43 protein-coding genes and 3 pseudogenes (1 of these 46 running past the window's edge) are annotated in these 57,671 nt (G+C 65.2%); 37 read left to right on the forward strand and 9 right to left on the reverse strand.

The genetic code is table 11. From position 1 onward, the window contains the following. Positions 1–273: 273 nt before the first annotated feature. Together AC1DSC_RS15540 and AC1DSC_RS15545 are read right to left on the reverse strand one after the other, a co-directional pair. Entirely contained in the window at positions 274–603 is a 330-nt protein-coding gene (locus AC1DSC_RS15540; RefSeq protein ID WP_015866019.1) for a hypothetical protein, read from the reverse strand. Between the two features lie 202 nt (positions 604–805). Next, positions 806–922 (reverse strand): annotated as a pseudogene (locus tag AC1DSC_RS15545) (IS3 family transposase); the annotation flags it as partial. Positions 923–1,114: 192 nt separating this feature from the next. On the opposite strand from AC1DSC_RS15545, the gene AC1DSC_RS15550 reads away from it, so the two are divergent. Continuing rightward, a complete protein-coding gene (locus tag AC1DSC_RS15550; protein WP_015866018.1) occupies positions 1,115–1,270 on the forward strand; it encodes a hypothetical protein in 156 nt (51 codons plus the stop codon). Positions 1,271–1,292: 22 nt separating this feature from the next. On the opposite strand, the gene AC1DSC_RS15555 is transcribed toward AC1DSC_RS15550, so the two are convergent. Beyond that, positions 1,293–1,700, reverse strand: coding sequence for a hypothetical protein (locus AC1DSC_RS15555; RefSeq protein ID WP_412512265.1), 408 nt, complete (start codon positions 1,698–1,700; stop codon positions 1,293–1,295). A gap of 879 nt (positions 1,701–2,579) precedes the next feature. On the opposite strand from AC1DSC_RS15555, the gene tnpA reads away from it, so the two are divergent. The 4 genes from tnpA to AC1DSC_RS15575 all read left to right on the forward strand — a co-directional run bounded on the left by tnpA (position 2,580) and on the right by AC1DSC_RS15575 (position 5,188). Beyond that, positions 2,580–2,927 carry an IS66-like element accessory protein TnpA gene (gene tnpA, locus AC1DSC_RS15560; RefSeq protein WP_015866016.1) on the forward strand — a complete coding sequence of 116 codons (348 nt, stop codon included), beginning with the start codon at positions 2,580–2,582 and terminating at the stop codon, positions 2,925–2,927. After that, a complete protein-coding gene (gene tnpB, locus AC1DSC_RS15565; RefSeq protein ID WP_015866015.1) occupies positions 2,924–3,256 on the forward strand; it encodes an IS66 family insertion sequence element accessory protein TnpB in 333 nt (110 codons plus the stop codon). The genes tnpA and tnpB overlap by 4 nt, the downstream gene beginning before the upstream one ends. Positions 3,257–3,364: 108 nt before the next feature. After that, positions 3,365–4,885 (forward strand): IS66 family transposase, encoded by a 1,521-nt coding sequence (tnpC, locus tag AC1DSC_RS15570; RefSeq protein WP_080515801.1) that lies wholly within the window; start codon positions 3,365–3,367, stop codon positions 4,883–4,885. 180 nt (positions 4,886–5,065) lie between these two features. Next, positions 5,066–5,188: a hypothetical protein gene (locus AC1DSC_RS15575; RefSeq protein ID WP_015866013.1), complete on the forward strand. Its 123-nt coding sequence runs from the start codon at positions 5,066–5,068 to the stop codon at positions 5,186–5,188. 31 nt (positions 5,189–5,219) lie between these two features. Here AC1DSC_RS15575 and AC1DSC_RS15580 read toward each other — a convergent pair whose 3' ends face one another. Next, the gene (locus tag AC1DSC_RS15580) at positions 5,220–6,293 is read right to left on the reverse strand and encodes an AraC family transcriptional regulator (protein WP_015866012.1); all 1,074 of its coding nucleotides are present in this window, start codon (positions 6,291–6,293) and stop codon (positions 5,220–5,222) included. Between the two features lie 179 nt (positions 6,294–6,472). Between AC1DSC_RS15580 and AC1DSC_RS15585 the strand changes: the two genes are divergently transcribed. From AC1DSC_RS15585 to AC1DSC_RS15630, 10 genes are all read left to right on the forward strand, one after another. Further along, a complete protein-coding gene (locus AC1DSC_RS15585; protein WP_015866011.1) occupies positions 6,473–7,345 on the forward strand; it encodes a TauD/TfdA dioxygenase family protein in 873 nt (290 codons plus the stop codon). 24 nt (positions 7,346–7,369) lie between these two features. Continuing rightward, entirely contained in the window at positions 7,370–7,684 is a 315-nt protein-coding gene (locus tag AC1DSC_RS15590; protein WP_307594236.1) for an EthD family reductase, read from the forward strand. A 27-nt stretch (positions 7,685–7,711) separates the two neighbouring features. Next, positions 7,712–9,139, forward strand: a complete 1,428-nt coding sequence (locus tag AC1DSC_RS15595; RefSeq protein ID WP_015866009.1) for an aldehyde dehydrogenase family protein — start codon at positions 7,712–7,714, stop codon at positions 9,137–9,139. Between the two features lie 117 nt (positions 9,140–9,256). After that, on the forward strand, positions 9,257–10,912 hold the full coding sequence (locus AC1DSC_RS15600) for a 3-(methylthio)propionyl-CoA ligase (protein WP_015866008.1): 1,656 nt from the start codon (positions 9,257–9,259) through the stop codon (positions 10,910–10,912). A 3-nt stretch (positions 10,913–10,915) separates the two neighbouring features. After that, a complete protein-coding gene (locus AC1DSC_RS15605) occupies positions 10,916–11,779 on the forward strand; it encodes a branched-chain amino acid ABC transporter permease (protein WP_041945806.1) in 864 nt (287 codons plus the stop codon). A 1-nt stretch (position 11,780) separates the two neighbouring features. Then, positions 11,781–12,806 carry a branched-chain amino acid ABC transporter permease gene (locus tag AC1DSC_RS15610; protein WP_015866006.1) on the forward strand — a complete coding sequence of 342 codons (1,026 nt, stop codon included), beginning with the start codon at positions 11,781–11,783 and terminating at the stop codon, positions 12,804–12,806. Next, positions 12,799–13,563 carry an ABC transporter ATP-binding protein gene (locus AC1DSC_RS15615; protein WP_015866005.1) on the forward strand — a complete coding sequence of 255 codons (765 nt, stop codon included), beginning with the start codon at positions 12,799–12,801 and terminating at the stop codon, positions 13,561–13,563. Before AC1DSC_RS15610 ends, AC1DSC_RS15615 begins: the two co-directional genes overlap by 8 nt. Continuing rightward, positions 13,550–14,254 (forward strand): ABC transporter ATP-binding protein, encoded by a 705-nt coding sequence (locus tag AC1DSC_RS15620; RefSeq protein ID WP_015866004.1) that lies wholly within the window; start codon positions 13,550–13,552, stop codon positions 14,252–14,254. The genes AC1DSC_RS15615 and AC1DSC_RS15620 overlap by 14 nt, the downstream gene beginning before the upstream one ends. A 54-nt stretch (positions 14,255–14,308) precedes the next feature. After that, positions 14,309–15,475, forward strand: a complete 1,167-nt coding sequence (locus tag AC1DSC_RS15625; protein ID WP_015866003.1) for an ABC transporter substrate-binding protein — start codon at positions 14,309–14,311, stop codon at positions 15,473–15,475. Between the two features lie 19 nt (positions 15,476–15,494). Beyond that, on the forward strand, positions 15,495–17,099 hold the full coding sequence (locus AC1DSC_RS15630) for a phytoene desaturase family protein (RefSeq protein WP_015866002.1): 1,605 nt from the start codon (positions 15,495–15,497) through the stop codon (positions 17,097–17,099). Positions 17,100–17,290: 191 nt separating this feature from the next. On the opposite strand, the gene AC1DSC_RS15635 is transcribed toward AC1DSC_RS15630, so the two are convergent. Next, on the reverse strand, positions 17,291–17,779 hold the full coding sequence (locus AC1DSC_RS15635; RefSeq protein WP_015866001.1) for a hypothetical protein: 489 nt from the start codon (positions 17,777–17,779) through the stop codon (positions 17,291–17,293). A gap of 195 nt (positions 17,780–17,974) precedes the next feature. Continuing rightward, entirely contained in the window at positions 17,975–18,925 is a 951-nt protein-coding gene (locus AC1DSC_RS15640; protein ID WP_015866000.1) for a LysR family transcriptional regulator, read from the reverse strand. A 154-nt stretch (positions 18,926–19,079) separates the two neighbouring features. On the opposite strand from AC1DSC_RS15640, the gene AC1DSC_RS15645 reads away from it, so the two are divergent. The 11 genes and pseudogenes from AC1DSC_RS15645 (at position 19,080) to AC1DSC_RS15695 (ending at position 39,525) form a co-directional block, all read left to right on the forward strand. Beyond that, on the forward strand, positions 19,080–19,931 hold the full coding sequence (locus AC1DSC_RS15645) for a fumarylacetoacetate hydrolase family protein (protein ID WP_015865999.1): 852 nt from the start codon (positions 19,080–19,082) through the stop codon (positions 19,929–19,931). Positions 19,932–19,947: 16 nt separating this feature from the next. Beyond that, on the forward strand, positions 19,948–22,032 hold the full coding sequence (locus AC1DSC_RS15650; protein ID WP_015865998.1) for a hydantoinase/oxoprolinase family protein: 2,085 nt from the start codon (positions 19,948–19,950) through the stop codon (positions 22,030–22,032). Then, positions 22,029–23,822, forward strand: a complete 1,794-nt coding sequence (locus AC1DSC_RS15655; protein WP_015865997.1) for a hydantoinase B/oxoprolinase family protein — start codon at positions 22,029–22,031, stop codon at positions 23,820–23,822. The genes AC1DSC_RS15650 and AC1DSC_RS15655 overlap by 4 nt, the downstream gene beginning before the upstream one ends. A gap of 8 nt (positions 23,823–23,830) precedes the next feature. Continuing rightward, a complete protein-coding gene (locus AC1DSC_RS15660) occupies positions 23,831–24,205 on the forward strand; it encodes a hypothetical protein (protein ID WP_015865996.1) in 375 nt (124 codons plus the stop codon). Continuing rightward, positions 24,202–25,320: a CobW family GTP-binding protein gene (locus AC1DSC_RS15665; RefSeq protein ID WP_015865995.1), complete on the forward strand. Its 1,119-nt coding sequence runs from the start codon at positions 24,202–24,204 to the stop codon at positions 25,318–25,320. Before AC1DSC_RS15660 ends, AC1DSC_RS15665 begins: the two co-directional genes overlap by 4 nt. Beyond that, the gene (locus AC1DSC_RS15670; RefSeq protein ID WP_015865994.1) at positions 25,317–26,285 is read left to right on the forward strand and encodes a tripartite tricarboxylate transporter substrate binding protein; all 969 of its coding nucleotides are present in this window, start codon (positions 25,317–25,319) and stop codon (positions 26,283–26,285) included. The genes AC1DSC_RS15665 and AC1DSC_RS15670 overlap by 4 nt, the downstream gene beginning before the upstream one ends. A gap of 41 nt (positions 26,286–26,326) precedes the next feature. Beyond that, a complete protein-coding gene (locus AC1DSC_RS15675) occupies positions 26,327–27,607 on the forward strand; it encodes a porin (protein ID WP_015865993.1) in 1,281 nt (426 codons plus the stop codon). 337 nt (positions 27,608–27,944) lie between these two features. After that, positions 27,945–28,318, forward strand: a pseudogene (locus AC1DSC_RS15680) (IS3 family transposase); the annotation flags it as partial. Between the two features lie 407 nt (positions 28,319–28,725). Further along, positions 28,726–36,429 (forward strand): VCBS domain-containing protein, encoded by a 7,704-nt coding sequence (locus AC1DSC_RS15685; protein WP_015865992.1) that lies wholly within the window; start codon positions 28,726–28,728, stop codon positions 36,427–36,429. 52 nt (positions 36,430–36,481) lie between these two features. Next, positions 36,482–38,191 (forward strand): type I secretion system permease/ATPase, encoded by a 1,710-nt coding sequence (locus AC1DSC_RS15690; RefSeq protein WP_015865991.1) that lies wholly within the window; start codon positions 36,482–36,484, stop codon positions 38,189–38,191. Further along, the gene (locus AC1DSC_RS15695; protein WP_015865990.1) at positions 38,188–39,525 is read left to right on the forward strand and encodes an HlyD family type I secretion periplasmic adaptor subunit; all 1,338 of its coding nucleotides are present in this window, start codon (positions 38,188–38,190) and stop codon (positions 39,523–39,525) included. Before AC1DSC_RS15690 ends, AC1DSC_RS15695 begins: the two co-directional genes overlap by 4 nt. A 118-nt stretch (positions 39,526–39,643) precedes the next feature. Here AC1DSC_RS15695 and AC1DSC_RS15700 read toward each other — a convergent pair. Both AC1DSC_RS15700 and AC1DSC_RS15705 read right to left on the reverse strand, forming a co-directional pair. Next, positions 39,644–40,012, reverse strand: a pseudogene (locus tag AC1DSC_RS15700) (SDR family NAD(P)-dependent oxidoreductase); the annotation flags it as partial. An 820-nt stretch (positions 40,013–40,832) separates the two neighbouring features. Beyond that, positions 40,833–41,078 carry a helix-turn-helix domain-containing protein gene (locus tag AC1DSC_RS15705; RefSeq protein WP_015865988.1) on the reverse strand — a complete coding sequence of 82 codons (246 nt, stop codon included), beginning with the start codon at positions 41,076–41,078 and terminating at the stop codon, positions 40,833–40,835. 232 nt (positions 41,079–41,310) lie between these two features. Between AC1DSC_RS15705 and AC1DSC_RS15710 the strand changes: the two genes are divergently transcribed. Further along, on the forward strand, positions 41,311–41,874 hold the full coding sequence (locus AC1DSC_RS15710; RefSeq protein ID WP_015865987.1) for an XRE family transcriptional regulator: 564 nt from the start codon (positions 41,311–41,313) through the stop codon (positions 41,872–41,874). A 156-nt stretch (positions 41,875–42,030) separates the two neighbouring features. On the opposite strand, the gene AC1DSC_RS15715 is transcribed toward AC1DSC_RS15710, so the two are convergent. Further along, positions 42,031–42,924 carry a LysR substrate-binding domain-containing protein gene (locus AC1DSC_RS15715; protein WP_015865986.1) on the reverse strand — a complete coding sequence of 298 codons (894 nt, stop codon included), beginning with the start codon at positions 42,922–42,924 and terminating at the stop codon, positions 42,031–42,033. 135 nt (positions 42,925–43,059) lie between these two features. On the opposite strand from AC1DSC_RS15715, the gene AC1DSC_RS15720 reads away from it, so the two are divergent. From AC1DSC_RS15720 to AC1DSC_RS15765, 10 genes are all read left to right on the forward strand, one after another. Beyond that, the gene (locus AC1DSC_RS15720) at positions 43,060–44,193 is read left to right on the forward strand and encodes a C45 family autoproteolytic acyltransferase/hydolase (RefSeq protein ID WP_015865985.1); all 1,134 of its coding nucleotides are present in this window, start codon (positions 43,060–43,062) and stop codon (positions 44,191–44,193) included. A 47-nt stretch (positions 44,194–44,240) separates the two neighbouring features. After that, entirely contained in the window at positions 44,241–45,119 is an 879-nt protein-coding gene (locus AC1DSC_RS15725; RefSeq protein WP_015865984.1) for a hydrolase, read from the forward strand. Between the two features lie 30 nt (positions 45,120–45,149). Next, positions 45,150–46,094 carry an ABC transporter permease gene (locus AC1DSC_RS15730; RefSeq protein WP_015865983.1) on the forward strand — a complete coding sequence of 315 codons (945 nt, stop codon included), beginning with the start codon at positions 45,150–45,152 and terminating at the stop codon, positions 46,092–46,094. Next, positions 46,091–46,918, forward strand: a complete 828-nt coding sequence (locus AC1DSC_RS15735; protein WP_015865982.1) for an ABC transporter permease — start codon at positions 46,091–46,093, stop codon at positions 46,916–46,918. The genes AC1DSC_RS15730 and AC1DSC_RS15735 overlap by 4 nt, the downstream gene beginning before the upstream one ends. Beyond that, complete coding sequence (locus tag AC1DSC_RS15740) at positions 46,915–48,606, forward strand: ABC transporter ATP-binding protein (protein WP_015865981.1); 1,692 nt, start codon at positions 46,915–46,917, stop codon at positions 48,604–48,606. Before AC1DSC_RS15735 ends, AC1DSC_RS15740 begins: the two co-directional genes overlap by 4 nt. A gap of 38 nt (positions 48,607–48,644) precedes the next feature. Continuing rightward, positions 48,645–50,210, forward strand: coding sequence for an ABC transporter substrate-binding protein (locus AC1DSC_RS15745; protein ID WP_015865980.1), 1,566 nt, complete (start codon positions 48,645–48,647; stop codon positions 50,208–50,210). A 1,079-nt stretch (positions 50,211–51,289) separates the two neighbouring features. Beyond that, positions 51,290–52,180, forward strand: a complete 891-nt coding sequence (locus tag AC1DSC_RS15750; RefSeq protein WP_041945804.1) for a LysR family transcriptional regulator — start codon at positions 51,290–51,292, stop codon at positions 52,178–52,180. 365 nt (positions 52,181–52,545) lie between these two features. Next, positions 52,546–53,187, forward strand: coding sequence for a hypothetical protein (locus AC1DSC_RS15755; protein WP_015865978.1), 642 nt, complete (start codon positions 52,546–52,548; stop codon positions 53,185–53,187). A 142-nt stretch (positions 53,188–53,329) separates the two neighbouring features. Beyond that, positions 53,330–56,239, forward strand: coding sequence for a beta strand repeat-containing protein (locus tag AC1DSC_RS15760; protein WP_015865977.1), 2,910 nt, complete (start codon positions 53,330–53,332; stop codon positions 56,237–56,239). 214 nt (positions 56,240–56,453) lie between these two features. Next, positions 56,454–57,671 carry the 5' end (the start) of a DUF11 domain-containing protein gene (locus tag AC1DSC_RS15765; RefSeq protein WP_015865976.1) on the forward strand. The gene runs 6,087 nt beyond the window's last position, so only the first 1,218 of its 7,305 coding nucleotides appear in the window; it begins with the start codon at positions 56,454–56,456; its stop codon lies beyond the right edge, outside the window.

Genomic DNA, 57,671 nt, shown 5'->3' on the forward strand with positions numbered 1-57,671 from the left:
GCCCTTTTTACGCCCGGCAGAAAGAAGTGGATCGTGGCGGCGTTGACCAACGCGGCTTCTCCGGACAGCCGCGCGGCGTGCTTTCGTCTGGACGCCGATGTGGTCGTCGACAAGGCAGCGCAAGTCAATGAGTTCCTCGCCTATTGCGCTGCCGAGCATTGACGGACACGGGACGCCAACCAGATCTCGTGACCAGACATTCGCCCTCAGGCGCCGAACCAGCGCCGGACGATTCCTGAAGCACCCCGAAAGAAGGGCGCGTTGGTCAATGCGTCAGCGTGCGGCCGGAACCACGACAACGGTTCCGCCGGTGCCAGTGCTGCCGGTATTGCCTCTGGCGCCCGTTGCGCCGGTATTGCCCGTGTTGCCGGTATTTCCCTGATTGCCGGTTTCCCCTGTGGCGCCGGTGTTGCCGGTACTACCAGTGTCGCCTGTGTTCCCCGTGTTGCCGGTATTTCCCCTCGCGCCTGTGGCGCCTGTGGCACCTGTGTAGCCGGTGCTCCCGGTGTTGCCCGTGTTGCCTTGAGGTCCCATGGGGCCGGTGCAGGCAGATGCGCCGAGCAGAGCGAGCAATAGGGCGGACGGGAGTAAATACTTCTTCATGGCAGTTCCTTGGAGTCTTGGGGGGTGCAGCTCAATAGAGGCTACGCCGGCCACAATGACCGCCGGCGCGGGCTGCGTCTGTTCGGCACCGCGCATAGATGCGGTCATGAATTCATGCGCAACCCTCTTCGACTTCGGGCTCACATGTCCGCGCCGATGTAAAACTAACCCACTGGGGGTGCGGATAAAAACTTGGACTGGTTTATGTCGCAAATCCAAGACTCTCTCGATATTCGATGGGGCTGAGAGAGCCAAGGGAGAGCTTGATCCGCTTCTCGTTGTACCAGTGGATTCGGTCCAGCCGCGCGCTGGGCTTTTCTTTTCTGGTGGTGTTTAGACCGTCGAGTTTGTCCGACGTACCAAAGCCGGGAGCTGGATGACCATCGCGGCATGCAGCCGCTCCACCGCGGATCGTCATTACCGTGATCGAAGAGGAAGAGAGCGCCTATCGCTGGCGACGCTTCGAACTCAAGAGCGAAGGCTGTCATGTTCTCTACGAGCAGTCGAGGCCATGAAGACCTACAAGGCTGCCGGGCTGCTCGAGTTGCAGAAGATGGTCGACGCTCTTGGTGTTGGGCCACACGAGGACGAGCCCGGGCCGGCGAAGGCCAAGAAAAAGAGCGGCTCAGTCCTCGACTTCGGCGCTTGGCTGCCAAAGATGGGCTAAGCAGCAGCCGAAGCATCTCCGGTCACATTAAACGCAACCCTCGGGCGAATCGCATGGAAGTCTTCACGAATTCGGGAACGTCGCCCATCTTCGCGATCTCGGCAAGGCCGTCTTCCGTGATGCGGATCACCGTTGCCACCTGTGATGCGGCGTATCGCGCGCTCGACCCGAGAGCGTTGATCTCGGCTTCGATCAGGCCTGTGGCCAAAAGCACCGAGACGTACCGAACTTCATCCGGGTCAGCAACCCGAACCGGAAGCTGCACCTGCTGCAGCCTCATCAAGAACAAGAGCGGCATTCGATTCTCCGATTGCCGGCGCTTGCTCTGCCAAAAATGCCGGCCCTTTTTTGGTTTACAAAATGTAGCTTCAAGTACACCTTGCCGCCGCAAGTGCTTATTACTTAAAACCAATTCTGCAAACAAAGTCACGGATTGCTGCTCCGTGCCGACGGGGAGGCTGTACGCGCGATCCGACCTCCGCCTCAGCAAATCCGAAGGGCCTATCGAAAATTGAAGTGGACTGCCATTCGCTCGGCTTGATGTCGCGGTGCCGCTCGCAAGAATGTTGCGGCCTCCTTCGCAAAGCGTCGAGCCATACGCCGCATGCCCCGTCCTCCCGTCTCAAGCTCCTGCCAGTGCGAAGCGTCGGCGCTGTCCTCCATGAAGGAGGAGGGAAGAACCGGTTGGTTTCGGGGAGGCTATCAGGCGAGGCTTTGTTGGCAAGTTTCCGCCGCTCCTAAAGGGAGTCACCGCAACTTACGACTGCATGGAAAAATAGGGTAGACCGTCAGCCTCAAGCCAAAAGGGGTCTCGAATAGCCCGGATCACTCTACGGTTGAACCTGAATGCGAGTTCTTGATGGCCTAATATTCGAGATAGATTTTTCTTCCAGTTGGTCGCAATAACCTCGACTGATTCGCAAAGGATTGGTCGCGCGACGCACGAGTTTGGTTGACGCTGAGAATGAGTCGGTCCCACAAGCCACCCCCTGCTGTAGCTTGGTATCGAGCCCAACTCTGCGGAGAACCCCAGTGCGACTCGCAAGGTCTTCAAGCTCTACGCTTACCGACCGAGGCATCTTTGGATCGGCAGCGGGCCACCAGCGTGTTATGGGGCGTGACCAGGGCTTGGTGGGGCCGTTGTTTCTTGCCGGGGCAGGTCAAGCCGCGGTAACGGGGTGTTTACGTGCCTGTGGTTATCGTAGGTTGGGCGGCCCGCCGCATCGTTGTAAGCGCGCGGTGATCCCGTCTTGAGCTTGGCCCCGGTGTCTATGACGATGGTGTCCACCAAGGATTTAGGTGGACACCTATGGAAGACTCCAAGCGCGTGAGCCGGCGGCGCCACGCAGCCGAACTGAAGCGGCAAGTGTTGGCGGCGTGCGCAGAGCCCGGGGCGTCTGTGGCTCAAGTGGCGCTGGCCCATGGCCTCAACGCCAACCTCGTCCACAAGTGGCGCCGCATGGTCGACGCGAGAGGCACCGCCTCGAAGGCCGGCAACCCGCAAGCCGAGTTCGTCTCGCTCACGTTGGCGCCAGGCCCCGCGGTCGTAGATGACATCCACCTTGAGCTTCGCCGAGGCGCGATCGCGGTGAACGTGACCTGGCCGTTGAGCGCGTCAGGCCAATGCGCCGCCTGGCTGCGCGAGATCCTCAGGTGATCCGCGTCGACGCGCTGTGGCTGGCCGTCGAGCCGTTGGACATGCGTGCGGGCACCGAAGCGGCGCTGGCGCGCGTGGTGCGTGTCTTCGGCGCCGCGCGCCCGCACCACGCCTACCTGTTCGCCAACCGTCGCGCCAATCGCATGAAGGTCCTGGTGCACGACGGCATCGGTATCTGGCTGTCGGCACGACGCCTGCACCAGGGCAAGTTCGTCTGGCCCAAGGACAGCGGCACCACCCTCAGCCTGACCCCTCCCCAGTTCGATGCGCTGGTGCTCGGTCTGCCGTGGCAGCGGATCGGCGAAGCCGGAGTGATCTGCGTGCTGTAGTGCAATTGCCGAATGTGCTGATGCGCTCGCGAGGACGCCGGGGCACCATCACCTTCCGTGATCGACACGGCCGACCTTGACCACCTGGACGCGCAGCAACTGCGCGAGATGGTCCTCTCCCTGAGGAGAGGGGCGGCAGCCGACAAGCTCGAGATCGCACGCCGCGACCACGAGATCGCGTTCAAGCAAGCGGCCATCGACAAGCTCACGCACGAGATGGCCGTGCTCAAGCGACTGAAGTTCGCCGCCAAGTCGGAAGCCTTCAATGCCGAGCAGAAGAGCCTGCTGGAGGAGACCATCGACGCCGACTTGGCAGCGATGGAGCGTGAGCTGGAGGACCTCGCGGCGGTGCCGGCCGCGCAGCGCGAGAAGCAGCAACCCAAGCGCCAGGCACTGCCCGCGCACCTGCCGCGCCGGGAGATCCGCCACGAGCCCGAGAGCACCACCTGTGCCTGCGGCTGCACGCTCCAGCGCATCGGTGAGGATGTGGCCGAGAAGCTCGACTACCAGCCAGGCGTGTTCAGCGTCGAGCGCCACGTGCGCGGCAAGTGGGTCTGCACGAACTGCGAGACGCTGGTGCAGGCGCCCGTCGCCCCGCACATCATCGACAAGGGCATCCCGACGGCTGGGCTGCTCTCGCAGGTGCTGGTGGGCAAGTACCTGGACCACTTGCCGCTGTACAGGCAGGAAGCCATCTTCGGTCGCGCGGGCCTCGCCATCCCGCGCTCGACGCTGGCCAGTTGGGTTGGACAGTGCGGCGTGCAGCTGCAGCCTCTGGTCGACGCGCTCAAGTGCGAGATGCTCGAAGACCGCGTGCTGCATGCCGACGAGACGCCGGTGGCGATGCTCAAGCCCGGCAACGGCAAGACACACCGGGCGTACCTGTGGAGCTACTGCACGACGAGCTACAGCGCGCTGCGCGCGGTGGTGTTCGACTTCGCCGACAGCCGCGGCGGCCAGCATGCGCGCGCCTTCCTCGGGCTGCCGGGCGAGCATGGCTGGCGCGGCACACTGGTGTGCGACGACTTCAGTGGCTACAAGGCGTGCTTCGAGCTGGGCATCACCGAGGCGGGTTGCCTGGCCCATGCAAGGCGCAAGTTCCACGAACTCTGGGCCAATCACGGCAGCCCGATCGGCGAGCAGGCGCTGAAGTTCTTCGGCGAGCTCTACGCCGTCGAGCGCGAGGTTGCTGAGCTTGTGCCTGAGGATCGAAGGCGAATACGACAAGAGAGGTCGCGCAAGGTGGCTGATGCCCTGCAGCAATGGCTCGCCGGGCAACGGCAGAGGGTGCCGGATGGTTCGACCACGGCCAGGGCAATCGACTACAGCCTCAAGCGCTGGCAGGCGCTCACGCGCTACATCGACGACGGCGATCTGCCGGCGGACAACAACTGGGTGGAGAACCAGATCCGCCCGATCGCCATCGGACGATCGAACTGGCTGTTCGCGGGATCGCTACGGGCAGGCCAGCGCGCCGCGGCCATCATGAGCTTGATCCAGTCAGCGAAGCTCAATGGACATGAGCCGCACGCGTACCTCAGCGACATTCTTGAGCGGCTGCCTACTCACCCGGCCAGTCGCGTCGGAGAGTTGCTGCCGCATCGCTGGCAGCCAGCCGCAGTGCGCTGATCGAAGGACCGTCGTCAAGACGGGATCACCGCGCGCTTACGCATCGTTGGCGCGAAAGCGGTTTGTATCGGCGGCGCTTCGATAGGGCAGGGTATGGCCCCGCAAGCCTACATACGGATGTCGCGCGCTGAACGGCTGCTTCAGACTGACTGGTTGCGAGCTTGCGGCACAAACTGCCCCATGACCACTTTGGTCGACATCGCGGTTCGAATCTTCTTCCAGCAGGCGGCCGACCTGCTCTTCACGTATCAAGCGGGAAGCGCGTGCACGCAAATGATCAGAGTGGTGCACATGGCTGAGTAGCACTCAAAGTTGACGGCGAGAGAGCACGCTCTCAACGAATTGCGTGGGTCGTTGAAGAGGGGTGTGATTTCCCCGGTGGATTCATATGCATCGACGCCATGCTTGCGAGCTCGTTGGCATTGTTGCGCAGTTCGCGCGGTGTCGAGCCCCAGCACGATTTAACGGCATGCCAGAAGGAACTGAGCTCGGTGTAGCCCAGGTGTTCAGCCACGTCGGGCAGGGGCATGCTGCCATGAGTCAAAAGAAGCAGGGCTTCTTCCATTCGGGCTGCCTCGAGGACACGACGAAAAGGCATGCCGTTCTGGCTGAGGCGCCGCTGCAGCGTGCGCGAAGTGATGCCGAGGTCATTTGCCACATCGTCACACGACACGTGGCCGAAACCACGTTGACCAATCGCCGCCCTCACAGCGGCCTCAAGCGAGTCGGATGAGTTTTGTGCCCGCAGCAGGCCGTCGGCTTGCGCGCGGAGCAATGCCAGCAGAGCGGGGTCGGCGCCTTGAAAGGGTTGGTCGAGCGTTTGGTCGTCATACGCAACGCACACGTTGCGCTCGCCGAGCGTGACCGGACTGCCAAGTAGCGTTGCGTAACTCGAGCCGAGCAGCTTGTCTGGCGCGGTGAGGGCGATGTGCCTGGGTGCAATGCTTCGCGTGCTACAGCGCTTGAGGAAAGCCAGTATCCCGCCGAACACCGAGTCAATCTGCATGTGGTGCATGTCGACATGGCACGGCGTAACGATATAGCCCAGCTCCAGGCCGCCCGGCACCTTGTGCGCCGTCACGCGCCCGCTGTTGCTCACGAGCTGCTGGTAGCGTTCCATGTGCGTCAAAGCCTCCCGCAACGTTGGACTGTGCATCATCAGCAGCCCCGATACGTTCATGGCCTGCAACGGCAATCCGATGCCGACCTTCAGGCCAAGAAGCGGGTCAGTGGAGACTTTGGCCGCCCGTTGCCACAAACGCCGAGCGAGTACCAGGCCGACCTGGCGTGTGGGTGCGAGACGCGCCAGGCCCGGACCCCACAGGCCAGCGGTGAGATCGTTTGGGTTCAGATCCTGCACTTCCAACTGATCCACGACAGCGTCGAGCCAGGTCGAGAGGATCGTCATATGTGCTGCCATGCCGGCAAGGCTAGGTGCGCGTGTCCTTTGCGTCAAGGGTGCCTGGTAGGTCAGAGCAATTTTCTGTCGCCCCGAAGCAATGACAGTCTGCGACGCCGACCGGACACTGCCCCCCGCGCAGAACGCAAAGGTCTCTGTGCAGCGAGTCTTAACAATGAAGGAGACATATGGTGGAAAACCATTACGAGCACATCCGCGTGCGGCCGCAGCCGCACGCCTTCGGCGCCGAGATCACCGGCCTATCGATAAGCAGGCCGTTGCCGGCTCCCGTCCTCGACGAAGTGAAGAAGGCCTGGGCCGCACACTCGGTCGTCTACTTTCCCGATCAACCGCTCACGCATTCCGAACTGGAAGCGTTCACGCTGCAGTTCGGCGAATTCGGGGTCGACCCATACATCGTCCCGATAGAAGATCACCCGCACATCCTGGAACTACGGCGCGAGGCTGACGAGAAGGCGGTCAACTTCGGCGCGCAGTGGCACTCCGACTGGAGCTTTCAGGAAGAGCCTCCCGCTGGGACCATCCTGCACTCCAAGGTGACCCCGCCTGTCGGTGGCGACACGCTCTATGCCGACGGCTATCGGGCCTACGACGAACTGTCGGACACCATGAAGCGTCTGCTCGATGGCCTGGTGGCGATCCATTCAGCAGGCATGCCTTACGGCAAGGACGGTCTGTTCGCCAAGGAAACGGAGACGCGCTCGATGAAAATCGTCGTCAGCGAGGATGCCGACAAGACATGGCCGCATCCGCTGGTTCGCCTCCATCCGGTGACGCGCCGCAAGGCCCTGTACGTGAGCCCGGTCTACACACAGGGCATCGAAGGAATGACGCGCGGCGAGTCCGCGGCGCTGCTGGGCTATCTCTACCAGCACATGGTGCGCGACGAGTACGTCTATCGCCACCGCTGGGCGCCCAACATGCTCACGCTCTGGGACAACCGCTGCACCTTGCACAACGCCGATGGCGGCTATGACGGCCACCTGCGCGTGATGCACCGAACCACCATCGCCGGCGAGCGTCCGCTCGCTGTCTCCTGATCCCTAGCAAAAAAGAGCAACGCCATGATCAAGGTAAGCATTCTCTATCCGAACGACCCCGGCTGCAGCTTCGACTTCGACTACTACAGCAACAGCCACATGCCGATGGTCAAGCAGAAGATGGCCGGCGCGTGCAGCCACTTCACCATCGACAAAGGGCTGGCTGGCAAAGCACCGGCCTCGCCGCCCGCCTACGTCGCGATGGGGCATCTTTTTTTCGGGTCGCTCGACGCGTTTCTCTTCGCCTTCGGGCCGCACGCCGGCGCCATCGCCGCGGACATTCCCAACTACACCAACGTGAAGCCGACCGTCCAGATCAGCGAAGTCCTGGTCGGCTGACCCGGGACGTACAAGAACGAGATCCCAATGAGGACATACGACAAGTTTTTCATCAACGGCTCTTGGATGGCCTCCCGGTCCCGCGAGTTTGCCGACGTGGTGAATCCGTCTAGCGAAGCAGTCATCGGGCGCGTCTGCATGGGCGATGCCGACGACGTGGCCGCTGCGGTGGAAGCCGCTTCTGCCGCGTTCGACAACTGGGCGAACACCCCGCCCGCCGAGCGCGCTGTCTGGCTCATGAAGATTCAGGCCGGTCTGCAGGCACGCGCAGAGGAGATCGCGCAACTGATCTCTGCGGAGGTGGGTACGCCCATCGGGTTCTCGCGGTTCGCCCAGGCGGGCCTGCCCATCGGCTCCTTCGGCGTGGCCGCGCAATTGCTGGGCGACTACGCATTCAGCGAGTCCGTGGGCAACTCCGAAGTGGTGCGCGAAGCCGTTGGCGTGGTCGCCTGCATCACGCCGTGGAACTACCCGCTGCATCAGATCGCGGCCAAGGTGGCGCCGGCATTGGCTGCCGGCTGCACCGTGGTGTTGAAGCCTTCGGAAGTCGCACCGCTGAACGCTTTCCTGCTGGCCGAGGTCATCGAATCGATCGGTCTGCCCGCAGGTGTCTTCAACCTTGTGTGCGGCGCCGGTCCCGTGGTGGGCGAGGCGCTGGCGTGCCACCTGAAGGTGGACATGGTGTCGTTCACGGGCTCCACCCGGGCCGGCAAGCGCGTCTCCGAACTGGCCTCCCAGACCGTCAAGCGGGTGGCGCTGGAACTGGGCGGAAAGTCGGCCAACATTCTGCTGGACGACGCCGATTTCAGCCACGCCATTCCGGGAGTCATCCAGGCCTGCTATCAGAACTCCGGGCAAACCTGCACCGCGCACACGCGCCTGCTTGTGTCCGAGAAGCGCTACGAGGAGGCTGCCGCACTGGCTGCCAAAGCGGCACGCCAGACCCGGATCGGCGATCCGTTCGCAGCCGAAACGAACCTGGGCCCGCTCGTCTCCGAGACCCAGCGCGAGCGCGTGCGCAGCTTCATCCGGAAGGGCATCGAGGAGGGCGCGGAGCTGCTCGCGGGCGGCGCTGAGGCGCCGCGCGACCTGCCCGTCGGCTACTACGTCAAGCCCACCGTGTTTGGGCGCGTGACATCCGACATGACCATCGCACGCGAAGAGATCTTCGGGCCCGTGCTGTCCATCCTGACCTACCGGGACGAAGACGATGCAGTACGCATTGCCAACGACTCCGTGTACGGGCTGGGTGGCGGCGTTTGGAGCGGCAATGTCGAGAGCGCCAAGCGTGTAGCGCGCCGGTTGCGCACCGGCCAGGTCGAGATCAATGGCGGCGGCTTCAACCTGATGGCGCCATTCGGTGGCTACAAGCAATCGGGCAACGGGCGCGAGCTGGGCAAGTTCGGCTTCGAGGAATACCTCGAATACAAGTCGATGCAGATGCCACCGCGCTGAGTCGCCGGCACCGGCACGTGATGCGGGGCAGGGCGCGCGACACGCGGCCTGCCCGGCTTGGCCCCTGCGCATCGCTCGCAGCGACACACACAACAAGAACGAGATGGAAGACACAAGATGACTGACGACATACACCGGTTCCTCCCTGGACAGATGATGAGCACCCCGTTGCTCATCTCCGCCATCCTGCAGCGCGCCGACCGGTATTTCGGCGATGTGGAGGTGGTGTCGCAGTTGTCTTCCGGCGGCACGCATCGCTACACCTATCGCGACTGTCATCGTCGCGCGCGCCAGCTTGCTGCAGCCATGGTGACACAAGGCATGCGCATGGGCGACCGCGTTGGCACGCTTGCATGGAACAGCTACCGGCACCTGGAGGCCTACTACGCGGTGGCGGGTGCGGGCTCGGTGTTGCACACGCTCAATCCGCGCCTGTTCCAGGAGCAGATCGTCTACATGGTCAACCATGCGCAGGACGGTTGGCTCCTGTTCGATCCGGCCTTTGCCAGGCTCGTCCAGGCCATTGCACCGCATTGTCCGGGCGTGAAGGGATGGATCGCGCTGTGCGGGCGCGACGAGATGCCGCAGATGGATGGCATGCCGGCGTTGCTGTGCTACGAAGAGTTGCTGGACGCCAGTGCGGACACCTACGAATGGCCGCAGTTGGATGAGAACGCCGCTTCGGGCCTGTGCTACACATCGGGCACAACGGGCGATCCCAAGGGTGTTCTCTACTCTCACCGATCCACCGTCCTGCATGCCATGTCGTCCTCGCTGCCCGATTCTTTCGGGTTGTCGGCGCGGGACGTGGTCTGCCCCGTCGTCCCGATGTTTCACGTCAACGCCTGGGGGTTGCCTTATGCGGCGGCGATGACCGGCGCGAAGCTTGTCCTTCCCGGGGCGGCGCTGGACGGAGCCTCGGTGTACGAGCTTTTCGAACGGGAGGGCGTGACCTTCTCGGCGGGAGTGCCGACGGTGTGGATGGGCTTGCTCGACCATGCCGCCAAGCAGGAAGCCGGTTTCTCGACCTTCAAGCGCACCGTGATCGGCGGCTCCGCGTGTCCCGCCGCGATGATGAAGGTTTTCCGCGAGCGCTACGGCATTGAGGTCGTCCATGCGTGGGGCATGACCGAGACCTCGCCGTTGGCCACCACCGGCAAGCTGTTCGCCAAGCACGACAGCCTTCCCGAGGCAGAGCGGCAGGCGATCCTCGGCAAGCAAGGCACCACCATCGTCGGTGTCGACATCAAGATCGTCGATGACGAAGGACGAGAACTGCCTTGGGACGGCGAGACGGCGGGCAACCTGATGGCCAAGGGTCCGTGGGTCGTCGAGCGTTACTTCCGCGACGCAGCGTCGGCGACGAACGTCGATGGCTGGTTCAACACTGGCGACGTGGCCACCATCGATGCCGACGGCTACTTGAAGATTACCGACCGCAACAAGGACGTGATCAAGTCCGGCGGCGAATGGATCAGCTCCATCGAACTGGAGAACCTCGTGATGGCGCACCCGGCCGTGCAGCAGGCGGCCTGCATCGGCGTCTATCACCCCAAGTGGGATGAACGGCCTCTGCTTGTCGTCGTGAAAAGGCAAGGCGCCGCGCTGGAGAAAGAGCAGCTGCTCGATTTCCTCGACGGCAAGGTTGCGAAATGGTGGCGGCCCGACGAGGTGGCGTTTGTCGAATCGCTGCCGCTGGGTGCCACAGGCAAGGTGCTCAAGAACAAGCTCCGGGACCAGTTCCGGGCGTTTCGCTTGGTCGCGGAGGTCTGATCCGTGGACATGTTCCTTCAACAGATCCTCAACGGTCTGACGCTCGGCAGCGTTTATTGCCTGGTGGCCTTGGGTCTGACGCTGGTGTACGGGATCCTGCAGGTGCCCAATTTCGCGCACGGTGCGTTCTACATGGCCGGAGCCTTCGTGGCCTTCCAGCTCATGTCGGCGCTCAGCTGGAACTACTGGCTCGCCATGTTGGCGGCCGCCGCGAGCGTGGCAGCCCTGGCAGCGCTTGCCGGCCGTTGGGTGTTCCATCCGCTGCGCAAGTCGTCGGGCCTGCATCCGATGATTGCGGCCATCGGGCTGCTGCTATTCCTCGAGGCCTCTGCCCAGGCGATCTGGGGTGCCGACTTCCGTCGCATGCCCACCCCCTACACGGGCATGGTGGAGGTCGCCGGCATCGGCATTGGGCAGCAACGCGTGCTGCTCGTCGCAGGTGCCTTCGTGCTGGTGGCGGCACTGCAGCTGTTCCTCAAGCGCACGGTCGTTGGCGCCACGATCGTCGCGCTGGCACAGAACCGCGAGGGTGCCGCGCTCATGGGCATCGACACCCACCGCGTCGCAATGCTCACCTTTGCCATTTCCGGCGCGCTTGCAGCTGCGGCGGCGGTGCTCTACGCGCCGATCAATCTGGTGTACCCCGCCATGGGCAGCCTGGTGATCACCAAGGCCTTCGCGATCATCGTGATCGGCGGCATGGGCAGCGTGCCCGGCGCCATCGCAGGCGGGCTGATCATCGGCTTTGCGGAGAGTTTCGGCGCCTTCTATGTTTCGTCCGATGCCAAGGACCTCATCGCCTTCGTGCTGTTGGTGGTGATCCTGTCTGTGCGGCCGCAGGGCCTGTTCACGCGCGGGGTGCTTTGACATGAACGCACGTACCGGCTGGGGCCTGTTGCTGCTGCTGGGCCTCGTCTTCCCCCTCCTGACGGACAACGACTACCACCTGACGGTGATGAGCAGCGCCTACATCTTCGCGTTGGCGACCCTGGGCCTGAATCTCATCACGGGCTATACGGGCCAATTCAATCTCGCGCATGCGGGCTTCATGGCGATCGGGGCCTACACCGTGGGAATCCTCACGGTGGACCACCAGTGGCCGTTTTGGGCCGCGTTCTGCCTGTCGGGCCTGGTGCCTGTGGTGCTGGGCTTGCCCATCGGGCTCCTGTCGCTGCGCCTGAAGGGGCACTTCTTCGCCATCTTCACGATGTGCATGGGCTACATCCTGTTCCTCGGCATCGAGAAATGGGAAAGCCTGACGCACGGGGCGGTCGGCATCATCGGCATTCCCGTGCCGGAGGCACTCCCCACGCCGTTCGGCGATGTCTCCTTTGATTCGCCGCGCGCGCTGTACTACCTGGTGCTGGGTTTTCTCACTCTGGGACTGTGGGTCATGCACCGCATCGTCGGTTCGCTGCTGGGACGCACCTTCGTGGCCATCCGCAACGGCGACGACCTGGCCGAGTCGCTGGGCATCAACCTGATGCGCAACAAGCTTCTGGCCTTTTTGCTGTCGGTGTTCTATGCGGGCACGGCAGGTGGCCTGTATGCGGGCTTCGTGCGTTTCCTCAGTCCGGACCTGGCCGGTGTCGAGCGCACTTTCGACATGACCATGTACATGCTCATCGGCGGTGCCGGAACGCTGCTCGGTCCGCTGCTGGGGGCGCTGGGCGTGCCCTGGCTCGCGCAGTACCTGCAGTTCCTGCAGGACTACCGGTTCATCGTGTTCGGGCCGCTGCTGATCGTGCTGGTCATCTTCCTGCCCGACGGCATCGTCGGTTGGGTGCGGGGCCAATGGCTGCGCCGCCGCGCGTCGCAGCCGGCGTCTGTCGTTGCACAGGAGCCGGATCAACAGTCGACCTCGGTGGGACTGAAGGGAGAGCGCCATGCTTGAGATCCAGGGGCTCACCAAGCGCTTCGGCGGGCTGACAGCAGTCAACGATGTCAGCACCTGCGTGGAGAAGGGCAAGGTCAACGCGATCATCGGCCCGAATGGCGCGGGCAAGACGACGTTCTTCAACCTGATCGGCGGCGTGCACCTACCGAGCGCCGGGCGCATTCTGCTCAACGGCGAGGATGTGACACGCTGCCGCGCCGACGACATGGCGTTGCGCGGCGTGGCCCGTACCTTTCAGTCGACCACCTTGTTCGACCTGTCGACGGTGCTCGACAACCTGATCGTCGGCCATCGGCTGCGCACTCGCTCCGGCCTCTGGGACGCGGTGACGGGGTCCCGGCGGCTTCGGGATGAGGAGGCGCTGTGCCGTGCGAAGGCACGCGCCGCGCTGGACTTCGTGGGGTTGTCGCATCTGGAGCGGCGGCTGGCGGCGGACATCACGCAGGAGGAGCGAAAGCGCGTCGCCTTCGCCTTGGCGATTGCCACCGACGCGCAGCTGGTGCTGCTCGACGAGCCGGCCGGCGGCGTCAACCCGGAGGAAACGGTGGGACTGGCGCTGCTCATCCGCAAGATGGTGCGCAGCGGCATCACCGTGTGCCTGATCGAACACAAGATGGACATGATCATGCAGCTGGCCGACAAGATCATGGTGCTGAACTACGGCGAGAAGATCGCCGAGGGTACGCCCGACGAGATCAGGACGAACCCCGCAGTGATCGATGCCTACCTCGGGAGCGAGCATGCTGAAGCTTGAGCGCGTCTCGCTGAACTACGGCAGCTTCAGGGCCTTGAGCGACATCAGCCTGCAGGCCCGCGACGGTGAATTGGTCGTGCTGCTGGGCGCCAATGGCGCGGGCAAGAGTTCGATCTTTCGCGCCGCGAGCGGACTGGAAGCTGCGACGGGACACATCCGTTTTGGTAAACATGAACTGATCGGCATGCGGCCTTCGCAGATCGTCCAAGCCGGCGTCGTTCAATGTCCGGAAGGGCGCAAGCTCTTTCCGGGCATGTCGGTACTGCGCAACCTCGTACTCGGCGCCTATGTTCACCGCACCGACAGTGCGGGAAATCGCCGCCGGCTCGAAGAAATCTTCGGCTTGTTTCCGATCCTCGATCAGAAGAAGGACGACCCGGCCGGCTCGTTGAGCGGCGGCCAGCAGCAGATGGTGGCCATCGGCCGCGCCATGATGGGTCGGCCGCGCGCCCTGTTGCTCGACGAGCCATCGCTCGGCCTGGCGCCGCTCGTGGTCCGGCAGATGTTCGATGTGATCCAGCAGATCAACCGTGCCGGCACCACCGTGCTGCTGGCCGAGCAGAACGCTTTCGCCGCTCTGAAGGTGGCCCATCGGGCCTACGTGCTCGAGCTGGGCCGTGTCGCCATGGAGGGCGACAGCGATGCCCTGCTGCGCAACCCTGACATCCGACGTGCCTACATCGGGGCCTGAGGCGAGGGCCGGATTTTCCGCGTTCCATTCATTCCAATGAAAGAGAGACAAGCCATGAAGAAGACTCCCCACGGCAGGCGACTGCTCGCTGGCATCGCTGCAAGCACACTCCTGTTCGCCAGCCAGGCTTTCTCGCAGCAGGTCGTGAAGCTGGGCTACACCGGCCCGCTGAGCGGTGGCGGTGCGCTGTTCGGAAAGAACGTGCTCGACGGCATGCGCATGGCCGCCGACGAGATCAATGCGGAGGGGTGGCAGATCGGGGGCAAGCCTAGCAAGCTTGAGATCGTGAGCCTCGACGACAAGTACAACCCCGCGGAGTCTGCGATCAATGCACAGCGCTTGGTGCAGGCGGAGAAGACACCGGTGATTTTGGTGGGGCATTCGGGCGGGACTTTTGCGTTGCAGACCGCCAACGAGAAGCAAAAGTACTTGCTACTCTCGTACAGCAGCGTGCCGCAGATCACCGCCAATGGGAATACGCTGACCTGGCGCATCCCGCCAGATTTCACGACGTATATCCAGCCCTTCACCCACTATGCAATGGGAAAGTACGGCAAGAAGCTCGGCATCGCTGTGGGTGACCATGACTATGCCAAAGCCTGGAGCGCCGCTTTCCGCCCAACCTGGGAAGCTGCGGGCGGCACAGTGGTGGCCGATAACCCCATGTCCTACAACCGCGCGGCCGATTTCTACAGCGGCGTGAGTCGTGTGCTGGCCGCTAAACCCGATGTGCTGCTGGTGGGGGGCGCATCGGAGCCGACCGCGCTCGTGATCAAGCAAGCTCGCGAACTGGGCTTCAAGGGCGGCTTCGTCATTATCGACCAAGCCAAGCTCGACGAGATCGCCAAAGTCACGGGTGGCTACGGTCTGCTCGAAGGTTCCATCGGCTTGCTGCCCGTGGTCGATGATTCTTCGAACGCAATGAAAGCCTTCGTCGAGCGCTATCGCAAGCTGTATCCCGGGCGTGATCCGAGCAGTGAGGTCACGCTGGGCTACACAGGTGTGCGCGCTACCGCTGAGGCGATGAAGGCCGCGTCGAGAGCGACCGATGTCTTGGCGATTCGAGCGCAACTCAACACCGCGATGAAGGCACTGAGCGCCGCAGCCAACCCTCATGCCTTGAGCGGAGTCGATGTCCGCGGCAATTCGATCGGAGCCGTGCCGGTGGCGGTGGTCGAAGGTGGAAAGGTGCGAGAAGTGAAGCTGATGGACCTGCGCTGACGAAGAAATGGAGCAAAAAATGAATACGCCCGATCTGAGTTTCAAGCGCGCACGCGAGCGCGGCGAGTTGCACGGCAGCTTCGACACTGTCGTTATTGGTTCCGGTGCTGGCGGTTTGACGACCGCTGCCTTGCTGGCGCTGGATGGTCAGCGGGTGCTGGTGCTGGAGCGCCATGCGGTTCTCGGCGGCTGTCTACAGTCATTTACGCGCAAGGGCTTCGAGTGGGATGTAGGCCTCCACTACGTGGGCGAGGTGCACCGCAAGAGCAGTGGCCTCTATCGCCTGTTCGACAAGGTCTCCCGCGGGCAGCTCGAATGGGCACCCATGCCGGCGGTCTACAACCGCATCATCATCGGAGACCGTAGCTTCGACCACGTGGCTGGCGCCGAGGCCTACAAGGACCAACTCAAGGTCTATTTTCCGGGCGAGGCTGCAGCCATTGATCGCTATGTGGAGCTCGTCGCTGATGCCAATCGCGCTGCAAAGGCGTTCTTTGGCGAGCGTGCTCTCCAGCATCGCTTGTCCGACGCTTCGGTCAGCGCGCCACAGGCCGCCTTCGCTCCATACTCTCAGCGTACGGTGCTGGAGGTATTGAACGAGTTGACCGACAACGCCGATCTCAAGGCGGTTTGGTGCGGCAACTACGGGGACTATTGCAACTCACCTGCCGAAGCGGCCTTCGCCGTCCACGCAATGGTGTTTCATCACTATATCGACGGTGCCAGCTATCCGGTGGGTGGTGCACCACGAATCGCAGAAGCCATGGCAGACACGGTTCGCGCGGCAGGTGGCGCCTGCCTGGTGGCCGCCGAAGTTGTCGGCCTGAGGATGCACAACGACCGGGTGGTGGGGGTCGTGACCGCCGATGGCAGCGACATTGAAGCGCGCCGCGTTGTCAGTTCCATTGGCATTTCGCAGACTCTGCCATTGTTGGCCCATGCCGACCCTGAACTGATCCGGCCGCTGACGCAGGCCACCCAGTCTCTGGGGACGACACAGTGTTTTGCGGTACTCAACGTTGGGGTGGATGCGGGCAATGGCGAGCTGGGCATCCATCCGGGAAACCTTTGGGTTCACCCCACAAATGATCTCACGCGGAATCTCTCTCGCTACAAAGCCGACCCCGCAGGCGAGCCCATGCCGCTCTACTTCATGACGCACCCGTCATTGCGTGATCCGAGTTGGGCGGCTCGCTATCCTGGACGCAGCACCATGGACGTTTGCGGCCTCACTGATTGGTCCGTCTTCGAGCGCTTTGCTGGCACTGAATGGATGCGCCGTGGTGCCGAGTACGACGACATGAAGGCTCAATTGACTGAGCATTTGCTCGCTGAGGCCTTTCGCCGCTTCCCGCAGCTCCGAGGGCGAGTTGCCCATGCCGAACTGGCCACACCGCTGAGCTTCAATCACTTCTTGAATCGCACTCGAGGCAATTTCATGGGCTTCGAACAGACGCCGCGGCGCTTTGCCCAGCGCTGGATGGGCGCTCACGCGCCGGTCAAGGGCCTGTACTTCAGTGGCCAAGACGTGGCGGCCGCGGGCGTCAGTGGTGCAATGGTCGGCGGTCTGGTGGCCGCCAGCGCCGTGCTCGGGCGCGACCTCTTCCGTGAACTGAGATCCTAGTGTCCATTCGGCATGCTCAGCGTTGCCCCGCTCACCCCGCAGTTCGGGGCGAGCACTTTCTTCCGTTGCCTCCGAGAGGCAGATGGGCTGACGCACCTCACCCCATGAGCGAGTTCGAGCCACAGCAGGCGCGCTCGTACACCTCAGTCTTCAGGCATTGACCGACAGCCGCGGATGACGCCGCGGCAGAGCTAGGCTGTCGCGGCGCCGTCAACGCCCGTGCCCTGTTCCAGCAACCAGTCGCAGAAGGTTTTGACCACCGGATCGTGCTGAAGACGCTGCAGGGAGTCGGTCGTGATGTCCGCGCGCTCGAGTTCGAAGACGAGGCCCGAGATGATGTGCTCGGCCAGGGCAGCCGTACTATCGATCTGCTGGCTAACCGCGCGTGCCAAGTCGGTATTCGCCCGCGCGATCTGCTCGTTTTCCGCCGTGCGCGCACGGCGACCGAAACGCCCATGTTGATGCGAGAGGCGATTGAAGACGGCAACAAGATGCAATTCATGGACCCACCGCAGATGCCTGGCGAAGTCGGGAAGGTCGTGCTGCGGGCGCTTGACAAACCGCGCCTGGAGCTCTTCGTGAGGGCCGGCGAGTCCTGGAACGCGCGCCTGGCGATGCTTATGCCGAACTTGCTGGTGCGGCTGATTCCGCCATTCGGCCGAAAGAGTGAAAGTGGTCATCGTTTGTACCTGGCATCCCTGGCAAGGCGAGGTCTCATTCGACGCCGCGGAAGTGCATGGGAGCTGACGCCGCCCGAGAAGTAAAGGGGAGGGCGGCCAGATATACCGTCCCGCCTCGATCTCAGATGGCTACAGCGCATGGCCGGTTGGCCGGTGCCTGATGGTGGCGTGCACCTCGCCTGGGCCGAGGGCACACTATTTTGCAGGTGCGTGTCCAGATTCATCACCGGCTATTGGCTCGGTGAGTTGACTGCCCCAGGCGCCGACCAATTGCTGGATGATCTCGGCGGCCCTCCTGCACGCGGGTGAAAGCTTGCCCTGCTTCGGAAACGCCAAGGTCACATGGCGGAAGAGATCGGGCTTCACGAGTTTGCTGGCCTGAAGGCGACCCCGTCGGAGTTCCTCGGCAATTGAGTACGGCCCCATCATCGAATAGAGCCCCGGCGTGTGCGCCACCAGTTCCTTTTGCATCGTCAACGAATCCACTTCGGCGACTGGGACCAGGGCGAAGCCCAAGCTGCGGGCTGCTTCGTCAAGTGCGTTGCGCCAGTGACTGGGACGTCGAGGCAGCACGAGGTGCAGACCGGACAGACGCGAGAAGTTGACCGTGGCCTCCTTCGTGAGCTCGTCCCCCGGGGCGGAGATCAGATAGGTATGTGCAACGCTCAGCAGCCTTTCTTCGTGACCGCTCGGGCGATTGAACCGAAAAAGAATTGCCATGTCGACGGCACCGCTGTCGAGCATCGTGTTGAGTTCGGTGCCCTGAGCTTCGGCGATGTTCAGGCGGATGCCTGGATGCTCGACCTGCAGGCGTTCAAAGAGTCGCGTCATCAGCGGATGGGCTGCCGAAGGTATGACGCCCAGGCGGACCTCGCCGAGCAACTTGCCTGATTCCTCGCGAAGTTCCTCCGACAAACGGTCCGTCTCCAGCAGCCAGGACCGTAGCCGCGTTGCCGCGCGCTCTCCCAGTTCGGTCGGCACGACGCCTCTGCCTGTTCGCCGAAACAGCGGGCCGCCGAGCCCCGCTTCAAAGTCACTGATCTGGCGGCTGATGTGCGATTGCACCGTTTGGCGGCGGGCCGCCACCTTGCTCAGGCTGCCAGCCTCCAGCACTTCCAGGAAGAGCCTGACGGTCGCGACGTCCATAGGGATTACCCGTGTGAGTTATGCCAAATAAGGCAAATCTGATTGCTCGGAATTCTATCTATGCGGATGGCTTAAGGATTTTTACATTGGCTGTACCTGATGCGAACTGCTCATTTCGGGCAAGCACCGCAGCGACGAATCCAAGGAGACTCATTTGAAACTCGCCAGCTTCACACACGCCGGACAGGCCACCTACGGAGTGGTTGAGGAAGATCGCTACCAACTGCCGCCGGCCGACTTCCTCGGCCGCCATCCCGACTTGGTGTCGGTGCTGCGCGCCGATGCCTTGCGCGAACTCGCGCAGGCGGCCGCGGCAAGCGGCAGCGCCGTGCAGGCCAGCGCCGTGCGCGCGCTTCCGGTGATTCCCAACCCACCCAAGCTGATCTGCGTGGGCCTGAACTACAAGACCCACGTGGCCGAGACCAAGCGCCCGGACAGCGAATACCCGTCGCTCTTCATCCGCTTCAACGACACGCTGGCAGCGCATGAGGACACGGTGCTGCGTCCGGCCTTTTCTGAGCGCTTCGACTGGGAAGGCGAACTGGCCTTCGTGATCGGCAAGGGTGGCCGCCACATCCCGAAGGCGCAGGCCTTCGAGCACATCGCGGGCTATGCCTGCCTGAACGACATCAGCGTGCGCGACTGGCAGCGCCACACGCATCAATTCACGCCGGGCAAAAACTTTCCGGGCACCGCCCCGTTCGGCCCGTACCTGGTGACCCGCGACGAGGTGCCGGACGTCACCAGGCTGACGCTGGAGACGCGCGTCAACGGCAACGTGATGCAGCAGGCAAGCATCGACGACCTGATCTTCGACATCCCTGTCCTGGTCGAGTACATCTCCCGCTTCACACCGCTGTCGCCCGGTGACGTGATTGCCACCGGAACGCCCGGTGGCGTCGGCGACCGCCGCGAGCCGCCGCTCTACATGAAGGAAGGCGACGTGGTCGAGGTGGAGATCACCGGCCTGGGCATCCTGCGCAACCGCATCGGAACGGCAGCCTGAAGCGCCGCGACACATCATGGCCACCCCCTCCACCCCCAATCTGCGCATCGCGGTCGACATCGGCGGCACCTTCACCGACATGGCCGCCTTCGACGAGGCCACCGGCAAGCTGCTGTTCGGCAAGGCGCTCTCGACCCACGGCCAGCTCGTCAATGGCATCCAGGCCACGCTGGACAGCGCCGACATCGATGTGCGTAACGGGCAGCTGTTCCTGCACGGCTCCACCATTGCCATCAACACGCTGCTGGAGCGCACCGGCGCCAACACGGCCCTGCTGATCACGGAAGGCTTTCGCGACATCTACGAGATCGGCCGCGTCAACCGTCCCGATGCCTACAACCTGTTCTTCAACAAGCACCAGCCGCTGGTCAAGCGCTCGCTGCGCTTCGAGGTGACCGAGCGCCTGCGCGCCGACGGCAGCTTGCACAAGCCACTGGACGAGGGCGCGGTGCGCGAACTGGCGCGCGAGCTGAAGAGCCAGAACATCGAAGCGGTGGCGGTGCTGCTGCTGCACTCGTATCGCAATCCGGCGCACGAGCAGCGCGTCAAGCAGATCCTGCAGGAAGAACTGCCGGGCGCCTTCGTCTCCGCTTCGCACGAGCTTTCTCAGGAATACCGCGAGTTCGAGCGCGTCTCCACGGTCGTGGCCAACGCCTACGTCGGGCCCCGTGTCTCCGAATATCTCGGCCAGCTCGAGACGCACCTTTCCGACAAGGGCTTCGGCGGCGACTTCTACGTCGTGCAGTCGACCGGTGGCCTGTTTCCGATCGAGCATGCACGCGTCGGCTGCGTCCGGATGCTGGAGTCCGGCCCCGCAGCCGGCGTGATCGGCGCGCAGGCGATCTGTGCACAACTCGGCATGGGCGATGCGATTGCCTTCGACATGGGCGGCACGACGGCCAAGGCGGGCGTGATCAGCCAGGGGCGGCCGCTCACGACGGGCTCGGCGCTGATCGGCGGCTACGAGCGCGCGCTGCCGATCCAGATTCCGATGATGGACATCCACGAGGTCGGCACCGGCGGCGGTTCGATCGCCCGCGTGGAGACCGGCAACGCGCTGCGTGTGGGGCCGCAGAGCGCGGGCTCCATTCCCGGGCCGGTGGCCTATGGACGCGGCGGCAAGGAGCCGACCGTGACCGACGCCAACCTGGTGCTGGGCCGGCTCGACGCCGACAACTTCCTGGGCGGCGAACTCAAGCTCGACCTGGAAGGCTGCAAGCGCCAGATGGCCGAGCGCGTGGCCGGCCCGCTGGGCCTGGACCCGACCGAGGCGGCCGACGGCATCCTGCGCATCGCGGTGACGCAGATGTCGCACGCCGTGAAGGCCGTGACCACCGAGCGCGGCCTGGACGCCGGCAGCTTCACCATGGTGGTGTACGGCGGCGCCGGCCCGCTGCATGCCTCGGCGATTGCACGCGAGATCGGCATCCGCAAGGTGCTGATTCCGTACGCGCCGGGCTACTTCTCGGCCTACGGGATGCTGTTCTCCGACTTGCGCTACGACTACGTGCGCTCGGTGTTCCGCAAGCTCAACGACGTCTCCTTCGAGGAGATCGAATCCGCCTACAAGACGATGGAAGACGAGGGCCGCGCCGCGCTGGCGCAGTCCGGCGTGAAGGCGGACGGCGTCGTGATCGAGCGCGCGGCCGATATGCGCTACGTGGGCCAGGAGCACGCGGTGACGGTCGACCTTCCGCTGGCGTTCTTCGAAGGCAAGGACCGTTCGGCGATCAAGCAGCAGTTCGATGAACTGCACAAGGTGCGCTATGGCACGTCGGCGCCGAAGGAGCCGGCGGACCTGGTGAGCCTGCGCGTCACTGTGCTCGGCATCATGAAGAAGCCGCCCAAGCACAGCGTCGACGAGGGGTCGTCCAAGCCCGAGAAGGCCGCAATGCGTGCGGTCAAACCGGTGTACTTCCGCTCTGGCGGCTGGGCCGACACGCCCATCTACAAGCGCGACCGGCTGCGCGCGGGCAACGTCATCAGCGGCCCCGCGCTGATCGAGGAGCACGCCTCCACCACCGTGATGCAGCCAGGCGACGAGATGCGCGTGGACGAACTCGGCAACCTTCAAATTTCCATCGGGAGCGATCGATCATGAGCACCCCCCAAACCCCAGCGGCCGCGGTCGACCCGGTCACCGTCGAGATCATTCGCAACGGCCTGTACGCCGTGACGGAGGAGATGAAGACCAATCTCACGCGCACCGCCTACAACCTGATCATCTACGAGGCGCTGGACTTCACCGTCGGGCTCTTCACCAAGGAGGGCGACACGGTCTCGATCGGCTTGGGCCTGCCGATGTTCATCCGCGGCATGTCCGAGACGGTGAAGGCGAAGATCAGGCACTTCGGCTACGAGAACATCCTGCCGGGCGACATCCTGGTCACGAACGACGCCTACACCACCGGCAGCCACCTGAACCACTTCACGTTCACGATGCCGGTGTTCCACGAGGGCAGGCTCGAAGGCTTCACCTGCTGCATGGCGCACTGGCTCGACGTGGGCGGCACGCTCGGCAACGTCACCACCGACATCTTCAGCGAGGGGATCCAGATCCCCATCATGAAGTACCAGCGCGAAGGCGTCGTCAACCAGGACCTGATCGACATCATCGCGATGAACGTGCGGCTGGCCGATCGCGCCCTGGGCGACCTGCGCGCCCAGATCACCGCGATCACCACCGGCGAGCGCCGCTACGTGGAGCTGCTGCAGCGCTATGGCGTGGATGCAGTGAACGGCTCGATCCGCCAGATCATGGACTCTTCAGAGGCCGTGGCGCGCAAGAACACCCTGTCGATTCCCGATGGCGTGTACGAGGCCGAGTCCTTCATGGACGACGACGGACTCGAGATTGGCAAGCGCATCCCGATCCGCGTCAAGGTGACCGTCACCGGTGATGAGATGACGGTGGACCTGTCCGACGTCAGCAAGCAGGTTCGCGGCTTCTACAACTCGGGCTTCACCACCGGCATCGCCTGCGCCCAGGTGGCCTACAAGTGCCTGACCACGCCGACCGATTACCCGGTCAACGACGGAAGCTTTCGCTCGCTGAAGGTGATCATGCCGATGGGCACGGTGATCAGTGCCGAGCGCCCGTACCCGATGCGGGTGTGGATGACCTTCCCGATGACGGTGATCGACACGATCTTCAAGGCACTGGCGCCAGCCATTCCCGATCGCTCCATCGCCGGCCACCACGCCGACTTGGTGTTTCCCAACATCCACGGCATCTCGCCAGAGGACGGGCGGCTCTTCATCGTCGGCATCGGGCCGCTGGGCGGAGGCTGGGGCGCGAAGTCGACGGAAGATGGCGTCTCGGTCACGGTCTGCATCAACGACGGCGACACCCACAACAGCCCGACCGAGCAGCTCGAGGCCAAGTACCCGGTGCTGGTCGAGAAGTACCAGATCCGTCAGGACAGTGCCGGCGCCGGCCGGTACCGCGGCGGCCTGGGCGCGGAGATGGTGGTGCAGGCGCTCTCGCCCTTCACCGTCACCACCCGCATCGACCGTGTCCACTGCAAGCCATGGGGCCTGGAGGGCGGCGGAGACGCCATGGGCAACGGCCTGGCCGTGCGGCACAAGGGCGAATGGAAGAGCGACCACCTGAACGCAAAGATCTTCAACGTGCGGCTGGAACGCGGCGATGCCTACAAGATGCTGTCGGGCGGCGGTGGCGGCTTCGGCGATCCGCTGGATCGGGATATCGACCTGGTCGCAGAGGACGTGCGCGAGGGCTACGTGAGCAGCGAGGTGGCGCGCCGGGTCTATCGCGTTGCGCTGGACTCCAAAGGGCAGGTCGACCAGGAGGCCACGCGCACGCTCCGGAAGGCACCGAGCGCCTTGCGCAATGGCGCCTCGCTCGACGTCGCCTGGGACGGGCAGTGAGCCTCGTCATGGCCGAAGACGTGTCGCTGCGCGCCGCCAGGCTCTCACGCCTGTGGAGCGAGCTCGCGATGCGTCACGTGGCACTCGGGTCCAGCTGCGGCTGCGGTGCCGGCGGCGTCAGCCTCCAGCTGGTCGACTTCGAACTGGACATCGTCGACTACCTCGAGGATCAAGGCCTGCGCTCGGGTGTTGCCGACGTGGAGCAATTCTTCCGGGCTCGCCCGACGTCCGAAGCCACCGGTCTGCCGCTTCAGAAGCTCCTGGAAGACCTCGAGCGCGACGAGTTTCCCGCCGAGGCGAGCGAATGGCTGCTGGCCAGGCTGGAACGGACCTTGAACTCTTTCGCCGAGCTTCATGGCGGGCGACAGCAGGCAGGGTCATGAGCGGCCACTTCTCCTCGCTGCTGGCAGCCGACCAGCCCGGGCAGGTGCGCGTGCCCGTGACGGTGCTGACCGGATTCCTCGGCAGCGGAAAGACGACGCTCCTCAACGAGCTGCTGCGCGAACCTGATCTGCACGGCACCGCAGTCATCGTCAACGAGTTCGGTGAAATCGGCATCGACCACGACCTGATCGCACACACGACGGAAGACACCATCCTGCTGGCCAACGGCTGCATGTGCTGTGCGGTGCGCGGCGATCTCATCGGCGCGCTGGTGGGACTCGTCGAGAGAGCCGTCTCCGATGGCTCGGCGCTGTGCCAGGTATTGATCGAAACCAGCGGCCTGGCCGACCCGGCCCCGATCCTCCGGACCTTGATGGGAGAGCCTGCCGTCAAGGATCGCTTCAGGCTGGCGGGCGTGTGCTGCACGGTCGACGCAGTGCTGGCGTTTCGCACGCTGGATCGGCATCCGGAGGCCGCGCGGCAGATCGCCATGGCCGACCACCTCTTCCTCACAAAGACCGACCTCCTGGGCGAACCGGCATCGCAGGCGTTGCTCGACTGCGTGAGGAGCCTGAATCCCACGGGCACGGTGCACCAGCAGCGCGAAGTGCACGTGGCCGTGTTGCGGCAGACGATGGAGACGCGCGCGGACGACGCGCGGCCGGTCCCCGCAGAGCGCGGGCTGTTCTACAGGCCGATGCCGGTCACCGGCGGCCCAGGCGCCTCAGGCGAGCCATCTCCCCATTCGGGCGGGATCACCTCATTCGTCCTAGTTCGCGACGATCCGTTGCCGCGAGACGGCTTCTATGCCTGGCTCGACATGGTGATCGCGATGCGGGGTGAAGACCTGCTGCGTGTGAAAGGAATCGTCAATCTGCAGGAGCAGCCGGAGCAGCCGCTTGTCTTTCACGGCGTACAGCATCTGTACCAGCCACCGGTGTCATTGTCGGCTTGGCCGAGCCCGGACCGACGCACCCGGATTGTCTTCATCACCCGAGGCGTCGACGCGGAAGCGATGGACGAGTCTCTGCGCGTTTTCGAACGACGTGGGCGGCAGAGGCGCCCTGCCGCGTCTTCACCGGACCCCTCATCACAACTCAAGGAGACTCCATGAAATCGCTGAAAGTACTGGCCGCATGCGCGGTGCTCGCGGTCGCGCCTGCCTGGGCCCAGACCGCCAAGTTCCCCGATCGGTTGATCCGAATCGTCGTTCCGTTTGCGGCAGGCGGCGGCGTGGACAACATCGCGCGCCTGCTGGCCCACCAGCTGCAGACCCAGTTCTCGGGGGTGCCGGTGATCGTGGAGAACCGCGCCGGGGCCAACGGCTCGCTGGGCGGCAAGGTTGTGCAGACGGCGCCCGCCGACGGCTACACCTTGCTGTTCTCCGCGGCGACGCACGTGCTGGCCAAGGAGGTCATGAGCACGCCGCCCTACGACCCGCAAACGGACTTCTCCCCGATTGCGCGCGTGGCCGAGGCACCGCTGATGCTCGTCATTGCGCCCCAGCTCGAGCCCCGGAAACTCACCGAGGTGCTCGCCGCGGCGAAAAAAGAGCCGGACAAGTGGACGGCGGCCATCCCCGCTGCGGGTGCACCCAGCCACCTGGCCACACTACTTTTGGCCAAGCAGGGCAACGTCAAGTTCACCTACGTCCCTTACAAGGGTACGCAACCCGCGCTGGTGGACGTCGGGGGCGGGCACGTGCAGCTTTTGATGGACTCGATGATCTCGGTCATGCCGTTGGCCAAGGCCGGGCGGGTTCGGCCGATCGCCATCAGCGCCGCCAAGCGCAGTCCGCTCGCGCCGGACGTCCCGACGGTGCAGGAGAGCGGACTGCCGGGTTTCACGTACGGGTCGTGGTATGGCGTATGGGCCCCCAAAGGCACGCCCGCCGATCGCGTCCAGTTGCTCAACAGCGCGATCAACGCCGCCATGTCCGAGCTGGGCAGGTCGGGCGCGCTGGCCAACCTCGGCGTCGAACCGGTGATCCAGGACGCCGAGCAATTCAAACGCTATGTGGCCGGCTTCGTGGCCCAAAGCGCCGACCTGCTCAAGAGCGCCGGCTTCAAGCCCGAATGACACGGACGCCGCGCACCGCTTTCACCCAAGGAGATCAGACCATGAACAGAACCACGCTCGTGGCAGCGAGCCTGCTGTCCTGCGCCACCGCGGCGACCGCCCAGTCGTCCGTCACACTCTTCGGCGTCGTCGACGTCGGCGTCAGCCACTACAGCGCCAGGAGCGACTTCTACAACAACACGGCGTCGCCCGCCATCGCATCGCCGAGCGTCACCCGGAGCCAGACGGCCTTGTCCAACAGCGGGACCTCCAACAGCCGCCTGGGCTTCCGCGGCACGGAGGATCTCGGCGGTGGACTTGCCGCCGGCTTTTGGCTGGAAGCCGGCACGACACCGGACAACGGTGCCACCGCGATCGCAAGTTTCGCTCGCAGGTCCACCGTGAGCTTGTCGGGCCCTTTCGGCGAGGTTCGGCTGGGCCGCGACTTCACCCCGACTTTCTGGAACGACTCGGTGTTCAGCCCGTTCAGCACGATCGGCGTCGGCGCCAATGTCGTGTCGAGCGTGGGGACCAACTTGCAGACAGTAAGAGGCCCTGGTTCCGCGGTAGCGGCCTCCGACAACTATCTTCGCACCAGCAACAGCATCGGCTACTTTCTTCCGCCCAATCTGGGTGGCGTCTATGGTCAGTTCCAGTACGCCTTGCACGAGAACGTTTCGCAGAGCAGCCTGCCCGGAAGTCCAAGCCAGAAAGGGCGCTACTTCGGTGGTCGCCTGGGCTATGCGGCCGGTCCGTTCGATGTCGCCTTGGCCTACGGGGAGAGCACGGCAGCGGACACCACCGGCGTGAGTCCCGTCGGATTGCCAACCGGCGTCAATCTGCGCGAGAAGATCAAGACCATCAATCTCGGCGCTTCGTACGATTTCGGCTTCATGAAGATCTTCGGTGAGCTCTCGCAGGTCAGGGACCAGGCGCTGTCGAGCGCGCCGGTGCCGGTGCTGGGCTCCTTGACGCTGCGTGATTCGGACAAGTACAAGGGCGGTCTTGTGGGCATTACCGTGCCCGTCGGTGCGGGGCTGATCAAGGCGGCCTATTCACGCGTCAAGTTCGACAACGATTTGGGCCCGCTGGCGACCCCGCTGACACCGCGGCGTGATGCGTCGGTCAACAAGCTTGCGATCGGGTTCGACTACAACCTCTCCAAGCGCACGGCGCTGTATGCGACGGCAGCCCGGATCCGGATCAAGAACGGGCAGAACAATCCGGCGATCATGGGGGCTGTGACGGGTGGTGTGACGTATCTCACGACAGGCGCCGGAATATCGGGATTCGCCCCACGCAGTTCGACCGGATACGACTTCGGCATCCGGCACGCGTTCTGATGGTGCAAAACGCAGGGCGCACCAGGAAATTTGGCGCTCGATGCCGGATCCCTTCGCGGCGAACTGCCAAGGGAGCGGACGGATACGTAGGGATATGCCGGCGGCGGTCATATGGCTAGAGGATTGTTGCGGAGGTGCGAAATGCAGGCGGCCGGGGGTTTACCGAGCCGCATCGCACCGCCGCGGAATTCAGGACCCGGTCGGAACAACCAGATCGGCGCAGGGCGGGCAGTCCCGGCCAGCCGATGCCGAGGCTGTCGTGACACCAGCACCAGAAACTCGCCGCTGATGCGGCTTTTTTCATCGGGACATCCGCGTTCGGACCGCAGCGTCGCAGGGCCTGGTCATCAGTTGGTCCATTGGGACGCACCCGGGCGCTGAGCTCGTCAATACATGCTAGATGCGGCCATCGAGACGGTGGTCGATACCAACGACCAGCCCGTCGCCCATTCCGTTCGTGGCGCCCACGATCGCTGGCCAAGCTGGCTCTCGCGGATCGCACATGCGAAGCTCATTCGCTCGATGTCTCGCAAAGGTTGCTCACGTGACAGCGCGGCGTGCGAAGGCTTCTTCGGACGGCTGAAGACGGAGTTGTTCCATCTCCGGAACTGGAAGACCACGACCATCGAGCAATTCATAGAGCTCGTTGATTCCCACATCCGCTGGGTACGGCGAGAAGCGATCAAGAACTCCGTGGCCGCCGCAGCCCCATCGGGACCGAGAGAACCTCCGGCTTACGGCATCAAACCAGTCCAAGTGCGCTTTCTGGCGGAAGTGGCGATGCTGCATGCACGTCTGGGAGGATTGCCGCCATGGCAATCATTGACCTCGCGTCGGCGAGTTCGTTCTTATTCCTATTGTCCCGCATGGAGTGTGGCCGTGCCCACGCTGTTCCCGCTCGTCCCGGTCTGCCACTGGCGCGGCATGCCGGCAGAGGCGGATGCATCGGCAGGACAAAAGTACCAGGCTTTTCAGCGGCAACCCGGGACTTACCGATAGAGAAGGAAGGACATTCTCTCCATGTGCTCGCATTGCCGGCGCGATCTAATTTGCGAACAAAAGGAATCCAGGGTCGAGATCGGAACGCGCCGGCTTTCCGGCGTTCACCAAGGAAGCACATGACCACCATTACCGGCTCCAACGGCAACGACCTTCTCACCGGCACGGCCGGCAGCGACACCATCAACAGCGGCAACGGGGACGACAGCGTCAGCGGCGGAGCCGGGAACGATTCATTGAATGGCGGCGCGGGAAACGACACGCTCGATGGCGGCAGCGGTAGTGACCAGCTCAACGGAGGATCGGGGGCCGACACCCTGATCTACAACGTCAGCGAAAACGCCGCAGCGGGCACCAGCGACGTGTACACCGGCGGGGCGGGTGTCGATACGCTCCAGCTCCAGTTCACGCGGACCCAGTGGCTGGAGGCTTCCACCCAGACGCAGATCGCTGCCTATCTGACCCATCTTGCGGCAGTGACCAACGCGAGAACTGGAGAGGTTTCCAATGGCTCGGCCAGCGATTTCGTTTTCAGCTTCGGGTCGTCCACGCTGACCGTCCAGATGACTGAAGTCCTGAGAGTCTTCGTGGACGGGGTAGAGGTGAATCCGGCCAACGAGGCGGTGAAGGCGCTGGGCGATACGGGCGCGACGACCGAAGACGGCTCGGGGATCCAAGTCCACGTGCTGCAGAACGATCTGGTCCCCGACTTGGTCAAGAGCTTGGCGCTGGCCTCGGCGCCGGCCCACGGGACGGCGACGCTCGTTCAACCGGCGATGGGCGATCCGTCGACCTGGTATTTCCAGTACCAGCCCCATACAGCCGATTTTCAATACTTGGCAGCGGGCGAGAGCGCAACCGACACCTTCAGCTACGAGGTGATGGACGCCGATGGTGGTAGGGGACTGGCCGCAGTGACCATCACCATCACCGGCGCCAACGATGGTCCGGTGATCACAGCCCAGGACCTGGCGGGTGCGGTGAGCGAGCAGGTTGCGCCGGCGGGCAATTTGAGCGACAGCGGCGTTATCGGCTTCAGTGACCTGGACCTGAGCGATGTGCACTTGGTGAGCGCCACCGGCACGCCGGTCGGCAGTGTGCTGGGAAGCCTGACAGCGGTCAGGAGCGGCGACACCACGGGGACCGGTACTGGCGGCCAGATCACCTGGACTTACACCGTGGATGCCGCGGCGGTCGAGTACCTGGCCGCTGGTCAGATCCGGGTCGAGAGCTTCACTATCACGGTGAACGATCAGCATGGCGGCATCGTCACTCGGCAGATCGACGTGACCATCACCGGCACCAACGACGCGCCGACGATTGGTACAGCCGATGCCGCTGCGGCGGTGACCGAGGATGCGGCGACGCCGACCCTGGGCGACAGCGGCACGATCACCTTCGACGACGTGGACCTGAGCGATGCGCACAGCGTCAGCGTGGCGGCCGGTCCAGGCAACACGCTGGGCGGTGTCTTGACGGCTGGCGTCAGCGATGCGGCCACGGGCGCGGGCGACGGCACGGTGACGTGGAACTACAGCGTTGCCAACGCGGCCACTCAGTATCTGGCCCAGGGCCAGACGGCGACGGAGACCTTCACCGTCAGCATCGCCGATGGCCACGGCGGCACGGTCCAGCAGCAGATCACTGTGACGGTGACGGGGACCAACGACGTGCCGGTGATCGGCGGCATTGCCGCCGGCACGGTGAGCGAGGATGCCTCGACGCCGAACCTGAGCACCAGCGGTGCATTGACGATCGCCGATGTCGACCAGGGCCAGTCGAACTTCGCACCCCAAACCAGCGTTCCTGGCAGCAACGGCCACGGCAACTTCACGCTGGCGGCCGACGGCAGCTGGACCTACACGGCCGACAACAGCCAAAACGCCATCCAGCAGCTGGGCGCCGGCCAGTCTATCAGCGATAGCTTCACTGCCGTGTCTTCCGACGGCACAGCCAGTCAGATAGTGACGGTGACGATCACCGGCACCAACGACGTGCCGGTGATCGGCGGCGTCGCCAGCGGTGCGGTGAGCGAGGATGCATCGACGCCGAACCTGAGCACCGGCGGTGCATTGACGATTGCCGATGTCGACCAGGGTCAATCGAACTTCGCGCCTCAAGCGAGCACCGCTGGCAGCAACGGCCACGGCAGCTTCACGCTGGCGGCCGATGGCAGCTGGACCTATACGGCCGACAACAGCCAGAGCGCGATTCAGCAGCTTGGTGCAGGTCAATCAATCAGCGACAGCTTCACCGCGGTGTCGTCGGATGGCACCGCCAGCGAGGTGGTGACCGTGACGATTACCGGCACCAACGACGTGCCGGTGATCGGTGGAGTCGCCACCGGCGCGGTGAGCGAGGATGCCTCGACGCCGAACCTGAGCACCAGTGGTGCGCTGACGATTGCCGATGTCGACCAGGGTCAATCGAACTTCGCGCCACAAGCGAGCACTGCCGGCAGCAATGGCTACGGCAGCTTCAACTTGCTGGCTGATGGCAGCTGGAGCTACACGGCCGACAACAGCCAGGCAGCGGTCCAGCAGTTGGGTGCCGGCGAGTCGATCAGCGACAGTTTCACTGCAGTCTCGTCCGATGGAACGGCCAGCCAGCTCGTGACGGTGACGATCACCGGGACCAACGACGTGCCGGTGATCGGCGGCGTCGCCAGCGGCGCGGTGACCGAGGATGCCTCGACACCAAACCTGAGCACCGGCGGTGCGTTAACGATTGCCGATGTCGACCAAGGCCAGTCCAGCCTCACAGCCCAGGCCGGCACTGCCGGCAGCAACGGCTACGGCAGCTTCAACTTGCTGGCTGATGGCACTTGGGCCTACACGGCCGACAACAGCCAAAGCGCGATCCAGCAGCTGGGTGCCGGCCAGTCGCTCAGCGACAGCTTTACTGCCGTCTCGTCCGATGGAACGGCCAGCCAACTCGTGACGGTGACCATCACCGGGACCAACGATGTGCCGGTGATCGGCGGCGTCGCCAGCGGCGCGCTGAGCGAGGATGACTCGACTCCGAACCTGAGCACCGGCGGTGCGTTGACGATCGCCGATGTCGACCAAGGCCAGTCCAGCTTCACAGCCCAGGCCGGCACAGCCGGCAGCAACGCCTATGGCAGCTTCACGCTCGCGGCCGACGGCAACTGGATCTACACCGCCGACAACAGCCAGGCAGCGATCCAGCAACTGGGTGCCGGGGAGTCGCTCAGCGACAGCTTCACCGCAGTGTCCTTCGACGGCACGGCCAGCCAACTCGTGACAGTGACGATCACTGGCACCAACGATGTACCTGTGATTGGTGGTGTCGCCACCGGCGCGGCGAGCGAGGATGCCTCGACGCCGAACCTGAGCACCGGTGGCGCGCTGACGATCGCCGATGTGGATGCGGGCCAGTCGAACTTCGCGCCTCAAGCAAGCACCGCCGGCAGCGGCGGCTACGGCAGCTTCACGCTGGCGGCCGACGGCACTTGGACTTATGCGGCCGACAACAGCCAGGCAGCGATCCAGCAGTTGGGCGCCGGCGAGGCGATCAGCGACAGTTTCACGGCGGTGTCGTTCGATGGGACGGCCAGCCAACTCGTGACTGTGACCATCACCGGGACCAATGATGTTCCGGTGATTGGCGGCGTAGTCAGCGGCGCGGTACAAGAAGACGTTGCGGTGTCCGGTGGCAGCCTCGCGGCCAGTGGGGCGCTGACGATCGCCGATGTGGATGCCGGCCAGTCGAACTTTGCGCCTCAAGCGAGCACTGCCAGCAGCAATGGCTATGGCAGCTTCACGCTCGCGGCCGGCGGCACTTGGACTTATGCGGCTGACAACAACCAAAGCACGATCCAGCAACTTGGCGTCGGTCAATCGATCAGCGACAGCTTCACCGCCGTGTCCTCTGACGGCACGGCCAGCCAGCTCGTGACCGTGACCATTGCCGGGACCAACGATGTACCGGTGATCGGTGGCGTTGCCACCGGCGCGGTGAGCGAGGATGCCTCGACGCCGAACCTGAGCACCAGTGGTGCGCTGACGATTGCCGATGTCGACCAGGGTCAGTCCAACTTCACGCCCCAGGCCGGCACCACCGGCGGCAACGGCTACGGCAATTTCACGCTGGCGGCCGATGGCAGCTGGACCTACACGGCCAACAACAGCCAGGCGGCGATCCAGCAGTTGGGCGCCGGCGAGTCGGTCAGCGATAGCTTCACTGCTGTGTCGTCCGACGGTACGGCCAGCCAGCTCGTGACGGTGACGATCACTGGCACCAATGACGTGCCGGTCATCGGCGGCGTCGCCAGCGGCGCGGTGCAAGAAGATATTGCGGTGGCGGGGGGCAGCCTCGCGGCCAGCGGGGCGTTGACGATCGTCGATGTAGATGCCGGCCAGTCGAACTTCGCGCCCCAAGCGAGTGCCGGCGGCAGCAACGGCTACGGCAGCTTCACATTGGCGGCCGACGGCAACTGGAGCTACACGGCCGACAACAGCCAGGCAGCAATCCAACAGCTGGCCGCAGGTCAATCGCTCAGCGACAGTTTCACGGCAGTGTCGTCCGATGCGACGGCCAGCCAGGTGGTGACGGTGACCATTACCGGGACCAACGATGTGCCGGTCATCGGCGGCGTCGCCAGCGGCGCGGCGCAAGAAGATATTGCGGTGGCGGGGGGCAGCCTTGCGGCCAGCGGCGCGCTGACGATCGCCGATGTGGATGCAGGACAGTCCAGTTTTGCAGCCCAGGCCGGCACCGCCGGCAGCAATGGCTACGGCAGTTTCGCGCTGGCAACCGACGGCAACTGGACCTACACGGCCGACAACAGCCAAAGCGCGATCCAGCAGCTGGGCGCGGGTCAATCGATCAACGACAGGTTCACCGCGGTGTCGTCGGATGGCACCGCCAGCCGGGTGGTGACCGTGACCATTACCGGGACCAACGACGTGCCGGCGATCGGTGGCGTGGCCAGCGGGGCGGTGAGCGAGGACGCCTCGACACCGAACCTGAGCACCGGCGGTGCGCTGACAATTGCCGATGCCGACCAAGGCCAGTCGAACTTCGCGCCCCAAGCGAGTGCCGGCGGCAGCAACGGCTACGGCAGCTTCACGCTGACGGCCGGCGGCAGCTGGACCTACACGGCCAACAACAGCCAGGCGGCGATCCAGCAACTGGGCGCAGGTCAATCGATCAACGACAGCTTCACCGCCGTGTCCTCCGACGGCACGGCGAGCCAGCTCGTGACGGTGACGATCACCGGTACCAATGACGTGCCGGTCATCGGCGGCGTCGCCAGTGGCGCGGTGAGCGAGGATGCCTCGACACCGAACCTGAGCACCGGTGGCGCGCTGACTATCGCGGATGTGGATGCGGGCCAGTCGAACTTCGCGCTCCAAGCAGGCACCGCCGGCAGCAATGGCTACGGCAGCTTCACGCTGGCGGCCAATGGCGCCTGGACCTACACGGCCAACAATGGCCAGGCGGCGATCCAACAGCTGGGCGCGGGTCAATCGATCAACGACAGCTTTACCGCGGTGTCATCCGACGGCACGGCCAGCCGGGTGGTGACCGTGACCATTGCCGGGACCAACGACGTGCCAGTGATTGGTGGCGTCGCGAGCGGTGTGGTGAATGAGGATGCCTCGACGCCGAACCTGAGCACCAACGGTGCGCTGACGATCGCCGATGTCGACACGGGGCAGTCCAGCTTCACAGCCCAGGCCGGCACCGCCGGCAGCAACGGCTACGGCAGCTTCGCGCTGGCGGCCGATGGCAACTGGACCTACACGGCCAACAACAGCCAGGCGGCGATCCAGCAGCTGGGCGCCGGCCAGTCGATCAGCGACAGCTTCACTGCGGTGTCTTCCGACGGGACAGCCAGCCGGGTGGTGACCGTGACCATCGCCGGCACCAACGATGCACCGGTCCTGGGCTCTGCCGCGACACCCGTCCTGGCGGCAGCCAACGAGGACGGCGGCGCACCGGTCGGGGCCGTCGGGACGCTCATATCGAGCCTGGTGAACCTGAATCCGCCAGCCGGCGGCCTCGACAACGTGACCGACGCGGACAACGGCGCCATCACGGGCATCGCGTTGACGGGCGCGAACGCCACCAACGGAAGCTGGTGGTATTCCACCAACGGCGGCGCCAACTGGGCGGCGGTGGGGGCGGTGTCGAACGCGTCCGCACTGCTGCTGGCTGCGAACGCGAACACGCGTGTCTACTTCCAGGGGAATTCGAACTTCAACGGGACGCTCAGCGATGGCATCACCTTCCGCGCCTGGGATCAGACGAGCGGCGCGGCGGGCACCACGGTGAGCACAGTCACGAACGGGAACAGCTCTGCGTTCTCGAGCGCCACCGACACGGCGAGCATCACCGTCAGCGCGGTGAACGACAATCCGGTCGCCGTGGCCGACAGGATCATCGTGTCGGACAGCACGCTCGTCACGCTGTCGGCGAACTCGCTGCTCGGCAACGACACCGACATCGACGGTCTCGCCTTGACAATCACCAGCGTCGGCGGCGCGGTCGGAATTTCCGGCCTGACCCTGGACGCCGCCAACGGCACGATCAGCTTCACCAGCGGCAGCACGGCGGGAGCCACGGCCGGCAGCTTCCAGTACACCGTGTCGGACGGCGCCGGGGGCACCACCACGGCGACGGCGACGATCGACGTCAGGGCCGTGTCCAGCGGCAACGGCGCCGACACGATCGATCTCAGCGCGACCGGCACCTACCAGGCCTCCTTCATCGATAGCCGCGGCGGCGCCGACAACCTGACCGGCGGTGCGGGCGGCGACGTCTTCATCGGCGGGACCGGCAACGCAGCCGATACGCTGATCGGCTCTGCCGGCAACGATCTCCTGATTGGCGGTGACGGCAACGACACACTGTCGGGCGGCGCCGGCAACGATGTGCTGCGTGGTGGCATCGGCAACGGTGACACGATGGACGGCGGCGCCGGCAGCGAAGACCTGCTGGACTTCTCGGACGGTACCGTGGCAGTCAATTTCACGCTGGTCCAGAGTGCCGTATCGACCGGCATCGCCAACGGCACCGGCGGGCTCGGCAACAACGACACCTACCAGAACATCGAAGGCGTGATCGGAACGGGCCTGGCCGACACCCTCACCGGCAGCGCCTCGAACGACATCATCCGCGGCGGCGCCGGCAACGACACGCTCGATGGAGCAGGGGGCACCGGTGACCTGCTCGACTTCTCCGACGGCACCGCCGGCCTCACGTTCACGCTGACGCAAAGCAGCAGCACGACAAGCTTCAATGCCAGCGCCGCCGGGCTCGGCACCGACGGCTACAAGAACTTCGAGGGCGTCATCGGCACGGCCTTCGGCGACACGATCACCGGTTCGGCGTCGAACGACCAATTGCGCGGCGGCGGCGGCAACGACGTGATCAACGGCCTTGCGGGCGACGACCGCATCGTCGGTGGGGCCGGCGCCGACATACTCACCGGCGGCGCGGACAACGACACCTTCGTCTTCGACTCGGCACCCAACGCGGTGGATTCGGTCACCGACTTCGATGCTTCGGGATCAGCGGCGAGCGGCGACCTGATCGAACTGTCGCGCGGGACGTTCACGGCCCTCACGACCGCCAGCGGAAACACGCTGTCGGCGGCCGAGTTTGCGTCCCTGAACGGCGGTGGTGCGGGAGACACGGTGGGCGCGGGCGTGCACGTGATCTACGACAGTGCGACGGGCAACCTGTACTACGACACCGACGGCCTGGGCGCCGCGAACCGCACGCTGGTGGCGACGTTGGCGCTGAGCAACCCGGCCGACACCTTCGACAGCAACGACATCAAGGCCGGCGTGTGAGAGCCCGCTTGTCGCGCGCGGATGCGGGTGGCGGCACACGAGAGAAATCGACATGAAGCCTCTTTTCCAGCTTCTCGAGCGACCGCTTCTTTTTGTCGCGGGCTTCTCGTTCTTCGTGAACCTGCTGCTGCTCGCCCCCGCGCTCTTCATGCTGCAGGTCTTCGACCGCGTGCTGACGAGCCAGAGCCGGGAGACGCTGCTGATGCTGTTGCTTGGCGTTGGCGTGGCGCTCGGCCTGATGCTGGTGCTGGACTACCTGCGCAGCCGGCTGCAGGGCGTCGCGGGGAACCTGATCGCCGATCAGCTGTCCCCGGTGGTGGCCAAGGCCGTGCTGGTGCGCACGGCGCGCCGCGCCGAGCGCGCGCCCTGCGAAGGCTTGCGCGACGTCGCGGCGCTGCGCAACCTGTTTTCCTCCCAGGGGCTGCTGGCCCTGTTCGATGTGCCATGGGCATTCGTCTATGTCGCGGTCATCTGGCTGGCGCATCCGATGCTCGGCATGGCTGCGGCGGCCGCGTCGGTGCTGATGCTTGTGCTTGCCGTGGTGAACGACCGCATCACGCGCCGCGATATCGAAGCCCTGCAGAAGGAAGCCGCCAGGGCCACGCGCTACCTCGAATCCTCGATGCAGAACGCAGAACTGGCGCAGTCGCTCGGAATGGGGGAGGCGGTGATCGGGCGCTGGCGGAACCTCAACGCCGGCGTCGCCGCGTTGCAGGGCCCGACCGCGCGCAAGTCGGTGGCGATGGCCGCGCTCACGCGCACCACGCGCCAGACGGTGCAGGTCCTGTTGCAGGCACTGGGCGCCTACCTCGTCATCACGGGCGAAGGCACGCCGGGCATCCTGGTGGCCTGCACCATCCTGCTCGGCCGGGCGCTGGGGCCGGTCGAGCAGGTGGTGGGAAGTTGGCGCGTGCTGGCCGAGGGGCGCCTGGCCTTCGCGCGCCTGTCCGAGGTCCTGGGCGCCGCCGAGCGCCAGCCGCCACGCATGGCGCTGCCGGCGCCGAGCGGCCGCCTGCACGTGGAGGGCCTCGTGTTCCGGTCGTCGCAGGGCGAGCGGATGATTCTCGCCGGCGTCTCGCTGAGCCTGGAGCCCGGCGAGTCGCTGGCCATCACCGGCCCCAGCGGTGCCGGCAAGTCGACCCTGGTGCGCCTGTTGACTGGTCTGTGGGGGCCCCATGCCGGTGTCGTGCGTCTGGACGATGTCGACCTTGCACAATGGCCGCGCGAAGAACTCGGCCCCTGGCTCGGCTATGTGCCGCAGGATGTCGAGTTGTTCGCCGGCACTGTTGCCGACAACATCGCTCGGCTGGGCGAGGTCGACCCGGACAAGGTGGTGCAAGCGGCGCAGCGCGCCGGCGTGCATGCGCTGATCCTGACGCTGCCCGAGGGCTACGACACCGTCGTCGACCACATGGGCGTGATGCTGTCGCCGGGCCAGCGCCAGCGCATCGCGCTGGCCCGCGCGCTCTACGGCAACCCCAAGCTGCTGGTGCTGGACGAGCCCAACTCCAACCTGGATGGGGCGGGCGAACTGGCGCTGGGCGAGGCCTTGAAGGCGCTGCGCGGGCAGATCACGGTGATTGTCGTCACGCACCGCAGCGCACTGGTGCAGCACATGGACAAGCTGCTGGTGCTGGAGGCCGGACGCGTCAAGCAGTACGGACCGGTGGCGGAGGTCATGCAGTCGATCAAGCGGAACGGCCAGAACACGGGCGGGGCGCAGGTGGTAATGATGCCGCGCCCTGCGGAGAAGGTGTCATGAACTACACCGCGCATGCCATCGCGGCCAACGACCCCCTGGCGCTCCATGTGCGCGAAGCGCGCCGCCTGACGCACTGGGGCCTGGCCATGCTGGTCTGCGGACTGTTGCCGGCCGCTGCATGGCTGGGCTTTGCGCCGCTGTCTTCGGCCGTCGTGGCGCAGGCCTATGTCAAGGTGGACCTGAACCGGCGGCCGGTACAGCATGCCGAAGGCGGCATCGTGCGCGAGGTCCTGGTGCGCGACGGCCAGCATGTGCGGAAGGGAGAGCCCTTGCTGGTGCTGGGTGATGTCTCGGTCGATGCCGACCGCAACAGGCTGGACCACCGCGTCAAGACCGAGCGCGCCAGCCTCGCGCGGCTGGACGCGGAGCAGACCATGGCGCGCGCGATCGCTTTCCCTCCCGACGTGGTCGAGACCGCGGTCGCGGATCCGCGCCTGGCGGCGCAGTTGGACAAGGAGCGCGCATTGTTCGAGGCGCGGCGCGACGCGCTGGTGGGGCAGGTGCGCCTGCTGCGCTCGCAGCGCGAGAAGGTGGCCGAGGAAATCGTCGCGCTGCGCGCCCAGATCGCGCAGGCGAGCGAGTCGATGAAGTTTCAGAAGAGCGATCTGGAGACCAACCGCAAGCTGCTCAAGGACGGCTTCGTCTCGGCCGCGCGCATCGCGCAGTTCGAAGGCACCGTGGCCGACTACGGCGTGAAGATCGAGGAGCGGCGCGCGGAGCTGGCACGTGCCGAGCAGCGCACGGTCGATGCCGACCTGCGCATCCGCTCGCTGGAGAGCGACTACCGCCAGCAGGCGAGCGACCAGCTCAAGGTCACGGCAGCCCGGCTGGCCGAGATCGAGCAGGAGCGGCGCAAGTCGACCGACGCCTCGGCGCGTCAGGTGATCACGGCGCCAGCCAGCGGCGAGATCATCGATCTGAAGTATTCGACGCCTGGCGCAGTGATCCCGCCGCGCGAGACCATCGCCGATGTCGTGCCGGACGACAGCCGACTGATGACCGACGCGCGCGTGCGTCCCGAGGACATCGGCCGCGTTCAGCGCGGGCAGGCGGCCGACATCCGCTTCACGGCATTCAAATACCGTACCACGCAACTGGTGCACGGCAAGGTGGTTTACGTATCGGGTGACCGCCTGATCGACCGTGCGACCAATGCGCCCTACTACTCGGTGCTGGTCGAGGCCGATCCGGCTTCGCTCGCGACTGCGGGAGACCTGAAGCTGCTCGCCGGCATGCCCGCCGAGATCTATCTGCAGGGGGAGGAGCGCACAGCCCTCCAGTACCTGGTGGAGCCGATCACCCAGGTGTTGCGCCATGCTGCCCGCGAGCGCTGACGCACCCTGTTGAGCAGCAGGTGCGCGCCTTGGGCGCGACCTGGTTGGACCGGAATCTCATGGTCGACATGGGCTTGGCGGACCGGGGTTTGGGCACCGAAGCACGGGATGCGATGCGGGTCTTGGAGTTGACCGCCGTCATCTCGTCGTACTCGGCCTCGCTGATCTCGGTCATCGGCTTCTTGAGCACCTTGCCCACGGTGTTGATGGCGATGTCCGGTCTTCCGACGGCGGCCATCGTGTCGGCGAACAGCTTCTCCACCGCGGCGGCCGTCGTCAAGTTGGCCTGCAGGGCCACGGCCTTGGCGCCTGCCTTTTCGATGGCCGCCACAGTCTTGTCGGCTTCGCCCTTGCTGACTGCGCTGTTGTAGTGGACGGCGACGGCCTTGGGCCCTTGCTTGGCCAAGTCGAGCGCAATCAGCCCGCCGAGGTTCTTGGCGCCACCTGCGATGAGGACGGTCTTGCCTTGAATGGAATGATCTGCCATGTCGATCTCCTTGGTTGAACATGACAAAAATGGGAGTTTAGGTAGCACTGCGCAGGAGATCAGCCACCGCTGGCTGGATAGATTGTCCAGAAATCAAGTCCAATCCCCGGGCGTGATTTCTCGCGATCTGCTGTATGCCGGAGTCCCATGACCATCAGTCCAGCATGAGGCAGTTGTCGGCGGTCCAGCCGTAAAGCCACTCCATTGCATCGTGGAAACGCTCGGGTGTGCGGCCCTTCCAGAGATCGTTACGCACCTGGCGCTCGACCCCTTGGAATGGAAGATGTGGTGCGCAGTCAGCCGTGTCTTCCCTTTCACAGGGCATTCGCGTGACGCTTGTTATCGCGAGCTGAGTGAGCGCTCATCTGCAACATAGTGCTGGCCATGTTTGTTCGACGAAGCTGGCCTCGTGAAAGCTGCTGCATGGGGAGACGGAGCGACTGTTCCGTGCGATGAAGCGAGCGCCCGAACTTCTTTCTGCCCGATGTACACCGAAGAGGAGCGTGACTTTCTGTGCCCGATATGCGAATTGGGTGCAGCGGCGCAGCCAAACGTCGGTGGGACTGGCGGCCAGTGCCAGCGCCTTCACCGCCGAGCACTTCCAGCTGTCGTGGCGCCATCGGTATGCATTCACGGCCATGAAGTAGTACACCAGGACGCGCTGAGCCCGATGGCGTTAGTGCTCAAGATTGGCGAGACGATCTACTCTGGCGTCGGGCTCGTTGGGGTTCCTAAGTTGCCGGCCGCCGTTCTGGGGAACAGTCGGTTGGCACCCTGCGCGACGCTCCGAGACTGACAATGAGAAACGCGACCTAAGCTCTTAGAGTCGTGCCTTGGCCGCCAACTCGGCCACGGACACGCCGAGGCCGGCGGCGATCTGTACAACGGTCATCACGCCAGGGTTTTGCATCCCCCTTTCGATGCTGCTCATGTAAGAGCGATCGACGTGGCTGCGATGCGCAAGTTCTTCTTGTGAAATGCCATGTGTCTTGCGCAATGCCTTGATGGCGGTGCCAAGCGCCAACAGCGCTGGGTCGAGCGCATGTTTGGGCGAGGCAATTGGCATGGACAAATGCTCTCGCCTTGCGTACGATTGAACCACGGATGATCTTCCACATACTGACCTCCTCTTCTATGTACAGCGTCGCCTCCAGGTCGGTTCCTGTCCGCAGAGGCTGCTTTGTTGTCGCATGACGCGCAGACTCGCAGCCTCTCCACTACCAACTGCTCATCCCCTGCGGCTGCCGGCGTCGGTCACCCGTGTTCGATCGGGGCGGCCCGCACCCGTCGTGCGCAGCATGTCCGCGGCGCGCATCGGCGCGCAGGTGAAGGCGCTGCGCATGGCGGCTGATGTATCCGGTGGAGCGCTGGCGAAGACCTCGGGGATTTCGGCCTCGATGCTCTCGCGCATCGAGCGCGGTCTGGTCTCGCCGTCGGTGGAGACCCTGGAGCGTCTCGCGAATGGTCTAGGGGTGCCGGCGTCGCGCTTCTTCGGGGACCAGGCGCGGCGCACGGACTTCTGCCATGTGCGCGCGAGGCAGGGCGTTGTCGTCGATCGGATCGGTGCGGTCTCCGACTACCGCTACGAGCTGCTGGGCCACCTGCTGTCGGGCAACCTGTTCGTCGAGCCCTATCTGGTCACGCTGTTGCCCGGTGCCGATCCCTACGTGACCTTCCAGCACCCGGGCCTCAAGTTCCTGTACTTCCTGTCCGGGGAGGTCAGCTACCGCTATGGCGGCAGGACTGTGGAGGTGAGGGAGGGGGACGCGCTGCTGTTCGATGCAACCGCGCTGCACGGGATCGAAGCCATTCAGAACGGGCCGGTGTCGTACCTGTCGGTGGTTTTCACGCTGCGCGAGTGAGTCGAATGTTCCATCCCATCCGGTCGAGCCCCACCGGATCGTTCGATGGCTCGCACGCTCATTGCGCCGCGCCGGTCTTTTATGCATTCCTTCGATGTTCGGCATGCCGAACGCCAGGGCGTTGTGGGTGGCGCTCTTTGGGGTCGAGTGCAAATCTCAACTAGCAGGCTTCATGCGACGCAGGTGAGCCAGCATTTCCTCACGGACCACGCCGGTGATGTGGCTGCGCTTCCCGTTTTCGAGCATCCCCAGGCGCCGCGCGACGGGCCGCCCCGGCAGTTGCAGCACGCAGAGCGCAGGGTCGCTTTCCCAGTCGAAGTTCTTGAGCAGCGGCGCCATGGTGAAACCCACGTTCTTGCGCACCAACTCCGCAATGGCGAGCAATGAATTGAGCTCCAGGAACTCCTTGGGGACCAGCTGCAGCCGCCGCAGGATGCGGTCGATGCGCGCGCCAGTCGGCGTGCGCCGGTCGAAGCGAATGAAGGGATGGACGGCGAACAGGCTGGTGATGTGGGTATCGGGCCTGGCGATATCCGAATTGGCGATGACGGTGAGCGTCTCTTCATAGCAAGGCGTCCACAGCAGCCCCGGCGTGTCGGGCCATTGCCGCTCGACGACGACGGCCGCGTCGAGCTCGCCGCTGGCCACGTCCTGCATCAGCTGCGATTGCTGTCGCACCCGCAGTTCGACTTCGAGGTTCGGGTGCAGCGACTTGAGCACCGCGAGCGCGCTCGACAGCAACCCCATGGCCGAGATGAGCGAACCGAGCTTGATGGTCCCCGCGATCTGCCGCTGGTCTTGCAGTTCGCGCCGCATCGATTCGTATTGCGCGAGCAACTCTTCGGCGCGCGGCAGGAGCAGGTGGCCCGCGGGGCTCAGCACCATCGTGCGGCCTGTCTTGTCGAACAGCGTCTTCTTCATTTCCGCTTCCAGCGCGCGCATCTGCTGGCCGACGGCGGCCTGGGTCAGCGCCACCTGTTCGGCAGCCGCGGCGAAGGAGCCGCCACGCGCTGCGGCAACAAAGGTGCGAAGAAAACGAATGGTGCTCACGTCAGAAAGATAAACAAATTCTTTATCGACTCTAAATGATTTTCAAATTTATTTTTTTGCGCGCCTGGAAAACAATGTGGCTACTGCTTTCGCGCTACTGCTCTTGCGCGGTGTGGTGGTGATAACCGCAAGCCAATGACCACTCCTGAATATTTTCCCCTTGTCGATGTTTCCGGTGCGCCATATGCGCGCGGCGTGCAGCACGGCCGTGCCGTGCCCGAGCGAGTGGCCGGAGGCGTGGCGCTCTACCGCGCCCAACTGGGCCGGCGCGGCTTGGACGACGCCACCATCGGCCAGCTCGCGCGATCGATGCTGCCGATCATCGAGGCCTACGACACCACCTACCTCGAGGAGATGCGCGGCATCGCCGAGGGCGCAGGGGTCTCGCTCGAGGACGTGGTGATGATCAACTGCCGCACCGAGATGCTGTTCGGCTATGCCGACATGAAGCAAGACGCCGCGGCATCGGCGGACGCGGCAGCGAGCGAAGACGGCGACTGTACCGGCCTGGTCGTGCTGCCGGCGCGTTCGGCCACCGGGCGGCTCATGCACGCCCACAACTGGGACTGGCGCCAGGAGTGCGTCGACACCGGCATCGTGCTGCGCATCCGCGGCGAGAGCGGCCCTGACATGCTCACCTTCACCGAAGCCGGCGCCCTGGCGCGCCATGGCTTCAACAGCCACGGCGTCTCGCTCACCGGCAATTCGCTGACCTGCGACGAAGACTTCCGCCGGGGCCCCGGCGTGCCGCTGGTGCTGCTGCGCCGCCGCGTGCTCGAAGCGGCCAACCTCGCGCAGGCCATGAAGACCATCTGGGTGTCGAAGCGCTATTGCGCCAACAACATGATCCTGGCGCAGTCCACCGGCAACGACGGCTCGGGCATCAGCCTGGAGACGTCGCCCGGCGAGATCTTCTGGACCTTGCCGGAGAACGGCCTGCTGGTGCATGCCAACCACTGGATGTCTCCTTCCGCCTTGATGAAGCTGCGCGACCCCGGCCTGCCGCAGCGGCCCGACAGCATCTACCGCCAGCATCGCGTGGAAAACGCGCTCGGCCGCATCGAGGGGCGCATCGACTGGACACACGTGAAGGGGGCACTGGCCGACGAATTCGGCAAACCCGACGGCGTGCTGCGCACGCCCAAGCCGGCGGATTTCAGCAGCATTTCGGCCACCGTGGCCACCACGCTCATGGATGCGGCCGCTCGCGTGATGTGGGTGGCGCGCAAGCCGTACGAGGCGCGCAACTTCCGGGAGTACACGCTGTAGTTGCGGCCTGCCGCCGCTTTTCCTCTCTTCATTCGCAGAACGCTTTCATGACAAAGAACATCGAGGTCCCTGCCGGCCTGGCCGAGCGCCGCGCCCGCGCCGTCTACGACCTGGGCCTGAGCACCATCTATGCGTCGCGGGCCGATGCACGGTTCTCATACTGCACCTATGTGCCCGAGCACATCGGCCAGCCCGGCACGCGGCCGATGCAGCTGGTGGTGGTGGTGCACGGCACCGGCCGCGCCTTCGTCAACTACCGCGAGGCCTTCAGCGGCTTCGCCAAGTGGAACGACTGCATCGTGCTGTGTCCGCTGTTTCCGGCCGGCGTGCGCGGCGACGGCAACCGCGACGGCTTCAAGCACCTGGTCGAGGCCGACATCCACTACGACCGGATCCTGCTGGACATGGTGGCCGAGGTGGGCGAGAAATTCGCCTCTGACTTCAGCCGCTTTGCGCTGTTCGGCTACTCGGGCGGCGGGCAGTTCGTCAACCGCTTTGCCATGCTGCATCCGGAGCACTTGTGGGCGGCGTCGATCGGCGCGCCCGGCTCCGTTACGCTGATCGATCCGGCGCAGGGCTGGTGGGTCGGCACGAAGGACTTCGAGACCCGTTTCGGCAAGCCGATGAACCTGCAAGCGCTGCGCCGCCTGCCCGTGCACATGGTCGCGGGCAAGGCGGACATCGAGACCTGGGAGATCACGCACCGCGAGGGCGGCAAGTTCTTCATGCCGGGCGCCAATGAGACGGGCCGCACGCGGCCCGAGCGCCTCGAAGCGCTGCGCCGTTCTTTCGAGGCCGCTGGCGTGAAGGTTGCGTTCGACCTGCTCGACAACGTGCCGCACAACGGGCTGGCCTGCGTGGGACATGTGCAAGACTTCTTCGCAAAGGCGCTGCACGACCTGCGCGCCGTGGCCTCGGCGGCCTGACACCCACCCCACACACCAGAAAGAAGGCCCATGTTCCGCTTCGCCGCGGCCCGCATCGCGATGGCGATTCCCACGCTGCTCATCGTGGCGGTGTCGGTGTTCGTCCTGATACGGCTCATTCCAGGCGACCCCGCGCAGCTGCTGCTCGGCGACCTGGCCACGCCCGCCAGCCTCGCCGACCTGCGCGCCCGCCTGGGGCTCGACCGCCCGCTGGCGGCGCAGTTCGGCATCTGGTTCGGCCACGTGCTGAAAGGCGACCTGGGCCTCTCGATCAACAGCGGCCAGGACGTGCTCTCGCTCGTGGCCGACCGCTTCCTGGTCAGCGGCCGCATCGTGCTGGTGGCCGTGGCGCTGGCCGCGATGGTGGCGGTGCCCGCCGGCATGATCGCCGCGTGGAAGCACAACCGCGCGCCCGACCTGCTGCTGGTGGGCTCGGCCACGCTGCTGGTGTCGATTCCGACGTTCTGGCTCGGCCTGCTGTTGCTGCTGCTGTTCGGCCTCCAGCTCGGCTGGCTGCCGGTGGTGGGCTACGTGGGCATTGCCGAAGACTGGAAGAACGGACTGCTCTACCTCGCGCTGCCGGTGCTCACGCTTTTCCTGCACGAGATCGGCGTGCTCATGCGCATGGCCCGCGCCAGTACGCTGGAGGTGCTGCGGCTCGACTACATCACGCATGCGCGCGCCAAGGGCCTGTCGGAGCGCGCGGTGCTGGTGCGCCATGCCTTCAAGAACGCGTTCGGCCCGACCTGGACGTTGATCGGCCTGGTGCTGGGCAACCTGCTCGGCGGCATCGCGGTCGTCGAGACGGTGTTCACCATTCCCGGGCTCGGCCGGCTGCTGGTCGACGCGATCTTCGCGCGCGACTACCCGGTGATCCAGGGGTGCCTGCTGTTCGTGGCGGTGATCTACGTGGTGGTGAACCTCGTCATCGATCTTTGCTATCCCTTGTTCGACCCTCGCGTCACTGTCGAATGACTGCCAGGAAACGCCTACCCCTCAATGCCCTGATCGGCATCGCCATCGTCGGTGCGATCGTCACGGCGGCGCTCGTCAGCCTGGCGTGGACGCCGCACGATCCGCTGCGCATCAATTTCGGCGCGCGGCTCAAGCTGCCCGGAGGCCGGTATCTGCTGGGCACCGACGAGTTCGGCCGTGACGAGCTGTCGCGCCTGATGGCTGGCGCCGCCACCAGCGTGTGGATCGCGGTACTGACCGTCACCTTCTCCATCGTGGCAGGCAGCATCGTCGGCGTGCTGACGGGCTTCCTGCGCGGCTGGACCGATCGCATCGTGATGGCCTTCAACAACGCCCTGCTGGCGTTCCCAGGCCTGCTGCTGGCGCTGGGGCTGCTGGCGGTGGTAGGCGCCAACCAATACGGCATCGTGCTGGCGCTCGGGCTCGCCTACACGCCCTCGGTGACGCGCATCGTGCGCGGCACGGTGCTGTCGCTGCGCGAGAAGGAGTTCATCGAATCGTCGCGCGTGCTCGGCAACTCCGAGCTTTACACGATGGCGCGCCACGTGCTGCCCAACTGCACCGCGCCGCTCACCGTGCTGGCCACCTCGATGTTCGGCTGGGTGATCCTGGCCGAAAGCGCGCTCTCGTTCCTCGGGCTCGGCGTGCCGCCGCCGGCGCCGACCTGGGGCAACATGCTGGCGTCGGCGCGCCCGTTCATGGCGCAGGCCAGCTACCTTTCCATCCTTCCGGGCCTGTGCATCGCGCTGACGCTGCTCGGCATCAATCTGCTGGGCGACGCGGTGCGCGACTGGCTCGATCCGCGCATGAAGGGTGTGCAATGACGACAACTCCCCTGGTCAGCGTGGAGGGCCTGACGCTCGCGGTCGGCATGGGCGGCCGCGAGATCGTGCACCAGGTGTCCTTCGACATCGCGCCGGGCGAGATGGTCGGCATCGTCGGCGAGTCTGGCAGCGGCAAGACGCAGGCCGCGCGCGCGCTGATGGGCCTGACGCCGCCGCCGCTGGTGCGCACGGCCGGCCGCATTCTTTTCGATGGCGAGGACCTGGCGCTTGCCAGAACTTCGCGCTTGCGCGAGCTGCGCGGCGCCCGCGTCGGCATGGTGTTCCAGGAGCCGATGACGTCGCTGAACCCCTCGATGACCATCGGCAAGCAGTTGGACGAAGCGCTTGCGCTGCACCGCAGCCATCTCTCGGCCGGCGATCGGCAGACGCGCATCCTCGACATGCTGGCACGCGTGGGCATCCGCGATCCCCAGGGCGCGTGCACGGCCTGGCCCCATGAGTTCTCGGGCGGCATGCGCCAGCGCATGATGCTGGCTTCGGTCATGCTGCTGGAGCCGGCGCTGCTGATCGCCGATGAGCCGACCACCGCACTCGACGCGGTGGTGCAGCGCGACGTGCTGGAGCTCATGGTCGGCCTGACGCGCGAGCACCGCACGGCCGTGCTGATGATCAGCCATGATCTGCCGATGGTCGCGCGCTTCACGCAGCGCATGGTCGTGATGCGGCACGGCGAAGTGAAGGAAACCGGCAACACCGACGACCTGCTCGCGCACCCGAAGCATCCCTACACCCGCGAGTTGCTGCGGGCCATGCCGCGGCGGCGGCCCGCGCGGCAGGTGGTGGACGAAGCGCCCATCGTTGAGGTGCGCAACCTCGTGGTCGACTATCCCGGCCATCGCCGGCTGTTCGCCAAGGGGGCGCCCAAGCGTGCGCTGCACGGCATCGATCTGGTGGTGCGCCCGCGCGAGGTGGTGGCCGTCGTCGGCGGCTCGGGCTCCGGCAAGACCACGCTGGGCCGCAGCATTGCCGGCCTGCTGAAACCGAGCGGCGGCGAGATCCTTTTTCGGGGGCGTCCCATCGCGCGCTCGGATGCCGGCTGGTTCGACTACCGGCTGCAATGCCAGATGGTGTTCCAGGATCCGTACGCCTCGCTCGACCCGCGCATGACGGTCGGCCAGCTCGTCGGCGAGGGGCTGCGGCTGGTCAATGGCATGTCGCCCGCCGAGAAGGCAAGGCGCGTGGCCGAGGTGCTCGATGAAGTCGGCCTTGGCACCGCCTTTGCACCGCGCCATGCGCACGAACTTTCAGGGGGCCAGCGGCAGCGCGTGGCCATCGCGCGCGCGCTCGTGCGCCGGCCCGCCTTCGTGATCGCCGACGAGCCGGTGTCGGCGCTCGACGTGACGGTGCGCGCGCAGGTGCTCGAGCTGTTTGCCGAGCTGCAGAAGCGTCACGGCTTTTCGTGCCTCTTCATCAGCCACGACCTCGGCGTGGTCGAGCAGGTGGCCGACCGGGTGATCGTGATGCAGGACGGCCGCATCGTCGAGCAGGGCGCGCGCGACACCGTGTTCGACGCGCCGCGGCAGGACTACACGCGCAGGCTGCTCTCTGCGATTCCCGCGCTGGAGCCGACCGGCGCCGGCGGCGTGCGGTTGCGCTGGCGCTTCGGCGCGGAGGCCGAACGCCAGGCCGAAACCAGCAAGGGGGGCCCCGTCCCGTCCTTCGCCTGACCGACCTCCTTTTTTGAATCTGTCTGCAGGAGTACTTCATGCCCCATTCCTTCTTCCGTCTGGCAGCCATGGCCGGTGCCGGCCTCGCCTGCGCCGCGGCACTCGCGCAAACCACCGTGACGGTCGCGCAGCCGGCGGACATCCGTTCCACCAATCCCGGCGTCAATCGCGACAACACCACCGACGGCATCGTGCTCAACATGGTCGAAGGGCTCGTGGGCTACCGGCAGGACGGCAGCGTGGGACCGCTGCTCGCGCAATCGGTCGACGTCTCCAAGGATGGGCTGACCTACACTTTCAAGCTGCGCAAGGGCGTCAAGTTCCACAACGACGCGCCGCTCACCTCGGCCGAAGTCGCCTGGAGCTGGAAGCGCTACATGGACCCGAAGACCGACTGGCGCTGCCTCAGCGAGTACGACGGGCGCAACGGCCTCAAGGTGGTGGACGCCGCAACGCCCGACGACGCCACCTTCGTGCTGAAGATCAACCGTCCCTCGGCCGTGTTCCTCGATACGCTGGCGCGCTCCGACTGCGGCATGACGGCCATCCTGCATCCGAGCTCGGTCAAGCCCGACGGCAGCTGGGACAAGCCCGTGGGAACCGGCCCGTTCAAGTTCGGCGAATGGAAGCGCGGCGAGTACGTCACGGTGACCGCGTTCAAGGGCTACACCTCGTCGCCGGGCGCCACCAAGGCCGATGGCTACGTGGGCCTGAAGGCGCCGCTCGTGGACACGGTGCGCTTCCTGGTTGTGCCCGACGCGGCCACCGCCGCGGCCGGCCTCAAGTCCGGAGCCATCGACGCCGGCCAGATCACATCGAGCGATGCGCAGGAGCTCAAGGCCGATCGCAACCTCGTCGTGCAGGCACCCACCGAGGCGGTGAAGAACACGCTGCTCTTCCAGACGCGCGATCCGCTGCTGAAGAACGTGAAGCTGCGTCAGGCGATCGCGGCCTCGCTCGACATGGAGCAGATCGTCGCGGCCGCATCCGAAGGCCTGGGTTCGGTCAACAACTCGGCGATTCACAAGGGCTCGGCCTTTTACGGCGCGGCCGAAAAGAAGGGCTTCCATTACGACCCCGCCCTGGCCGCGAAGCTGCTGCGCGAGGCCGGCTACAAGAACGAGAAGATCACCATCCAGACCAACAAGCGCGCCCATGTGCCGAGCTACACCGTGGCGGTGCTGGCGCAGGCGATGATGCAATCGGTGGGGATCAACGCGCAGATCGAAGTGCTGGAATGGGCCACGCAGCTCGACCGGTACAACAGCGGGAACTACCAGATGAGCTCGTTCAGCTATTCGTCACGGCTCGATCCCGCGCTGAGCTACGAGCAGTTCTCCGGGCCGAAGGACAAGCAGGCGCGCAAGGTGTGGGAAGACCCGCAGGCGCTGAAGCTGCTCGACGAGAGCTTCACCGAGACCGACCGGGCAAAGCGCCAGGCGCTGTTCGACCAGCTCCACGCATTGATGATCCAGCAGGTCCCGATGATCATGCTGTTCAACGGCATCGACGCCTGGGGCGTGCGCAAGCGCCTCGCCGGGTTTTCGGTATGGGAAGGCAAGCCGCGGCTGTGGGGGGTGTCGGCCGCGGCCAAGGCGGGCTGAAGCAAGACCTTCGTCGGGGCGGCCCGACGAACTGCTTGGAGCCGCTGCACGCACGACCAACGAACGGGCCCGCAGCCTGATGGCCTCGAGCAAATCGCCAGCCCTGTTCTTCTGACTTCCAATCGGATTCTCCCGTGTCCAAGGCACATCGGCAGACTTCACGCGCGCCGCATCTCTCGCCGTCCTTCCGATCGGCTCGGACGGCATCGCCCATGCGCGGCGCGGAGGCGACCTGGAGATCCTACCTGGCCAGGCAGGACGCGAACTCTCTCGGCATCCGCTGCCCGTCGAGCAATGTCGTTGACCTGCTCGGCGGCGCCGAAACGGACCCGTGCCTTCGCATGGTCGACCGCTCCCGCAGCGCCATGACCCAGGGCCCGCACCGGCTGGCCCGAGGGCGTACGCACTTCGACTGCCCGAAGGGCCGCGTCGGCAGAAAGGGCGCAACGTACTTTGCGCGGCGGTCGTATGGAGCGCGCTGTACCTGCAGGCCTGGCCGACCGCGACGGCTCCGCGGAAATACTTCACGCATCTCGGCCTCTGCTCGCGGGAGCTGTGTGACTGCGTAACAACACTCTCGCAAATGATGTACTCCTAGGTCGCCGAAATGCCAAAAAGTTCTCATAACCCTTTCGAAGTGGCATTGTTACACTTGTTAAGATTTGAGCATGATTTCAATTTGTCAATTAACACCATTTTGGTGCAGAGCAGTGCGATGCGGGGGCGAAGTTAGCGAAAGCCTTCGTGTTCGTCGACAAAAAGAATGACGGAATTCTGGCTTGAGAATAAAAACAGTGCGCCGTTTCCACGGCGACAATGCCAGAACGCGGGCCAAATAAATAAATAGATTGCCTGCGAGATTGGATGAGTGCCGAGCAGATATGGAGGCACTTCGGTGGTGGAGACAAATCAGGGTGATTGCGTGATCGACAGCATGCGGGAAAAGAATTCCGCGCTGCACGACGCGATTGCTTGCCTGCAGATCTCCGTTCACAGAAGCGCTTTTTATCGAGCTGAAACGCCGCCATTCCAGAGGAGAAGCTGGAAAGCGCAGGCGTTCCGCTCAGGTTCGGAAAATCATGGATTTATTGATGTCGGATGTGCGGCTGTTCGTGAAAGCCGTCGAAGTGGGAGGGTTGACGCAAGCGGCCGACGCACTGAGCGTGCCCAAGGCATCCGCGTCCCGGCAGCTCAAGAGGCTGGAGGCCTTGGTCGGCCACACGCTCCTGCACCGGGGGGCAGGTCGTTTCGGTCTCACCGGGGAAGGGCGCGAGTTCCTTTCCACGGCGAAGGAAGTTCTGGAGGCAGTGAACCAGGCGCTCTCGCGGCTCTCCGACACCAACGAAGCCCTGACAGGCCAACTGCGGATCTCGGTTCCCGGCTATCTCGGCCGCGAACTGCTCTCCTCGCACCTGTCGGGCTTCATGGCCGCGCATCCCCTGCTCAAACTCACTGTCGACGTGAACTCCGGTCGCGTGGATCTGTTTCGTGAAGATGCCGACGTGGCCATCCGGGTGGGGCTCGAAGGCTGCGAAGATCTCGTCGCGAGACGCATCAAGAGGCAGATCCTTGTCCTGTGCGCCGCACCCTGGTATCTCGAGCGCCATCCGGCGATCGAGAAGGTCGACGATCTCGCGGGACACTTTTTTCTGACCTGTGGTCCGGAGCGGCAGGCGATGGAAATGGTCGTTCCAGGCCTTGACCGGGAGCACATCGTCAGGGCCGCGCGCGTATTCCGGGCCAACGATCCGGAATTGCTGCTGAGACTCGCCTGCTCGGCCGGCGGGATCGCCTTGGTCCCTCTTCTTTGTGCCAAAGCCGAGATTCAGGGCGGCTCTTTGGTCGCAGTCCTTCCGTCGTTCGAGCTGATGCCGGAAGAATTGAATCTGACGTATTTGCCCGCGCGGCGCAATACTCGAAAAATCAGAGCCTTCGTTGACTTCATATCCAAGGCGCTAGAGCAAGCCTGATTTGCGCCTTTGCCGCATCGGAGATCTTCGTGACTCCGGCGGTTTCTCCACGTTCCATTTTTTAACGGCGATGCAGCCGGGCTTCTGCACGCCCCTGCATTGCCCTAGGCAGTTCCACGCATTGGCAGTTCCAAAATTGAAACCTCCATTTTCAAAATTGGAATCCTGTTTTTTGTAGCCGCCGCGGGCAAAATCGGTGTTGGTTACAAGTGAAAGTGAACGTACATTTCTGCGGATCGAAGGACTCAGGCATGTTGGAGTCGCCCGCGGAAAAAAGTTTCGCCGCATTGTGACTTATTTCCAGGTATTCGCGACCCTGCTGGCGATTCGTGCCGAATTGCCGTGATCTTTGAACTGGAGCAATCATGCTTATACAAAAACTGACTCAATCTTTTTTCCGCACGGCAGGCAGGCTGCCTGCTTTGGCTGCAAGCTTTGGCGCCGGAATGATCGCCGTGGCCAGCCTGGCTGCGCCGGCCTCGGCACAGCCTGTCGCGACCCCGTCTGCGCTCGCCCCCGAGAAAACCGTTGCGGTCACCCTGACGCAATTCAAGGTGGTGAAGGCTGCGGACGGCAAGGAGCAACTGCTGGATGCTTCCTCCGTCAAGCCGGGCGACATCCTGGAATACCGGGCAACCTACATCAACAAAACCGGCAAGCCGGTCTCCGGCCTGGTCGCCGATCTGCCGATCCCCGAGGGGCTCGAGTACCTGCCGCGCAGCGCCAAGCCTGGTGCCGCATTGGTCAAGGCAGCCACCAAGGATGGCGTTTTCGGCGCCGAGCCGCTGACGCGGAAGGCTGCGAACAACAAGACGGAGCCCGTGCCCTACGGCGACTACCGCGCGTTGCGCTGGGCGCTCGGCCAGCTGCCCGCCGGCGGCGAGACCGCCGTGACTGCGCGCGCCAAGGTCGAGATCGTCGTTCCGCCGGAGCCCAAGACCTCCCCCGCCGCGCCCCAGGCGCCGCCTGTGACGGTGCAGTCCGCTGCAGGCGCTGCCTCGCGCTGAGGTCGTGGTGGTTTCGCCTCCTGGCTTCCGTTCCCTTGCTTTCCTTTGCTATTGCGCGCAACCCGGCCCGTGTCTTCCGCCCGCGGAATCCATGAGCCGGGCTTTTTTTGTTCCTTTTTTTTGACAACCGAGGAGAAACCACGTGAGTCCCACCTTGCCAACCCGGCGCATCGGCTCGAGGCCGAGAGCCGCATGGGCGGGCGCCGCAGTTCTGTCTCTGGGCTTCCTGTTTGGAAGCTCGAGCGCATCTGCCGCACCGCCGCCCGCCAACACCGTCATCGGTAACCAGGCTTCGGCCACTTATTCGGATTCGTCCGGCACCACCCAGCTGGCCACCTCCAACCTGGTTCAGACCACGGTTCAGCAAGTCGGCTCCTTCACGCTGGACACCGTCAACCAGGTCACGACGACGGTCGTCAACACCAAGCTGGGCGCTGCAGGCTCGGTGGTGTACGCGCCGCACATCTTGACCAACACCGGCAACGGCTCGGACACCTTCACCATCACGGTGGATGCCGACAACGATGCCTTCTCGAAGGTCGAGGTCTATCCGGACGCGAACGGCGACGGCGTGCCCGACAGCACCACCCCGCTGTGTACCGCCGCGCCCGCTGCAGTCTGCAGCGTGCCCGCGCAGACCGTGCCCGGCAACAACGGCACGTTCCAGTTCGTCGTGGCCTACACGATTCCCGGCACGGCCACCACGCCGACCACCCCGTTTGACACGGCCACCATCACGGCCACCCCGGGCACGCCGGCGCTCTACACGGCGCCGAACACCTCGGCGGCCGACAAGGACCAGGTCAACCTGACCACCGTGGCCGCGTTCGGCGCCACCAAGTCGCTCGGCGTTCCGGCAGTGGCCGGCCCCGGCGGCGCGGCCTGGCCGCTCGCGAGCACCGGAGGCCCGCGTTCGTCGGCAGCCTCCTGCTCGACGACCTGGGCTGCAGGCCTGGCTTCCAGCGCGACTTGCCAGTACACGGTCTACACGCTCACCTTCAACAACACCGGCGGAGCGCCCGGCAAGTTCGCCCTGTCGGACACGCTGCCATCGGGCTTCACCTATGTCGCGGGTTCCGCCGTCTGGAGCAGCGCCCCGGGCGTGGCGCTGGGTGACGGTGCTGGCGGCGATCCGGCCGGCATCGACTTCCAGGTGGCCGGCAGCACGCTGAACGCCGTCGTGAACTCGCTCGGCCAGAACGTGACGCAGACGATCAGCTTCGTGGTGCTGGTGAACAACACCGCAGTGGTCGGCACCTCGACCACGACCAACGTGGGCCAGTACAACCCGACGGATTCCCCGGCTGCCACCGCCACGGCGATCGGCACCCTGGGTTCGAGCACCAACCCGGCGGCCTACACCGTCGTCGCCAGCTACGGCCTCGTCGTGGGTACCAACCCCTCGACCGCGGCAACGGCGGTCGACACGGTGGCGGGCACGCCCAATGGCACGGCGGCGGACACGACCACGCAGCCCTCGGTGGTTGCCGGCGGCAGCGTCAAGTTTCCGCAGACCGTGTTCAACACCGGCAGCGGCGTCGACAGCATCAACCTGAGCATTGCCAACGGAAGCTTCCCGGCGGGCACGACCTTCCTGCTGTTCGCGGCGGATGGCGTGACGCCGCTGCTCGACACCACCGGCGACGGCGTTCCCGACACCGGTCCGATCCCGGTCGGCGGCAGCGCCAACATCGTGGTGCAGGCCAACGTTCCGGCCAGCGCGACGGTGGGTTCGGGTCCGTTCAACGCGATCCTGACCGGCCGCTCCGCAGGCGACGCGACCAAGATCGACGCCACGCTCGACCAGGTCACCATCGTCGTCGGTTCGCTCGTCGACCTGACCAACAGCGCAGCCGGTACCGGCTCGGGTTCGGTGGCGGGCGGTGACTTGGGCCCTGGCCCGAGTCCGCAGCCGACCACCACCAACGCGACCCCTGCGGGCACCGGCACGATCTTCACGCTGTTCGTCAAGAACAACGATGCGACCGGCCCGGCAACGCAGACCTACGTGCTGGCGGCCAGCCAATCGACCAGCTTCCCGGGCACGCTGCCGGCGGGCTGGACGGTGAAGTTCGTGGCCGCGGGCGGTACCTGTACCGCCGCTGCGATCACCAGCGTGACCGTGGCTGCCGGTGCGCAGCAGCAGGTCGACGCCTGCGTGACGCCTCCCGCGACCCAGACGCCGGTGACGGCCCAGCCGATCTACTTCCGCGTGCTATCGAGCGCCGTGGCATCGACCGGCGTGCTCGTGTCCGACGCCAAGCATGATGCGGTGACCGTTGTCGCCGCCCAGACCCTGGGCGCCACGCTCACGCCGAACAACGTCGGCCAGGTCGCTCCGGGCGGCACCGTCGTCTATGCGCACACGCTGACCAACACCGGCTCCTTGAGCTGCGGCGCTTACACGCTCACGGCCACCGTGCCGGCAGGCGATGCGACGTTGGGCTGGACCACCGCGATCTACCTCGACGTCAATGGCGACGGCCAGATCGATGCGGGCGACACGCTCGTCACCGGCCCGATCGCCGGTCCGCTGGCGGCAGGCGCAACGCAGAAGCTGCTGGTGCGCGTGTTCGCACCGGGCGGCGCCGGCGCCGGCGCGACCGACACGGCCACCGTGACGGCGACGTTCACCGATCCGGCACCGAACTGCGGCGCGCCTTCGGCCACCGACATCAGCACCGTGATCACCGGCCAGATCCGCGTCGTCAAGACGCAGGCCGCCGACATCGCCTGCGACGGTACGGCTGACGCCGCTTTCGCAGCGACGCCCCTGTCGCTGAAGCCCGGCCAGTGCATCGTGTACCAGGTCGTCGCGACCAACGAAGGCACTGCGCCCATCACCAACATCGCGATCAACGACGCGGCGCCTGCATTCACCGGTCTCGCCGGTGCGACGCAGCCAGCCAACCAGTGCGTCTCCACGGGCGTGACCGGCACGGCGCTGGCCTATGCCCAGACCGCGACGGCGGTGAGCTGCGGCAGCGCAGCGAACACCGTGGCGCCGGCCGGTACCGCCACCTTGACCTTCGCCGTACGCATCAACCAGTGATGCGCGATTGAGTCGCCGGCAGGCCGCTTCGGGCCTGCCGGCTTTACGCGAGGCACCGCCTTCACGGCTGCGCTTCGCCTTTTTCCCCTGCTGCTTTCTCGCCGCGCGCTTACGCACGCGTGCATGGCAGCGGCAGAGGAAAAAGACCCAGGTATTCACGGCCCAAGCAGGCGCCGAAAGGTTAAGCGGAGTGCAATTCTTGTCTGACTCATTGATGGGCTGCCGCTCGCAGCGATGGCGCCGTGCCGGCGCCAAGCTCGCGATCGGCCTGGCGCTGCTCTCGGCGCTCTTCCTGACGCTGTTCCTGGCGTCCGCCGCGGTGCATGCAGCACCCGCACCCGGCGGCAGCGTCATCCGCAACGTGGCCAAGGCCAGCTATGTGCCGGCCGGCTTTGCGCAGACCGAGACCTCCAGCTCCAACAGTGTGGTGGCCAACGTGCTGCCGGTCGAGGCGCTGGTGCTGACGCAGGACCAGGCGGTCACCCGGCCGCCGGCCACTGTCGTCACGCTGAATCACCTGCTCACCAACACCGGCAACGTGCCGTCGAGCTATGCATTGGGCTTCGCCAACAACGCGGGCGGCTGCCCGGCGGACACGCTCGATCTGTCGGCGCTGCGCGTCGTGCGCGACATCAACAACAACGGCGTGGTGGATCCGGGCGATCCGCTGCTGCCGCTCGGCGCGCCCGGCGCGCTGGCGCTGCGACCCGGCGAAACCGCCTCGCTCCTGGTGGAGGGAACGATCCCGACCACCGCGGACGGCGTGGCCTGCGCTGCGCTGACCGCGACCACTGCGCTGCAGAACCTGAGCGCCACCAACCGCGACACCGTGACGGTCGGCAACGTGGCGGTCATTGCCCTCACCAAGAGCGCGAGCTATCCGGGCGTCATCGTTCCAGGACAGAGCCGCATCGATTTCATGATCTCCGGCACCAACATCGGCGCCCGCGATGCGCAGCCGGGCAATGCCACCGCGCCGGCCGGCACGCCGGTGCTGGTGAACGGCGCGCCCGCGAGCCTGGTGCTGGTGCGCGACCTCGTGCCGGCCGGCACGCAGTACATCGCAGGCACACTGCAAAGCACGGCCGCGGGCGCCGTGCGCCTGTTCCGCCTGCCGGGCGATCCGGCCTTCAGCTACCGCACCGCCGACGACGCGGCCGCGATCGAAGTGGCCATTGGCGTGCCGACGGCCGTGTCGCGCAACGCCTCGATCGCCATGCAGTTCGCGGTGCTGGTGAAGGCCGACCAGTCCGGCGACATCCGCAACACCGCCCAGGGCCACTACAACGACGGCACGGCGCCGGTGGTGTCGCCGTCCAACACGGTGCTCATCACCACGAGCCAGAGCCGCATCGGCGTGGCCAAGACCGCATCGGTGCCGCGTGCGAACCGCGGCGCCGACGGCCTGCTCGACGGGACCACCACCGTGCGC

It is taken from the genome of Variovorax sp. 01N425 (genome assembly GCF_056399465.1).

Excerpts from the sequence above, each read along its gene's own strand:
- AC1DSC_RS15550 (WP_015866018.1), top strand. The coding sequence starts at position 1,115 with ATGAAGACCTACAAGGCTGCCGGGCTGCTCGAGTTGCAGAAGATGGTC.
- AC1DSC_RS15675 (WP_015865993.1), top strand. The coding sequence starts at position 26,327 with ATGAACAGAACCACGCTCGTGGCAGCGAGCCTGCTGTCCTGCGCCACC.
- AC1DSC_RS15690 (WP_015865991.1), top strand. The coding sequence starts at position 36,482 with ATGAAGCCTCTTTTCCAGCTTCTCGAGCGACCGCTTCTTTTTGTCGCG.
- AC1DSC_RS15730 (WP_015865983.1), top strand. The coding sequence starts at position 45,150 with ATGTTCCGCTTCGCCGCGGCCCGCATCGCGATGGCGATTCCCACGCTG.
- AC1DSC_RS15610 (WP_015866006.1), top strand. The coding sequence starts at position 11,781 with ATGAACGCACGTACCGGCTGGGGCCTGTTGCTGCTGCTGGGCCTCGTC.
- AC1DSC_RS15655 (WP_015865997.1), top strand. The coding sequence starts at position 22,029 with ATGAGCACCCCCCAAACCCCAGCGGCCGCGGTCGACCCGGTCACCGTC.
- AC1DSC_RS15695 (WP_015865990.1), top strand. The coding sequence starts at position 38,188 with ATGAACTACACCGCGCATGCCATCGCGGCCAACGACCCCCTGGCGCTC.
- AC1DSC_RS15670 (WP_015865994.1), top strand. The coding sequence starts at position 25,317 with ATGAAATCGCTGAAAGTACTGGCCGCATGCGCGGTGCTCGCGGTCGCG.
- tnpC (WP_080515801.1), top strand. The coding sequence starts at position 3,365 with ATGGTCCTCTCCCTGAGGAGAGGGGCGGCAGCCGACAAGCTCGAGATC.
- AC1DSC_RS15735 (WP_015865982.1), top strand. The coding sequence starts at position 46,091 with ATGACTGCCAGGAAACGCCTACCCCTCAATGCCCTGATCGGCATCGCC.
- AC1DSC_RS15630 (WP_015866002.1), top strand. The coding sequence starts at position 15,495 with ATGAATACGCCCGATCTGAGTTTCAAGCGCGCACGCGAGCGCGGCGAG.
- AC1DSC_RS15665 (WP_015865995.1), top strand. The coding sequence starts at position 24,202 with ATGAGCGGCCACTTCTCCTCGCTGCTGGCAGCCGACCAGCCCGGGCAG.
- AC1DSC_RS15710 (WP_015865987.1), top strand. The coding sequence starts at position 41,311 with ATGTCCGCGGCGCGCATCGGCGCGCAGGTGAAGGCGCTGCGCATGGCG.
- AC1DSC_RS15575 (WP_015866013.1), top strand. The coding sequence starts at position 5,066 with ATGACCACTTTGGTCGACATCGCGGTTCGAATCTTCTTCCAGCAGGCG.
- AC1DSC_RS15745 (WP_015865980.1), top strand. The coding sequence starts at position 48,645 with ATGCCCCATTCCTTCTTCCGTCTGGCAGCCATGGCCGGTGCCGGCCTC.
- AC1DSC_RS15660 (WP_015865996.1), top strand. The coding sequence starts at position 23,831 with ATGGCCGAAGACGTGTCGCTGCGCGCCGCCAGGCTCTCACGCCTGTGG.
- AC1DSC_RS15620 (WP_015866004.1), top strand. The coding sequence starts at position 13,550 with ATGCTGAAGCTTGAGCGCGTCTCGCTGAACTACGGCAGCTTCAGGGCC.
- AC1DSC_RS15625 (WP_015866003.1), top strand. The coding sequence starts at position 14,309 with ATGAAGAAGACTCCCCACGGCAGGCGACTGCTCGCTGGCATCGCTGCA.
- AC1DSC_RS15635 (WP_015866001.1), bottom strand. The coding sequence starts at position 17,779 with ATGACCACTTTCACTCTTTCGGCCGAATGGCGGAATCAGCCGCACCAG.
- AC1DSC_RS15600 (WP_015866008.1), top strand. The coding sequence starts at position 9,257 with ATGACTGACGACATACACCGGTTCCTCCCTGGACAGATGATGAGCACC.
- AC1DSC_RS15540 (WP_015866019.1), bottom strand. The coding sequence starts at position 603 with ATGAAGAAGTATTTACTCCCGTCCGCCCTATTGCTCGCTCTGCTCGGC.
- tnpA (WP_015866016.1), top strand. The coding sequence starts at position 2,580 with ATGGAAGACTCCAAGCGCGTGAGCCGGCGGCGCCACGCAGCCGAACTG.
- AC1DSC_RS15585 (WP_015866011.1), top strand. The coding sequence starts at position 6,473 with ATGGTGGAAAACCATTACGAGCACATCCGCGTGCGGCCGCAGCCGCAC.
- AC1DSC_RS15755 (WP_015865978.1), top strand. The coding sequence starts at position 52,546 with ATGCTTATACAAAAACTGACTCAATCTTTTTTCCGCACGGCAGGCAGG.
- AC1DSC_RS15615 (WP_015866005.1), top strand. The coding sequence starts at position 12,799 with ATGCTTGAGATCCAGGGGCTCACCAAGCGCTTCGGCGGGCTGACAGCA.
- AC1DSC_RS15685 (WP_015865992.1), top strand. The coding sequence starts at position 28,726 with ATGACCACCATTACCGGCTCCAACGGCAACGACCTTCTCACCGGCACG.
- AC1DSC_RS15640 (WP_015866000.1), bottom strand. The coding sequence starts at position 18,925 with ATGGACGTCGCGACCGTCAGGCTCTTCCTGGAAGTGCTGGAGGCTGGC.
- AC1DSC_RS15580 (WP_015866012.1), bottom strand. The coding sequence starts at position 6,293 with ATGACGATCCTCTCGACCTGGCTCGACGCTGTCGTGGATCAGTTGGAA.
- AC1DSC_RS15590 (WP_307594236.1), top strand. The coding sequence starts at position 7,370 with ATGATCAAGGTAAGCATTCTCTATCCGAACGACCCCGGCTGCAGCTTC.
- AC1DSC_RS15650 (WP_015865998.1), top strand. The coding sequence starts at position 19,948 with ATGGCCACCCCCTCCACCCCCAATCTGCGCATCGCGGTCGACATCGGC.
- AC1DSC_RS15725 (WP_015865984.1), top strand. The coding sequence starts at position 44,241 with ATGACAAAGAACATCGAGGTCCCTGCCGGCCTGGCCGAGCGCCGCGCC.
- AC1DSC_RS15705 (WP_015865988.1), bottom strand. The coding sequence starts at position 41,078 with ATGCCAATTGCCTCGCCCAAACATGCGCTCGACCCAGCGCTGTTGGCG.
- AC1DSC_RS15750 (WP_041945804.1), top strand. The coding sequence starts at position 51,290 with ATGGATTTATTGATGTCGGATGTGCGGCTGTTCGTGAAAGCCGTCGAA.
- AC1DSC_RS15720 (WP_015865985.1), top strand. The coding sequence starts at position 43,060 with ATGACCACTCCTGAATATTTTCCCCTTGTCGATGTTTCCGGTGCGCCA.
- AC1DSC_RS15595 (WP_015866009.1), top strand. The coding sequence starts at position 7,712 with ATGAGGACATACGACAAGTTTTTCATCAACGGCTCTTGGATGGCCTCC.
- AC1DSC_RS15740 (WP_015865981.1), top strand. The coding sequence starts at position 46,915 with ATGACGACAACTCCCCTGGTCAGCGTGGAGGGCCTGACGCTCGCGGTC.